This is a genomic window from Pseudoduganella sp. SL102 (genome assembly GCF_027856995.1).
In the GTDB taxonomy this organism is placed as follows: Bacteria; Pseudomonadota; Gammaproteobacteria; order Burkholderiales; family Burkholderiaceae_D; genus Rugamonas; species Rugamonas albidiflava.
In genome coordinates, this window is sequence record NZ_CP115554.1 from 913151 (window position 1) to 970821 (window position 57671).

At 68.1% G+C, this 57671-nt stretch carries 28 protein-coding genes (2 of these 28 running past the window's edge); 22 read left to right on the forward strand and 6 right to left on the reverse strand.

The genetic code is table 11. From position 1 onward, the window contains the following. From OU994_RS03990 to ychF, 10 genes are all read left to right on the forward strand, one after another. Positions 1–4918 carry the final stretch of a non-ribosomal peptide synthetase/type I polyketide synthase gene (locus OU994_RS03990; RefSeq protein WP_281609706.1) on the forward strand. Its footprint begins 5930 nt before the window's first position, so the window shows 4918 of its 10848 coding nt (coding positions 5931–10848); its start codon lies beyond the left edge, outside the window; it ends in the stop codon at positions 4916–4918. A gap of 10 nt (positions 4919–4928) precedes the next feature. Continuing rightward, the gene (locus tag OU994_RS03995; protein WP_281609707.1) at positions 4929–8948 is read left to right on the forward strand and encodes an amino acid adenylation domain-containing protein; all 4020 of its coding nucleotides are present in this window, start codon (positions 4929–4931) and stop codon (positions 8946–8948) included. Between the two features lie 19 nt (positions 8949–8967). After that, complete coding sequence (locus tag OU994_RS04000; protein WP_281609708.1) at positions 8968–14520, forward strand: type I polyketide synthase; 5553 nt, start codon at positions 8968–8970, stop codon at positions 14518–14520. Positions 14521–14580: 60 nt separating this feature from the next. Continuing rightward, a complete protein-coding gene (locus OU994_RS04005) occupies positions 14581–22134 on the forward strand; it encodes a non-ribosomal peptide synthetase (RefSeq protein WP_281609709.1) in 7554 nt (2517 codons plus the stop codon). A gap of 37 nt (positions 22135–22171) precedes the next feature. Then, positions 22172–22363 carry an MbtH family NRPS accessory protein gene (locus OU994_RS04010; protein ID WP_131148052.1) on the forward strand — a complete coding sequence of 64 codons (192 nt, stop codon included), beginning with the start codon at positions 22172–22174 and terminating at the stop codon, positions 22361–22363. 2 nt (positions 22364–22365) lie between these two features. Further along, a complete protein-coding gene (locus OU994_RS04015) occupies positions 22366–23589 on the forward strand; it encodes a DUF711 family protein (protein WP_281609710.1) in 1224 nt (407 codons plus the stop codon). Between the two features lie 10 nt (positions 23590–23599). After that, positions 23600–24244, forward strand: coding sequence for a thioesterase II family protein (locus tag OU994_RS04020; RefSeq protein WP_281609711.1), 645 nt, complete (start codon positions 23600–23602; stop codon positions 24242–24244). 81 nt (positions 24245–24325) lie between these two features. Further along, the gene (locus OU994_RS04025) at positions 24326–25153 is read left to right on the forward strand and encodes a 4'-phosphopantetheinyl transferase superfamily protein (protein WP_281609712.1); all 828 of its coding nucleotides are present in this window, start codon (positions 24326–24328) and stop codon (positions 25151–25153) included. A gap of 177 nt (positions 25154–25330) precedes the next feature. Further along, entirely contained in the window at positions 25331–26941 is a 1611-nt protein-coding gene (locus tag OU994_RS04030) for a sensor domain-containing diguanylate cyclase (RefSeq protein ID WP_281609713.1), read from the forward strand. Positions 26942–27040: 99 nt separating this feature from the next. Then, positions 27041–28132, forward strand: coding sequence for a redox-regulated ATPase YchF (ychF, locus tag OU994_RS04035; RefSeq protein ID WP_281609714.1), 1092 nt, complete (start codon positions 27041–27043; stop codon positions 28130–28132). 130 nt (positions 28133–28262) lie between these two features. On the opposite strand, the gene OU994_RS04040 is transcribed toward ychF, so the two are convergent. Further along, positions 28263–29207, reverse strand: a complete 945-nt coding sequence (locus OU994_RS04040) for an alpha/beta fold hydrolase (protein WP_373922606.1) — start codon at positions 29205–29207, stop codon at positions 28263–28265. A gap of 309 nt (positions 29208–29516) precedes the next feature. On the opposite strand from OU994_RS04040, the gene OU994_RS04045 reads away from it, so the two are divergent. From OU994_RS04045 to OU994_RS04055, 3 genes are all read left to right on the forward strand, one after another. Further along, positions 29517–31088 (forward strand): hypothetical protein, encoded by a 1572-nt coding sequence (locus OU994_RS04045; RefSeq protein ID WP_281609716.1) that lies wholly within the window; start codon positions 29517–29519, stop codon positions 31086–31088. Between the two features lie 188 nt (positions 31089–31276). Beyond that, complete coding sequence (locus OU994_RS04050) at positions 31277–31471, forward strand: YqaE/Pmp3 family membrane protein (RefSeq protein ID WP_281609717.1); 195 nt, start codon at positions 31277–31279, stop codon at positions 31469–31471. Positions 31472–31915: 444 nt separating this feature from the next. Then, positions 31916–38383 carry a calcium-binding protein gene (locus OU994_RS04055; RefSeq protein WP_281609718.1) on the forward strand — a complete coding sequence of 2156 codons (6468 nt, stop codon included), beginning with the start codon at positions 31916–31918 and terminating at the stop codon, positions 38381–38383. Positions 38384–38505: 122 nt separating this feature from the next. On the opposite strand, the gene OU994_RS04060 is transcribed toward OU994_RS04055, so the two are convergent. After that, a complete protein-coding gene (locus tag OU994_RS04060; protein ID WP_281609719.1) occupies positions 38506–40227 on the reverse strand; it encodes a methyl-accepting chemotaxis protein in 1722 nt (573 codons plus the stop codon). Positions 40228–40478: 251 nt separating this feature from the next. Here OU994_RS04060 and OU994_RS04065 point away from each other — a divergent pair, with 251 nt between their 5' ends. The 5 genes from OU994_RS04065 to OU994_RS04085 all read left to right on the forward strand — a co-directional run bounded on the left by OU994_RS04065 (position 40479) and on the right by OU994_RS04085 (position 49878). Continuing rightward, a complete protein-coding gene (locus OU994_RS04065; protein ID WP_281609720.1) occupies positions 40479–45077 on the forward strand; it encodes a calcium-binding protein in 4599 nt (1532 codons plus the stop codon). A 96-nt stretch (positions 45078–45173) separates the two neighbouring features. Further along, a complete protein-coding gene (locus OU994_RS04070) occupies positions 45174–46394 on the forward strand; it encodes a helix-turn-helix domain-containing protein (RefSeq protein WP_281609721.1) in 1221 nt (406 codons plus the stop codon). A gap of 49 nt (positions 46395–46443) precedes the next feature. Beyond that, positions 46444–47127 carry a hypothetical protein gene (locus OU994_RS04075; protein ID WP_281609722.1) on the forward strand — a complete coding sequence of 228 codons (684 nt, stop codon included), beginning with the start codon at positions 46444–46446 and terminating at the stop codon, positions 47125–47127. Positions 47128–47450: 323 nt separating this feature from the next. Beyond that, positions 47451–48014: a calcium-binding protein gene (locus tag OU994_RS04080; protein ID WP_281609723.1), complete on the forward strand. Its 564-nt coding sequence runs from the start codon at positions 47451–47453 to the stop codon at positions 48012–48014. Next, the gene (locus OU994_RS04085) at positions 47944–49878 is read left to right on the forward strand and encodes a calcium-binding protein (RefSeq protein ID WP_281609724.1); all 1935 of its coding nucleotides are present in this window, start codon (positions 47944–47946) and stop codon (positions 49876–49878) included. The genes OU994_RS04080 and OU994_RS04085 overlap by 71 nt, the downstream gene beginning before the upstream one ends. 48 nt (positions 49879–49926) lie before the next feature. Here the strand turns inward: OU994_RS04085 and OU994_RS04090 are convergent, their stop codons facing one another. Both OU994_RS04090 and OU994_RS04095 read right to left on the reverse strand, forming a co-directional pair. Beyond that, on the reverse strand, positions 49927–51150 hold the full coding sequence (locus OU994_RS04090) for a glycosyltransferase (protein WP_281609725.1): 1224 nt from the start codon (positions 51148–51150) through the stop codon (positions 49927–49929). Continuing rightward, the gene (locus tag OU994_RS04095; RefSeq protein ID WP_281609726.1) at positions 51151–51708 is read right to left on the reverse strand and encodes a nuclear transport factor 2 family protein; all 558 of its coding nucleotides are present in this window, start codon (positions 51706–51708) and stop codon (positions 51151–51153) included. A 182-nt stretch (positions 51709–51890) separates the two neighbouring features. Between OU994_RS04095 and OU994_RS04100 the strand changes: the two genes are divergently transcribed. The 4 genes from OU994_RS04100 to OU994_RS04115 all read left to right on the forward strand — a co-directional run bounded on the left by OU994_RS04100 (position 51891) and on the right by OU994_RS04115 (position 56336). Beyond that, positions 51891–53651 (forward strand): NYN domain-containing protein, encoded by a 1761-nt coding sequence (locus tag OU994_RS04100; protein WP_281609727.1) that lies wholly within the window; start codon positions 51891–51893, stop codon positions 53649–53651. A gap of 139 nt (positions 53652–53790) precedes the next feature. Beyond that, positions 53791–54642: an MOSC domain-containing protein gene (locus OU994_RS04105; protein ID WP_281609728.1), complete on the forward strand. Its 852-nt coding sequence runs from the start codon at positions 53791–53793 to the stop codon at positions 54640–54642. Positions 54643–54652: 10 nt separating this feature from the next. Continuing rightward, the gene (locus OU994_RS04110; RefSeq protein WP_281609729.1) at positions 54653–55768 is read left to right on the forward strand and encodes a diguanylate cyclase; all 1116 of its coding nucleotides are present in this window, start codon (positions 54653–54655) and stop codon (positions 55766–55768) included. Between the two features lie 22 nt (positions 55769–55790). Next, complete coding sequence (locus OU994_RS04115; RefSeq protein ID WP_281609730.1) at positions 55791–56336, forward strand: energy transducer TonB; 546 nt, start codon at positions 55791–55793, stop codon at positions 56334–56336. A gap of 88 nt (positions 56337–56424) precedes the next feature. Here the strand turns inward: OU994_RS04115 and OU994_RS04120 are convergent, their stop codons facing one another. Beyond that, positions 56425–57066: a DUF4276 family protein gene (locus tag OU994_RS04120; RefSeq protein WP_281609731.1), complete on the reverse strand. Its 642-nt coding sequence runs from the start codon at positions 57064–57066 to the stop codon at positions 56425–56427. Continuing rightward, positions 57063–57671: the 3' portion of an AAA family ATPase gene (locus tag OU994_RS04125; RefSeq protein WP_281609732.1), read on the reverse strand. It continues 492 nt past the right edge of the window; 609 of the gene's 1101 nt are visible here — the last part of the coding sequence; its start codon lies beyond the right edge, outside the window — the gene reads right to left on this strand; it ends in the stop codon at positions 57063–57065. The genes OU994_RS04120 and OU994_RS04125 overlap by 4 nt, the downstream gene beginning before the upstream one ends.

Genomic DNA, 57671 nt, shown 5'->3' on the forward strand with positions numbered 1-57671 from the left:
GGCCATCATCGCCGAGCCGGTGCAAAGCCGCCGCCCGGGCCTGCAGCCGAAGGAATTCCTGCAGGCGCTGCGCGGCATTGCCGACGACACCGGCTGCGCGCTGATGTTCGATGAAATCATCACCGGCTTCCGGCTGCACGCCGGCGGTGCCCAGGCCTGGTATGGCGTGCAGGCCGACATCGCCTCGTACGGCAAGGTGGCCGGCGGCGGCATGCCGATCGGGATCATCGCCGGGCGCGCCCGCTTCATGGATGCGATCGACGGCGGCGCCTGGCGCTATGGCGACGATTCCGCGCCGCGCCAGCCGCACACCTTCTTTGCCGGCACCTTCTCGGGCCACCCGCTGACGATGGCCGCGTGCATCGCCGTGCTGGAGCGCATCGAGGCGGAAGGCGAGGAACTGTATCGCACGCTGAACGGCCGCACGGAGCGGCTGGCCGCAAGGCTGAACGCGCACTACGCCGCCGCCCGATTCCCGATCCGCATCGACCACGCCGGCTCGCTGCTGCGCTTCGTGTTCTTCAACAATTTCAGCGTCGAGTTCCAGCCCGTCGAAGCGAACCTGTTCTTCTATCACATGACCCTGCGCGGCGTGTACATCTGGGAAGGCCATACCTGCTTCCTGACCACCGCGCACGCCGATGCCGACCTGGAACGCATCGTCGCCGCCGCCATCGACAGCGCCAACGCGATGCGGGCCGGCGGCTTCTTCGCGGCGCCGGACGGTGGCGGCATGGTGCCGGATAAAGCACCAGACCAGACCCCGGACAAAGCGCCGGCGGCACCGCACGAGGCCGCGCTGGCGCTGGACGATTTCGCGCTGGCCGCGTTCGCCGACGCGCTCGTCAGGCTGGGCTGGCGCGAGGATGTGGCGGCCGCCGTGGCGCCGGCCCACGGCAGGCTGCTGAACCGCATGCTGGAACACCTGGGCACGGCCCGCGGCGATGCGCTGCGCCGGCTGGCCGCCACGCTGCCGCAGCGCCGCGCCGTGCTCGATGAGCGCCTGCCGCGCACCATCGCCGCGCTGGCCGTTCGCAGCGCGGAAGCGTTGCCGGAGGTGCTGGCCGGCCGGCGCGAGGCGGTCGACGTGCTGTTCCGCGGCGAAGGCTTCGAATGGCTGACGCGCCTGTATGCGGAAGCACCCGGCGCGGCCGCCGCCAACGAACGGCTGGTCCAGGCAGTGCTGGAATGCCAGCGTGGCGCGGGCCGTCCGCTGCGCATCCTGGAAGCGGGCGCCGGCACCGGCACCGTCGCGCGCCAGCTGCTGCCCCGCCTGGGCAGCGGCAGCGAATACTGGTACACCGACATCTCGCCGGCATTCCTGGCCCGTGCCGAACATGAGCTGGCCGACGGCCGCGTCACGTACCGGCGCTTCGACATCACCCGCGCCGCGGCGGCGCAGGACATCCTCGGCACGTTCGACGTGGTCATTGCCGCCAACGTGGTACATGCCACGCCGGACCTGGGTGCCACGCTGGCCAACCTGTCCGCGCTGCTGGCCGATGGCGGCACGCTGCTGCTGCAGGAATGCACCCACCCGCACGCGTGGCTGGACCTCGTGTTCGGCATCACCGAAGGCTGGTGGCAGCGCGCGGATACCGACGTGCGTCCCAGCCACGCGCTGATGCCGCCGGAACGCTGGCACGAGCGCCTGGCCGCCGCCGGGTTCAGGCAGCCGGAAACACTGGCGCTGGCGGCCGGGCAGGCGGTGCTGAGCGCACAGCCGAACCGCGACATGCTGCTGCCGATGTCGGAAGCGCAGCGCCAGATCCTCGTCCACCTGGAGCTGGGCGAACGGATCGCGCCGGCCTACAACGAAGGTGCACTGTTCGCCATCACTGGCGACCTCGATGCCGGCCTGCTGGAGCAGGCATGGGCCGCCGCGGCGGCACGGCACCCGCTGCTGCGCGCCCGGGTGGCCGAAGGGGACACGCAGTTCGTGGTGTCCGCCGATGCGACCGTGGCGCTTCAGCACGTTGCGCTTCAACAGGTGGATTTCTCCATGCTGGGCGACGGTGCGAAGGAGCGTGCCCGCGACTGGATCGCAGTGCGCCAGCGCACGCCGCTCGATCCGCGCCGCGGCCCGCTGGCCGGCGCCTGGCTGCTGCGGCTGCCGTCCGGCGAAGCGTGGCTGTACCTGCTGGCGCACCACCTGGTCATCGACGGCATGTCGTTCGGCCGCCTGGCCGGCGAACTGTGGGCGCTGTACGGCGCGCTGCGGAACGGCGACGCTTCGGGCGCCACGGCGCAGCTGAAACCGGTGCTGCCGGTGGCGGCGGCATGCCGCAAGCTGGACGACATCGATCCGGCCGCCGCCGCGTACTGGCGCGACCGGTTGGCGCAGGTTCCGCCGGCACCCGAGCTGCCCACCGATCGCCCGCTGCCGGCCGTGCAGCGCTTCGAGGCGGGCCGCGTCACGCTGCAACTGCCGGCAGCGATGCTGGACGCCGTGCGCCAGCTGGGCGCGGCCGCCCAGGCCACGCCGTTCATGACCCTCAACGCGGCCTGGCGCCTGCTGCTGGCCCGGCTGGGCGGCGCCGCCCGTTTCGTGATCGGCGTGCCGGTGTCCGTGCATCCGGCCGCGGCGGCCGAGTCATATGTCGGCTTCGGCGTCAACGTGGTGCCCCTGATGGCCGAGGTGGTGGCGGACCAGCCGTTCACCGGCTTCCTGCGTGCCGTGCGCGCCGAAGTGGCCGACGCGCTGTCGCATCGCGCTTTCCCGTTTGCCGACATGGTGCGCACCGCCGGCCTGGAGCGCGATCCGGCCCGGCCCGCCCTCGTGCAGGTGCTATTCAATTGCGAAGCGCACGATGCCTGGCAGGGCGCAGGGGTGGCGACACGGACCCTGGTGCCGCCCGCCACGCACACGAAATACGAACTGACGCTGGATGCGCTGCTGGGCACCGATGGCATCGAACTGGTGCTCACTTATTCGGCGGCCCTGTTCGACGAAGCCACCGCGCTGCGGATGCTGCGCCGCTATGCGGACCTGCTGCAGCGGATCGCCGCCGCGCCGCAACAGCCGCTGGCCGCGTTCGATGCGCTGCTGCCGGAAGAGCGCGAAGCCGTCACGCGGCAGGCACCGGTGGCCATCAACGAAAGCTGCCTGCACCGGCTGGTCGAGGCGCAGGTCGCGCGCGATCCGCAAGCGGTGGCGCTGCGCCACGGCGCCGCGACGATGACGTTCGGCGCGCTCGATGCCCGTGCCAACCGGCTGGCCAACGCGCTGCTGGCGCGCGGCGTGCGGCCGGAAGACCGCGTGGCCGTCTGCCTGCCGCGCACCATGGACCTGCCGGTGGCACTGCTGGCCGTGCTGAAAGCCGGCGCCGCCTATGTGCCGGTCGATCCGGCCTACCCGGCGGCGTACATCGAGACCGTGCTGCGCCTGTCCGGCGCCGCGCTGGTGATCACCGCCGCCGGCACCGGCGAGGTGGCGCTGGGCACGTGCCCGCGCATCGATCTCCACGATGCCGTGCTGGACGCGCAATCGCCAAAGGCACCGCCGGTCGAGGTCTCGCCGCACCAGCTGGCCTACGTGATCTTCACGTCCGGCTCCACCGGCGAACCGAAGGGCGTGGCGATCGAGCACCGCACCGTGTGCACCTTCCTGGACTGGGCGGCCGCCGAGTTCACGGCCGGCGAACGGGCCGGCATGCTGGCGTCGACCTCGGTGTGCTTCGACCTCTCCGTGTTCGAGCTGTTCCTGCCGCTGGCGCATGGCGGCAAGGTGATCCTGGTCGACAACGTGCTGGCGCTGACGCAGGACGGCGACTTCGCTGCGCAGTTTTCAGACGTGACCCTGGTCAACACCGTGCCCAGTGCCGCCGCCGAGCTGGCCCGGCAACAGTGCCTGCCGGCGGCGGTGCGGGTATTGAACCTGGCCGGCGAAGCGCTGCCCCAGGTGCTGGTCGACCAGGTGCGCGCGCTGTGGCCGCATCTCACCGTCTGCAACCTGTACGGCCCTACCGAGGACACCACGTATTCCACGTGGCTGCGCCTGGCGCCGGGCGAGGGCGGCGCCGTGACGATCGGCCGCCCGCTGCCGGGCACCCGGCTGTACCTGCTCGATCCCCATGCCGATGGTGCGCCACAGCCGGTGCCGGCCGGCGCGCAGGGCGAGATCTGCCTGGCCGGCAATGGCCTGGCGCGCGGCTACCTGGGCCGCCCCGGCATGACCGCCGGGCGCTTCCTGCCCGATCCGCTGTCCGGCATCCCCGGCAGCCGCATGTACCGCACGGGCGACCTGGGCCGGCTGCTGCCCGACGGCACCGTGGAATACCTGGGCCGGCGCGACGACCAGCTGAAGATCCGCGGCCACCGCGTGGAACTGGGCGCCATCGACGCGGCGCTGCGCGCCGTGCCGGGCGTCGAGGCCGGCGCCGCCGTGGCGCGCGGCGAACCGGCGCGGCTGGCGGCTTTCTACAGTGCCCCTGCCGGCGTGGACGACCTGGACGACGCCATCCGCGCCGCGCTGGCCGAGCGCCTGCCGCGCTGGATGGTGCCGTCGTCCTTCCACCGGCTGGCCGCGCTGCCGCTGACGCCGAACGGCAAGACCGACCGCCGCGCGCTGGCCGGCCTGGCTGCCGAGGTGCCGGACACTGCCGCCGCCGGGCATCTGCGCGCACCCCGCAACGCCATCGAGGAAGACCTGGTGCAGCGCTTTGCGCGCCACCTCGGCCTGGCGCCGGAAGCGGTCGGCATCGACGGCGATTTCTTCGCGCTGGGCGGCCACTCGCTGCTGGCCACGCGGCTGCTGTTCGACGTGAACGGGCACTGGCAGGCGGGGCTGCGGCTGTCCGACCTGATGACGCGGCCGACCGTGGCCGAACTGTCGCAAACGCTGCTGGCCGCGCTGGCCGAGGGCGTGGGCGACCTGCATGAACTGGTGGCCGAAGTGTCCGCCCATTCCGCGCTGTAAGGAGAAGCACATGGATATCATCGACAAGATCGCCGGCCTGTCCCGCGCCCAGACCGAAGCGCTGCTGGCACGCATGCGCGAACGGCGCGAAGGGGTGGCCCGCGGGCAGGGCGTGCCACGGCTGGAACCCGATCCGGAGCGCCGCCGCAAACCTTTCCCGCTGACCGAAATCCAGCAGGCCTACTGGGTCGGCCGGCAGGGCGGCTTCGCGATGGGCAACGTGTCCGCGCATGGCTACCTGGAAGTCGAGGCACGCGGTGCCGACCTGCAGGGACTGGAGCGCGCGTTCAACCGCGTCATCGCCCGGCACGACATGCTGCGCGCCGTGATGCAGTCGGACGGCAACCAGCGCATCCTGGCCGACGTGCCGTACTACCGCTTCAGGGTGGAAGACCTGTCGGCGCTGCCGGCGGCGGAGCGGGGCGAGCGCCTGGCCGCGCTGCGCGAGGAGCTGTCGCACCAGGTGCTGCCGGCCGACGTGTGGCCGCTGTTCGAGATCCGCGCCAGCCGGCTGCCGGACGGCCTGCTGCGCCTGCACCTGTCGCTCGACGTGCTGATCCTGGATGCGCACAGCTTCGACCTGATCAGCGCCGACTGGCAGTACTACCACGACCACCCGGAAGGCGAACTGGCGCCGCTGGCGTTCTCGTTCGCCGACTACGAAGCGGGGCTGCGGCAGATGGAGGGCACGCCGGCGTTTCAGGAATCGCTGCACTACTGGCGCAACCGGCTGGACGACCTGCCGCCGCCGCCGGAATTCCCGCTGGCGCGCAGCCCCGAATCGATCGCCGCGCCGAAGTTCACGCACCGCAGCCTGCGCCTGCCGCGCGCCGACTGGGAAGCGCTGAAGAAGCGTGCCGGCGCGCTGCGCATCACGCCGGCCGCGCTGCTGCTGTCGATCTATGCCTGCGTGGTGCGGCGCTGGTCGCAGTCGCCGCGGTTCACCCTGAACCTGACCCTGTTCAACCGGCTGCCGTTCCACCCGGACGTCGACCGGCTGGTCGGCGACTTCACCACGGTCACGCTGCTGGCCTTCGACCTGTCCACCCCGCGCGCCTTCGCCGACATCGCGCTGGGCGTGCAGCGGCAGCTGTGGCAGGACCTCGACCACCGCGCCGTCAGCGGCGTGCGCGTGCTGCGCGAACTCACCGAGCGCCGGCGCGGCGCCGGGTCGGTGATGATGCCGGTGGTCTTCACCGGTGCCCTGAACGGGAATGTGAACGGGAATGGCAACGGCCAGGGCGAAGCGGACGTGGCGCCACTGGACTGGCTGGGCCATACCGCCTATGCCGTCACGCAGACGCCGCAAGTATGGCTCGACTGCCAGGCCGGCGAGTACGGCGGCGACTTGGCCATCGACTGGGACAGCGTGGATGAACTGTTCCAGCACGGCTTCGTCGACGCCATGTTCGATGCCTTCAGCGGCCTGCTGCAGCGGCTGGCCCGCGACGGCGCCGCGTGGCAGCATCCGCGGCTCGAACTGGTACCGGCCGCCCAGCAGGCCCTGGTGGCCCGCAGCAACGCCACCGCGGCGCCCGTGCCGGCCGGGCTGCTGCACGAACCGCTGCTGGCGCAATGCCATGCGCGGCCGGACAGCCTGGCGGTGGCCGACGGCGGCCGCACGCTGACCTTCGGCGCGCTGTACCGCGAAGCCAACGCGCTGGCCCATGCGCTGTGCGCCCGCCAGGTACCCACTGGTGCGCTGGTCGCCGTGATGCTGCCGAAGTCGGCCGCCCAGGTGGTGGCCGTGCTGGGCATCCTGGAAGCGGGCACCGCCTACCTGCCGATCGAACCGGGCCTGCCGCAGGAACGTATCGACGAAGTGCTGCGCCTGTCCGGCGCGGCCGCCGTCGTCACCGATGCGGCCACGCTGCGGCACCGCTCCATCGCCGGTTGCCTGGTCATCGAGCTCGATGGGCTGGCGCCGGGCACGCCGCGGCCGCTGCCGGCCCTGCGCGCGCCGGGCGACCTGGCGTACGTGATCTACACGTCCGGCTCGACGGGCACGCCGAAGGGCGTGGCGATCGACCACCGCGGCGCGTTGAATACCTGCGCCGACGTCAACCAGCGGATGGGTGTCGGCGCGAACGACCGCGTGCTGGGCCTGTCCGCGCTCAATTTCGACCTGTCGGTGTGGGACATCTTCGGCGTGCTGGGCGCCGGCGCCGCGCTGGTGCTGCCGGCACCCGGCCAGGCGCGCGAACCGGCGCACTGGGCGGAGATCATGGCGCGCCATGGCGTCACGCTGTGGAACACGGTGCCGGCGCTGCTCGACCTTTACGTCGGCTACCTGCGCGACGTGGCCGAACGGCCGGATACGCGGCTGCGCGTGGCGATGATGAGCGGCGACTGGATCTCGCTGGCATTGCCGGCACAGCTGCGCACCTGGTGCCCGAACGCGGCCATCTACAGCCTGGGCGGCGCCACCGAGGCATCGATCTGGTCGGTCCTGCATCCCGTGGGCGAGGTCGATCCCGCCTGGCGCAGCATCCCGTACGGCAAGCCGATGGCGAACCAGCGCTTCCACGTGCGCGACACGAACCTGGACGATTGCCCGGTCGGCGTGCCCGGCGAACTGTGCATCGGCGGCATCGGCGTGGCGGTCGGCTACTGGAACGATGGCGAACGCACCGCGCAGGCCTTCGTGACCTGTCCGCACAGCGGCGAGCGGCTGTACCGCACCGGCGACCTGGGGCGCTGGCTGCCCGACGGCACGCTGGAAATCCTCGGGCGCCTCGACTTCCAGGTGAAGGTCAACGGCTACCGCGTGGAGCTGGGCGAGATCGAAAGCGCGATGAATGCCTGGCCGGGCGTGCAGACGGCGGTCGCCAGCGTGGGCGCCGGCAAGGCCGGCCAGCTGGTCGGCTATTACCTCCGCGATGACGCGGGCAGCACGGCCAAGCTGCAGGGCGTGCTGTCGCAGCCCGGCCTGCGCCTGCTGGACGGTGCCGGCACGGCGCTCAACGACACGGCGCCGCGGCGTATCGCACGCCGTTCGACGCGGGTCTTCGCTGCCGACGTGGTGCCGCCGGAAGCCCTGGCCCGCCTGCTCGAACCGCTGCGCCAGGGCGGCGAGGATGGCATGCCGCGCTACCGCTATGCATCGGCCGGCGGCCTGTATCCGGTGCAGCTGTACCTGCACATCCGCCGCGTGGCCGGGATCGAACCCGGCATGTACTACTACCACCCGGTGCGCAACGTGCTGCAGCGGCTGCCGGCCGGCGTGGAGCTGGACCTGGAGCTGTACCCGCGCCGCAACCAGCCGATCGTCGCCGCCGCCGCGTTCCAGCTGTTCCTGGTCGGTTCGCGGCAGGCGATCGAACCGCAGTACGGCGCGGCGACACCCACGCTGTGCCTGCTGGAGGCGGGCGCCATCAGCCACCTGCTGGAAGATGCCGCGGCCGCGGCCGGCCTGGGCCTGGTGCAGCTGGGCGGCTTCGATGCCGAACGGGCCGGCGATCCGTTCGCCCTCGGTGCCGATGCGATGTACCTGCACATGCTGGCCGGCGGCCTGCCGGGGCAGCAGGCGGCGGATGCGGATGCGCCGCTGTCGAAGGCCGCGTTCGAGGATGGCCTGCGCGCCCACCTGGCCCGCCGCCTGCCCGAGTACATGGTGCCGCGCCAGTTCGTGCGGCTCGACTCGCTGCCGCTGTCCGCCAACGGCAAGGTGGACCGCAAGGCGCTGCCGGAGCCGGTGGCCAGGCAAGCGCAGGGCCCCGCGCGCGGGAGCGACACCAGCCCGCTGGCCGCGGACATCTGCGCGCTGTGGGCCGACGTGCTCGGCGTCGCGCAGGTGGGCCCGGACGACAACTTCTTCGACCTGGGCGGTACCTCGGTGGACATGATCCGCATCCATACCCGGCTCCAGCCACGCCTGCCGCGCGACGTGAGCCTGCTCGACATGTTCTTCGGCCACCCGACCATCGCCGGCCTGGTTCGGCACGTGGAGGGCGCCGCGATACCGGCCGCAGGGGAAGGCACGACCAACGACAACAACGCACCGCGCGGCCGCCGCCGCCGGGCTCAATGACACCATTCAGGGGAACACCATGAAAGAGAACCAAGTCTCGTCCGGCAAGATCGCGATCATCGGCATCAGCGGCCGCTTCCCGGGCGCGCCCGACGTGGAAAGCTTCTGGAACATGCTGTGCGAAAGCCGCAGCGCACTGCGCCAGTTCACGCCGGAGGAAATCCGCGCGGGCATCGATGCCCACGATTACCTGACCGTGCCCTACGTCGAGCGGCAGGTGGCCGGCGGCGGCTGGGTCGGCGCCGGCTACCACCTGCCGGACGTGGACAAGTTCGATGCCGGCTTCTTCGGCTATTCGCCCAGCGAGGCGGAGCTGATCGATCCACAGCAGCGGCTGTTCCTGGAAGCGTCGTGGGCGGCGATGGAAGATGCCGGCTACGCGCCGGACGGCTACCGCGGCACGGCCGCCGTGTATGCCGGCACCGGGCTGTCGCGCTACTTCCTGAACAATGTGTATTCCAACCGCGAGATCATGTGCGCCTCGGACCGCGACCTGATCGCCGGCATCGGCAACGAACCGGACTACCTCAGCAACCGCGTCGCCTACAAGCTCAATCTCACCGGCCCTTCCGTCACGGTGCAGACTGCGTGCTCCACGTCGCTGGTAGCGATCCACATGGCGTGCCAGGCGCTGCGCGCCGGCGAATGCGACCTGTCGCTGGCCGGCGGATCGATGGCCACCGTGCCGGCCGGCCACGGCTACCACTACACGGAAGGCAGCCTGAACTCGGACGATGGCTGCATCCGCGCCTTCGACGCGGGCGCCAAGGGCACCGTGTTTTCCGAGGGCGGGGTGGGCGTCATCGTGCTGAAGCGCCTGGAAGATGCCGAGGCGGACGACGACAACATCTACGCGGTGATCCGCGGCTCGGCGGTCACCAACGATGGCTCGCACAAGGCCGGCTACACGGCACCCGGTATCGACGGCCAGGTGGAAGCGGTGACGCGGGCGCTGAAGGCGGCCCGCACCAACCCGGACGACATCGGCTACATCGAGGCGCACGGCACGGGCACGTCGCTGGGCGACCCGATCGAGATCACGGCCCTGACGCGCGCCTTCCGCGCCCACACGGACCGCAGCGGCTATTGCGCGATCGGTTCCGTGAAAACCAACGTGGGCCACCTGGCCCCGGCCGCAGGCGTGGCCGGGGTGATCAAGGCGGCGCTGGCCGCGCGTTCCGGCATGCTGCCCCCGAGCCTGCATTACGATACGCCGAACCCGCGCATCGATTTCCCGGCGACGCCGTTCTTCGTCAACGACCGGCTGAACGAATGGCGCACGGCGCCCGGCAGCAAGCGGGTGGCCGCCGTCAGCTCGTTCGGCATCGGCGGCACCAACGCCCACCTGATCCTGGAAGAACCGCCGGTCACCAAGCCCACCGTGTCGGGCGAGAAGCTGCGCATCTTCCCGCTGTCGGCGAAGACGCCCGGCGCGCTGGGCCGCGCCGCCGGCCAGCTGGCCCGCTTCCTCGAGCGCCATCCGGAAACGGACCTGGACGACGTGGCGTTCACGCTGCAGGAGGGGCGCCGCGCATTCGACCAGCGTGGCACCGTGGTGGCGCGCACCGCCGCGGAACTGATCGGCAACCTGGACAAACTGGCAAAAGAGCCGGGCAAGACGCCGGCACTGCCGGCCACCAAGAAACTGGCCTTGCTGTTCACGGGCCAGGGTTCGCAGTACGCCGGCATGGCGCGCGAGCTGCATGCGCAGTTCACGGTCTTCCGCGATACGTTCGATGCCTGCTGCGCCACGCTGGCGCGCCACCTCGACACCGACCTGGCCCGGCTGCTGCTGGCCGGGGCTCCCACGGAGGCGGACAGCGCGCTGCTGCGTGAAACACGCCATGCGCAACCGGCGCTGTTCACCGTGGAATACGCGCTGGCGATGCAGTTGCAGGCCTGGAAGATCGCGCCGGCCGCGCTGCTGGGCCACAGCCTGGGCGAGTACGTGGCCGCCACCGTGGCCGGCGTGTTCAAGCTGGACGACGCGCTGCGCCTGGTGGCGCTGCGCGGCCGACTGATGCACGCGATGCCGGCCGGCGCCATGCTGTCGATCGGGGGCGGCGAGGCCGAGGCGCGTGGCTGCCTGCGTGAAGGCATCGAGCTGGCGGCCGTCAACAGCCCGCGCGCCAGTGTCGTCTCCGGCCCGCTGGCGGCCATCGATGCGCTGGCGGTCGAGCTGGAAGCGGCCGGCACCGGCTGCCGCAGGCTGCAGACGTCGCACGCGTTCCACTCCGCGACGATGCGGCCCATGGCCGGGCAGTTCCGTGCCGCTGTCGCCGCAGCCACGCCGCAGGCGCCGGCGATCCCGGTGGTGTCGAACGTCACCGGCACGTGGCTGACGGCGGCCGAGGCCACCGATCCCGATTACTGGGTGCGCCACCTGCTGTCGCCCGTGCTGTTCCAGGCCGGCGTGGAAACGCTGCTGGCCGATGGCTGCGGCTTCCTCGTCGAAGCCGGGCCGGCGGGCGTGCTCAGTACCTTCGTGCGCCACATGGCCGGAACCGTGGCGGGCAAGCCCGCGGCGGTGGCGGTGCCGCTGATGCGCCATCCGCAGGATGCGCTGCCCGCCGACCGCTTCCTGCTGGCCGCCCTGGGCAACCTGTGGGCGGCGGGCAATGCGCTCGACTATGCCGGCGTCGATGCGTTCAACCTGGGCCGCCGTATCCCGCTGCCCACCTATCCATTCGCGCGCGAACGCCACTGGATGGAACCGCCACTGGCGCCGAGCGGCAGCCTCGATGCCGGCCTGCGCCGCAGCCCCGACATGGGCGAATGGTTCCATGCCGCGTCGTGGCGCCGGCAGCCGTGGCTGGACGCCGTGCCCGCGCTCGCAGGCCGCAATGTGCTGCTGCTGGCCCATGACGATGCCCAGGGCAACGCGCTGGCGGCGGCCCTGCGCGGCGCCGGCGCCACCGTGGCCTGGGCCGAACCGGGGCCCGCATTCGGCGTGCTGGACGACGCGGCGTATTGGGTGCGCCCGGACCAGGCTGCCGACTGGGAAGCGCTGGCGCGGCATGCCGGCAAACCTGATGCGATCGTCCATGCCTGGCTGCTGCCGGCCAGCGGCGGCGACACGGTCGCCAACAGCGGCGCCACCCTGGAACTGGGCTTCCACGCGCTGCTGGCGCTGACGCAGGCGTTCGGCAATGATGCCGGTGACCGGCTGCCGCTGCTGACCGTGGCCAGCGAAGTGTTCGACGTGCAGCCGGGAGAAGCGGTCGACGCCGTGAAGGCCACGATGCTGGGCGCGCACCTGGCGATCGGCTACGAACACCGGTCCATCGCCAGCCGCGTGCTGGACGTGCAGGGCAGGGGACTGGACAGGGAACAGGACAGGGTAGAGGACGTTGGCCGGCTGATGCTCGACGAGCTGGCCCGCCTGCAGGCGGCGCACCATGCGCCGGCCGGCCCTGCGGACCAGTTCGTGGCGGAGCGCCACGGCGCGCGCTGGCTGGCCCATGTCGAGACGATGGCGGTGCCGGAACCGCAGGTGCCGGCCACGCTGGCGGCCGAGGGCACGTACCTCGTCACTGGCGGTATGGGGGGCCTGGGCCTGGAGTTTGCCGACGTGCTGGTGGAGCGCGGTGCACGCCACCTGGTGCTGGTGGGCCGCAACGCGCTGCCGCCGCAGGCCGAATGGAACGCGTGGCAGGCGGCGCATCCCGACGATGCCGCGGGCCACGAGCGTATCCGCCGCCTGCAGCGCATGGCGGCGCGCGGCGCGCAGGTGGTCACCGAGCGGTGCGACATCACCGATCCGGCCGCGGTGCGCGCCATGGTCGGGCGCGTGCAGGGTGCCATGCCACCCGTGCGCGGCGTCGTCCACGCGGCCGGCATCGCTGGTGCCGGCATGATGGCGTTGAAGACCCGCGCCCAGGCCGATGCCGTGCTGGCGCCGAAGGTGCTGGGCGCGCTGGCGGTGGAAGAAGCGCTGGCCGGCCAGCCGCTCGATTTCTTCGTCGTCGTGTCGTCGCTGTTCGGCACGATCGGCGGCATCGGCCAGGCCGACTACGCGGCCGCCAACGCCTTCCTCGATGCGTTTGCCCGCAGCCGCAGCGCGCGCGGCCGGCGCACGCTGTCGCTGGCCTATGGCGGCTGGCGAGAAGTCGGCATGGCCGTCGCCATGGGCCATACGCCTTCCGCCCCGGCGCTGCCGGCCGGCCGCACGCTGGCCCACCCATACCTGTTCAGCCGCGCCGAGGAGGACGCTACGTTGCGGTTCACCGCGCACCTGCGTGCGCAGGACCATTGGGCGTTGCAGGACCACCGCATCCACGGCACCTCCGTGATGCCGGGCACGGCGCTGATCGAGATGGTGCGCGCCGCGTGGACGGAAGCGGCCGGCGGCGAAGGAGCAAACGATGGAGCCTGCACCCTGAGCGACGTGTTCTTCTACCGCCCGCTGTTCGTACCGGCCGACCGGCTGGTCACGGTCGACGTGCTGTTGCAGCGCACCGGCAACGGTTATGCGGTCGAGGTGAAGGAGGGTGACAGCCCCGTCTTGTCCGCCACCGTGTCGGCTGGCGCCGGGGCAGCCGCGCCGAAGGCCGACCTGGCCGCCATTGCCGAGGAATGCCGCGCCGACATGCTGGAATTTCCCGGCGGCGCCGCGGCGATGGTGGGCGAGGATGGCTTCCTGGAACTGGGCCGCCACTGGCAGGTGGTGCGCCGCATCCGCCTGGGCGGACGGCAACTGCTGGGCGAACTGGCGCTGCCGGACGGCGTGGCGGACGACGCCGCGCTGGGCCTGCACCCGGCCTTGCTGGACATGGCCACCGGCCCGATCACCGGCCACCTGCTGGCGCGGCTGGACCTGGGGCTGGAGGACGAATACCTGCCGTTCACCTACGGCGCCCTCGCCGTGCACGGCCGGCTGGGCACGCACCTGTACAGCCACGTGAAGTTCGGCGGCATCTCCGACGACCGCGACGTGATCCGCTTCGACATCGCGCTGTACGCACCGGATGGCACGGTGCTGGCCGAGGTGACCGACTTCCAGCTGCGCCGGGTTCCGGCCGGCGCATTGAAGGCACTACCCGCTGCCGCCGCGCCGGCCGTGGACGATGGCTCGATCTCGCCGCAGGAAGGCCGCGCGCTGTTTGCCCGCGCCCTGGCGCTGAGGCATGGCGGCCACTGGATCGTCAACCCCCACCCGGTCGATGCGCTGCTGCGCAAGCTGCGCGACGAGCGCATCGCACCGGCCGCCGCCCCCGTGGAAAAGAAGAAGGTGGTACGCGAGGATGTGATCGCCGCGCCGCCCACCAATCCCACCGAGGAAGTGCTGGTGGGGATCATCGAAGGCGCGCTGGGCATCACGCCGGTGGGCATCCACGACAACTTCTTCGACCTGGGCATCGATTCCGTGATCGGCATCCAGGTGGTGTCGCACGCCCGCAAGCATGGCGTGTTGCTGAAGCCGAACCAGCTGTTCGAACACCAGACGGTGGCCGAGCTGGCGGCCGTGGCCGAGGCGATCGGGGAAGCGCCCGCACCGCTGGCGCCCGCGCCCGAGCCGGAGCAGGCGGCCGCCGACGATCTGGATGCCGTGCTTCACGCGCTGGCCGACTGACCACGGAATTGACGAAACCGAGCAGTGGATTGAACGACAGACGAGACACGAGAGCGACCCATGAACAAGCAGGACATACAGGAAGTACACCGGCTCACGCCACTCCAGCAGGGCATGCTGTTCCACACGCTGGAGGCGCCGGGCAGCGGTGTCTACGTCGAGCAGTTCGCCTGCCCGGCGGCCGGGCGGATCGATGGCGCGCGCTGGCGGGAGGCCTGGAACATGGTGCTGGGCGCCTGCCCGGTGCTGCGCGCCGCCATCGCCTGGGAAGGCCTCGAGCACCCGCTGCTGGTGGTGACGAAGTCGGCGACGGTCGACGTGATCGAGATCGATGCCACGGGCGATGACGACACGGCATTCGCCGCGCGCCTGGATGCGTTGCGCCGCGACGAGGCGGTGCGCGGCGTCGACCTGCGCCGGCCACCGCTGCTGCGCCAGGCGCTGCTGCATCGCGAAGACCGCAGCGTGGTGTTCTGGACCTACCACCACGTGCTGCTCGATGGCTGGTCGGCCTTCGTGGTGCTGGGCTCGCTGCTGTCCGCGTACGCCGCGCTGGCCGATGGCAAGGCCTGGCAGCCACGCCCGGCGCCGGGCTGGGGCGACTACCTGGGCTGGCTGCGCAGCCGCGACAAGGCCGCCGCGGAATCCTACTGGCGCGGGCAGATGGCGGGGTTCCATGCGCCCACGCCGCTCGGCCTGGTCAAGCATCCGGCACCGGACAGCGGGGCCGATGCCGGCGCCACGGCGACGGCGGAACTGGGAGAAGCCCTGGGCGGCCGCCTGCGCGACACGGCCCGGATGTTGCGCGTCACCCCCGGCACGCTGCTGCAAGCCGCCTGGGCGCATTTGCTGGCCCTCTACAGCGGCGAGGACGACGTGGTGTTCGGCGCCACCGTCGCGGGCCGGCCACCCGAGCTGGCCGGCGCGGATGCGATGGTGGGGCTGTTCATCAATACCGTACCGGTGCGCGTGCGCATCGATCCGGCCGAAACGGTGCGCGGCTTCGCCGCCCGGCTGGGCGCCGCGCTTGTGGCGCAACGCGAACATGAACATGCGTCGCTGACCGATATCGCCGGCTGGAGCGATGTGCCGCGCGGCCGGGCGCTGTTCGACTCGATGCTGGCCATCGAATCGTTCCCCACCACGGACGGCTTCAGCCTGCCCGATGTCAGCGTGTGGCAGCACACGAACTTCCCGCTGGCCCTGGTCATCGACCCGGTGGGCCGCATGCGCGTCAAGGCGCTGTATGACGCGCGCCAGTTCGACGCCGGCGCGATCGCCGGCCTGCTGGCCCATTACCGCGAGCTGCTGTCGCGGATGGTGGGCGATGTGGACCTGCCGGTCGGCATGCTGTCGATCGCACCGGGCGCCGACATGGCGCTGCAGGACGCGTGGAACCACCGGCCCGCCGTGCACGCGGCGTCCGACCTCGGCGAGCTGCTTGCCCGCCAGGTGGCCGAACGGCCCGGCGCGCCGGCCATCGTGTCGGACGATGGCCACGCCACCTACGCGGAACTCGACCTGCGGGCACGGCGCCTCGGGGCGCGCCTGCTGGCCGCCGGCGTCCGCGCGGGCGACACGGTGGCCTTCGCGTTCGAGCCGGGCGTGCCGATGATCGCCGCACTGGTGGCGATCACGCGCCTCGGCTGTGCCTACGCACCGCTCGATGCGCGCCTGCCGGCGGCACGGCTGGCGCAGATGGTGACCGACCTGCGTATCCGCCATGTGGTAACGGACAGCACCCATGCGGGACTGTTCGACATCGCCGGCGTGACGGTCCTGCTGGCCGGCGAGAACGAGAAGGATGTGCCGTTGAAGGATTGGCCTGAAACCGACCCGGCACGCATCCTGTACGTGATCCACACGTCCGGCTCCACCGGCAAGCCGAAGGCGGCCGGCGTGTTCCACGACAGCTTCACGTGCTTCCTCGGCTGGTGGAACAAGGAGTTCGCCTTTGCCCCGGGCGAGCGCTGCCTGCTCGTCAACAAGATCACGTTCGACCTGGCGCAGAAATGCGTGTGGGGTGCGTTGACGACGGGCGGCATCCTGCACCTGGCGCCCACGCGCCACTTCGACCCGGTGCATGCGCGCGAGCTGGTGGCGGCGCATGGCATCGGCTGGATCAACTGCACGCCGAGCATGGCCTGCGCGATGGTGGAAGCGGATTCCTGCCGCCATCCTGACCAAAATGATGCGCTGGCATCGCTGCGCCTGCTGTTCGTCGGTGGCGAGCCGGTGGACAAGCGCCGGCTGGCGCCCTGGCTGCGGTCGCCGGGTTGCACGACCGAGCTGGTCAACACCTACGGCCCGACGGAATGCACGGACCTGTGCACCACCCACCGGTTTACGCGCGACGAGTTCGTGGACCTCGCCGCGCCCGTCACAGTCGGCAGCGTGCTGCCTGGCCTGGCCGTGCATGTGCTGGACCGTTTCGGAAATCGGCTGCCGGTCGGCGTGACGGGCGAGGTGGCGATCGCCGGCGGTTCGGTGGGCGCCGGCTACCTGAACAACGCGCAGATGAGCGCACAGAAATTCCTGCCTGATCCGGGGATGCCGGGCGCGCGGCTGTACCTGACGGGCGACCTGGGGTACTTCCGCGCCGACGGCACGCTGGTCGTGCACGGCCGCGTCGACTTCCAGGTGAAGCTGCGCGGCTACCGCATCGAGCTGGATGCGATCGGCCATGAACTGCGCGGCCATCCGGCCGTGCTGGATGCCGTGGCCGCCGTGACGCCGGATGGCCAGCGCCTGGTCGCCTACGTGGTGCCGGAAGGTGGCGCCGCATGGACGCCCGCGCTGCAGGACGAGTGCCGCGCATGGCTGTCGGCCCGGCTGCCTGACTACATGGTGCCGGCGCGCTACCTGCCGCTGGCCGCGCTGCCGCTGAACGCGAACGGCAAGCTCGATCGCGGGGCGCTGCCGGCACCGGAGATGGGTATGGGTTTGCTTGCTACGGGCGTGGAAAGAATCGCCCCACGCGACGACATCGAGGCCAGGCTGGCCGGCATCTGGGCCGCCGTGCTGGGCACCGACGAATTCGGTGTCACCGACGATTTCTTCGACCTGGGCGGCCATTCGCTGTCGATCACGCAGGCGTATGCGCGGCTGCAGAAGACGTTCGGCGTGCGCATTCCCCTGTCCGTGCTGTTCGAACAGCCGACCATCGCCGGGCAAGCCGCCGCGTTGCGCGAGGCCGGCGCGGATGGCGCGGAATGCGCCAACGGCAACCAGGCCGCGGCGCGGCAGCCGGCGATCGCCGCCGTCCAGCGGCCGGAACGCCTGCCGCTGTCGTTTTCCCAATCGCGGCTGTGGTTCCTGCACCAGTACGACCCGGCCAGCATGGCCTACCACGTGCCGAACGCGCTGCCGCTCGCCGGCACCGTCGACCGCGCGGCGCTGCAACGGGCGCTGGACTGGCTGCATGCGCGCCATGAATCGCTGCGCACCCGCTATCCCGAGGCGGACGGCACGCCGTGGCAGGAAGTGACGCCACCGACGTCGGTGGCTCTTGAATATGACGACCTGCGCGGCGCGCCAGACGCGGCCGAGCAGTTGTCCGCCATCGCCACCGCCGAGGCGGCGCAGCCGTTCGACCTGCGTGCCGGCCCGGTGGCCCGGTACCGGCTGGTGCAAGGCGACGACCGGGCCATCCTGCTCGTGTCGCTGCACCATATCGCCACCGACGGCTGGTCGATGGACGTGATGATGCGCGAGCTGTCGGCCGCGTACGCCGCGTTCTCGGCCGGCGGTGCGCCGCAGGCGGCGCCGCTGCCGATCCAGTATGCGGACTATGCGCTGTGGCAGCGCGCCGACCTGGCCGGCGGCAAGCGCGGCCAGCTGGTCGATTACTGGCGCACGGAACTCGACGGCAGCCAGCCGCAGATCACGCTGCCGTATGATGTTCCGCGGCCCGCCGCGCGGTCGTCGGCCTGCGGCCTGCACGTGTCGCAGATTCCCGCGGACGTCTGCGCGGCACTGCATGGTGCGGCCAATGCGGCCGCCGGAAGCGGCAGCACGGCGTTCATGACCTGGCTGGCGCTGTATGAACTGCTGCTGTACCGCTGGAGCGGCCAGCAGGACTTCAACGTGGGCAGTCCGATCGCCAACCGCAACCTGGAAGAAACCGAGGGCGTGATCGGCTTCTTCGTCAACACGCTGGTGCTGCGCGCCCGCATGGAAGGCGGGCAGACCTTCGCCGGCCTGCTGGACGACGTGCGCCGGACCGCGCGCGCCGCCTACGGCCATGCCGAGCTGCCGTTCGAGTTGCTGGTGGACGAGCTGAATCCGCCGCGCAGCGCGAATACGCTGCCGTTCTTCCAGGTCGGCTTCGCACTGCAGCGCGCCTACGAGGACACGTCGCTGATCGACAGTACCGAATGGATTGCCCGCTTCGACCTGCAACTGGTGCTGCATGAAAGCGCCGATGGCGGCCTGCGCGCGCACTGGGAATTTGCACGCGACCTGTTCTTGCCCGAGACGGTGGCGCGGCTGGCCGACTCGTTCGCGCTGCTGGCGCGGCAGGTGGCGCAGGCGCCCGCCGCGCCGCTGCGCGACCTGGCGCTGGTCGATGGCGCCGGGCGCGAACGGATGCTGGCGCTGGCGCGTGGCGCCAAGCCCGCATTGCCGGTTGCCACGGTGCATGAGCTGTTTGTTCAACAGGCGCTGCTGGCACCGGCGAAAGTCGCCCTGGTGCAGGGCGAGCTGCGGCTGGGCTACGATGAACTGAACCGCCGCGCCAACCGGCTGGCCCATCACCTGCTCGGCGAGGGCGTGGCGCCGGGCGGCATCGTCGGCGTGGCGCTGCCGCGCGGCCCGCAACTGGTCGTCGCGCTGCTGGCCGTGCTGAAGGCCGGCTGCGCCTACCTGCCGCTCGATACGGAGTACCCGCGCGAACGCACCGCCTACATGCTGGCGAACGCAGGGGCCGTGGCCGTGCTGACGGACGGCGCCGGCGCCGCGCTGCTGCCGGCATTCGACGGTGTCGTGCTGGATGTCGACGCTCCGCAAGTCGCGGCACGGTGCGACACGAACCCGGACGTGCCGCACGATCCGCGCGCGCTGGCCTACGTGATGTACACGTCCGGCACCACCGGCAAGCCGAAAGGCGTGATGATCGAACACCGCAGCATCGTGCGGCTGGTGCGCGAAGCCGGCTATGCCGACTTTTCCGCGGACGGCACCTATCTCCAATACGCGCCCGTGGGCTTCGATGCCTCCACGTTCGAGATCTGGGGCAGCCTGCTGAACGGCGCGCGGCTGGTGCAGGCGCCCGCCGGCGTGGTGGGCCTGGACCAGCTGGCCGGGCTGGTCGCCGGCGAGGGGATCGACACGGTGTTCGTGACGTCCGCGCTGTTCAACCAGCTGGTGGACCAGCATCCGGAAGCGCTGGCCGGCGTGCGCCAGCTGCTGACGGGCGGCGAGGCGATGTCGTCGCCGCACGCCGCACGGGCTATCGAAGCCCTGCAGGCGGGGAGCAAGGGACAACTGATCCACGTGTACGGCCCCACCGAGTGCACCACTTTCGCCACCGCCAGGAAGGTGAGCATGGCCGATGCGCTGGCCGGCACGGTGCCGATCGGCCGGCCGATCGCCCATACCGACAACTATGTGCTGGACGAAGCGCTGGAGCCGGTACCGGTGGGCGTGCCGGGCGAGCTGTACATCGGCGGCGCCGGCGTGGCGCGCGGCTACCTGAACGCGCCGCAGCAGAGCGCCGAGCGCTTCGTGGCCGATCCGTTCGGGGCCGATAGTGCGGCCGCGGGTTCGCGGCTGTACCGCACCGGCGACAAGGTGCGCTGGAACGCCGGCGGCACCCTGGAATTCCTGGGCCGGATGGACGACCAGGTGAAGATCCGCGGTTACCGGATCGAGCCGGCCGAGATCGAGGCGCAACTGGCGGCTTGCCCGGGTGTCAACGCGGCGCTCGTCCTGGCGCTGGGCGACAGCGCCGACAAGCGGCTGGTGGCCTATGTGACCTGTACCGAGGGCACCGGCGTCGCTTCGCCCACGCCCGCCCTGTTGCGCGATTACCTGGCGCAGCGGCTGCCCGCCTTCATGGTGCCGGGCGCCTACGTGCTGCTGGACCGCTTCCCGGTCACCGCGAACGGCAAGGTCGACCGCCGTGCGCTGCCTTTGCCGGATGCCGATGCGCTCGGCGCCGGCGACTACGTGGCGCCGGAAACGGCGCTCGAAGAGTCGATCGCCACCGTGTGGGGCGAGATGCTGGGCCTGGAACGGGTGAGCGTGACGGCCGATTTCTTCGCGCTGGGCGGCAATTCGCTGACGGCGACCCAGCTGCTGGCGCGGGTGCGCGCGTCGCTCGGCCATACGGTCACGCTGCCGGGATTCTTCAGCGAGCCGACCGTGCGGGCGATGGCGTTCCGCATCGAGCATGCCGACACGGCGCGCGCCATGGATGCGGCGGAAAGCCGTCTCGATGGCGAGGCCGAATCCGCGCTCGTGCTGCCGGAACCGCTGCCGCCGCTGGCATCGAGCCTGGAGCACGTGCTGCTGACGGGTGCCACCGGTTTCGTGGGTGCCTACGTGGCGGCCGACATGCTGGAGCGCTGGCCGCGCGTGACGCTGCATTGCCATGTGCGGGCGGCGCATCCGGCCACCGGCCTGCGCCGCCTGCGCGACAACCTCGACCAGTACGGCCTGTGGAAAGAGGGCTATGCGGCCCGCATCCGCGTGCTGACGGGCGACCTGGCCGATCCTCAACTGGGTTTGGACGACGAGCACTACGCCACGCTGGCGCGCGACGTTGACCTGGTGGTGCACAACGCCTCGCGCCTGAACCACGTGCTGCCTTACCAGGCGCTGCGCCGCGATAACGTGGAGACGACGAGGCGCCTGCTGGAGCTGGCCGCCACGGCCAAGCGCAAGGGCTTCGTCCTGGTCTCGACCGCCGGCGTGCTGCAGGGTGAGAGTGGCGGCACCTTCGACGAGGACGCGCGGGTCGAGGATATCGGCCAGAGCACGCGCGAAGGCTACAACGGCAGCAAGTGGGTGGCCGAACTGATGGTGCGCCGCGCCGCCCGGGCCGGCATTCCGGCCCAGATCATGCGGCTGGGCCGCGTGGCCGTGGACAGCCGCAGCGGGGCAGGGCGGATGGATGACTTCGTGGCGCTGTTCGTGCGCACCTGCCTGAAGGTAGGGGCGTGGCCCGACCGGCCATTCGTCGAGCAGATCGTGCCGGTCGATCACGTGGCGCGCGCCATCACGGCGCTGGCCGGCGACTACACCAGCACCGGCGTGCACCACCTCATCGGCGACGACAAGCGCGACTGGAGCCGGCTGCTGCCCGATTTCGTCGATTGCGCCGGCGCGGGGCTGAAGCGCATGCCCATCCGCGACTGGGTCGACGCGGTCAAGGAACATAGCGCGGCCGAGCCGCTGCCGTTCGCCCCTTACCTGTTCTGGTGGGACACCGACGCGGCCGCGCCGGAGGAAAAACGCCTGAAAGTGAAGCAGGCAAAGACCGTGCGCCGCCTGGCCGGCCATGGGCTGCGCGAACCGCGCATCGACAGCGAGGCATGGCAGCGCTATGTCGGCGCGATCTTCGCTGCCGAAGGCATGTCCGCGAAGCCGAAAAAGCGCGGCATCTTCGGTTAACAAACCCTACAAACGATTACACATCACGGAGAGAATCATGAATTCAGCTGCCTACAATGTAGTTCGCAACGAAGAAGACCAGTACTCGGTCTGGCCCGCCTACCGCCCGGTACCCGCTGGCTGGACCACCGTCGGCGACGCGGCAGACCGCGAGACCTGCCTCGAACGCATCGAGCAATTGTGGACCGACATGCGGCCGCGCAGCCTGCGCACCGCGAAGGAGCAGTAGCCATGCCTACCCTGCGTACCATCACTTTCGGCTGCCCGCTGGACGGCGCCGCCCCCGAAGAGACCGCCGCCACCGTGCGGAGTTTCTTCACCCATGCCTGGCGGCTGCTCGACGAGGCGGGCCTGGCGGCGCGCTGTTTCCGCTACGTGGCGCCGCCGGTCGAGCAGTGGCTGCCCGATGCGGACCCGGTGGCCGCCGGGCGCACCGCCGTGCGGCTGGAACAGGCGCTGGGCGAGAACATCTGGTGCTGCCTGCCGGGTCCCGCCTGCGACACCCGCGACAGCGTGGCGCGGCGCGTGGACCTGATCGATGCGATCGTGGGGGAAACGCGCCACGTGTTCACCAACATGCGCGTGGCCGGCGAGCAGGGGCTGCACAACGAGGCCGTGGCGGCCGCCGCCGAAACGATGGCGCGGCTGGGCAGCACGCCGGCGCGGCAGCAGGACAATTTCCGCTTCGCCGCGCTGGCCTGGATCAAGCCGGCCACGCCATACTTCCCGGCCGCCTGGCACGATGGCGCGCCGGGCTTCTCGGTGGCGCTGGAACTGGCCGGCCCGTTCCTGCAGGCGTGCGGCCGGCACGACAACTTCGCCGACCGGCTCGATGCCTGCCGCGAGGAGCTCACCAGCCGCGTGGCGCGGACGCTGCCCGTGCTGGTACGGCTGGCACGCGAGCAGGGCGTGCGCTTTCTCGGCTACGACCTGTCGCTGGCGCCGTTCCCCGGCGACGAGACAAGCGCGGTGGCCGTCGTCGAAGGCCTGAACGGCAGCCGCATCGGCCAGCTCGACTTCATGTTCGCGCTGTATGCGGTGAACGACATGCTGCAGCATGCGCTGCCCAACCTGCCGATGGTGGGCTTCAACGGCACCATGCTGTCGGTGCTGGAAGACACGCGGCTCGCCGAGGCCACGGCCGCCGGCGACGTGGGCGTGAAGGACCTGTTGCTGCTGTCCACCGTATGCGGCTGCGGGCTGGACATGATCCCCGTTTCCGCCGACAGCGATCCGGCGCGGCTGGCCACGCTGGTGCGGGCCATGTCCACCATCGCCCAGAAGTGGCGCAAGCCGCTGATCGCCCGGCTGCTGCCCGCCACCACGAACCTGCGCGGCGTGACCCGCTTCGAGCACGACTTCATCGTCAACACCGCCGTGCTGCGCCTGGATACGCCCACCTTCATGCCGACCGAACGGTTCGGCGTCTTTGCACCGCTGCGCCGCGCAGCCTGAGGAGAACACCATGCATCCCTGGTTCACCCATTTTTCCCGTCCCGCCCCGCACGCCGGCGCGCGCTTGCTCTGCCTGCCCAGTTCGGGCGGCGGTTCCACGCTGTACCGCCCCTGGCTGGGCGGGCTGGAAGACGTCGAACTGCAGGCGGCGCTGCTGCCCGGCCGCGAGCGGCGCATGCTGGAGGCGCCCGTGCAGACGATGGCGGCGATGGTCGATGGCCTGGTGCCGGCCGTGACCGCGCTGGCCGACCGGCCCTATTTCCTGTTCGGCCACAGCATGGGGGCGCTGATCGCCTTCGAGCTGACGCGCGCGCTGGTCGCACGCGCCGTCCCGCTGCCGCGCCGGCTGTTCGTCTCCGCCTTCCGCGCACCGGACATGCCGAACCCGAAACGCGACCTGCACGCCCTGCCGGACGACGAATTCATCGATGCGCTGCGCGACTATGGCGGCACGCCGGAAGCGGTGCTGCGCCACCGCGAAACGATGGACGCGATGCTGCCGATGCTGCGCGCCGACTTCCGCATGCATGAAACCTATCGCTACCACGCGGCCCGTCCGCTGCCGGTGCCGATCACGGCGCTGGCCGGCCGCGCCGACGATGCCGTGCCGGCCAGCCAGATGGCCGGCTGGGCGAAACAGACCTGTGAGGTTTGACGATGCACCAGTTCGACGGCGCCCATTTCTTCATCCATGACGACCGGGATGCCGTGCTGAAAACGCTGGGTGAGGCGATCCATGAAGAACTTGCGTTTGCCTGACGATGAGCCGCTGCTCGTCTGGGTGCGCACCGCCGACGTGGCGGCCGCGCTGCCGCAGGCGCAAGGCTGGCTTACCCCGGCCGAACGGGAACGCGCCCGGCGCTTCGTGTTCGACGGCGACCGCGCCGACTTCCTGGCCAGCCGCTTCCTGCTGCGCCGCGTGCTGGCCGAGCTGGCGGATACCGAACCGGAACGGCTCCTGTTCGATACCAGCCGCCATGGCAAGCCCGCCTTGCGCGGCCGGCCGGACCTGGCGTTCAACCTGTCGCACTGCCGCGGCGTTGCCGTGCTGCTGATCGGCGCCGGCGCCGCGGCCGGGGTGGACATCGAACTGGTGCAGCCCGGCCGCGCCGACCCGCTGGTGGCGCAGCGGCTGTTCCACCGCGCCGAACAGATCCAGCTGCTGGCCTGCCCGCGCGGCGGCTACGACCGCCTGTTCCTGCGCTTCTGGACCCTGAAGGAAGCGGTGCTGAAGGCCGAAGGCAGCGGCCTGGCGCTGCCGATGGACGCGTTTGCGGCCCTGATCGATGGCGACAGCATCGTGCCGCTGACGGTGCCGCTCGCACTGGCCGGGCGCCCGTTCGCCATCGGCCAGGTGGAGCTGGCGCCAGACCTGGTGTGTGCCTGGACCCGCGTGTGCGCCGACCGGCAGGTGCCGACCACGTGGCAGCTGGGTGCCGGCGGGACGGTCTACCCGGCACCCCAGGTGCGGCTGGGTACCGGCAGCCACAGGCCCCGCCTGGCGGCCGGGCAGCCGCCTGGGCGCAGGAAAGCCGCACTGGCGGCGCTGGCGCAGGGAGGATAGGTCAGGGAGGGTAGGTCAGGGAGGGAAGCACGGGGAGGTGAGACCCCGGTGAGGCTATGCCGCAACTGAACGATAACCTGGTGTCAACTTATCGGCTCGAAAGTTGCTTGACGGTATCAATGGGGGTGGTGGTGGCGTATACTCGGCAGTAACCAGTTTCTCCGCAAAGCAGCATCGATGAGCCTTCCCGCCCTTTCCGCCGTGCCGGTGCACAGCCGGCTTCCCGCCTGGATGGGAAAGGCGCCGCTGGTCCTGGTGCCCGTGTTCGTTCTGCTGGCCGCTACGCTGGCCGCCCTGGGGGCATATACACTGACCTGGGAACGGCAGGTCGCGCGGCTGGAGCGCGCCGCCATTCCGCGCCTGGAGCGTTTCGCGATCCAGCTGTTCGCGCCGCCGCGGCGCTACACCTACCTGCCGCACCTGCTGGCCAACGACCGCACGCTGCGCAATGCGCTCGCGCAGCCGCACAAGCCCGGTTTGGTGCACGATGCCAACCTCCATCTCGCGCGGATGCGTGCCAGCACCGGTGCCACGGAACTGTACGTGCTCGATCCGGCCGGCACGGCGATCGCCGCGTCGAACTGGCGGGACCCGATCAGCTTCGTGGGCGTCAACTATGCGTACCGGCCGTACTACAGCCGCGCGGTGGCGGAAGGGGGCGCGCATTTCTATGCGATGGGGACCACGTCGCACCGGCCCGGCTTTTTCCTGTCCCAGCAGGTGAAGGCGGCGGACGGTGCCTTGCTGGGCGTGGCCGTGGTCAAGGCCGACCTGACGATGCCGGAAGTGCGCGACTATGGCGGCGAGGTGCTGGTGACCGATGCCGGCGGCGTGGCCTTCCTCAGTTCGCGCGAGGACTGGCAATACCGGCCGCTGGCGGCGCTGTCGGCGCGTGCCGGCGCCAGCGTGGCCCGCACGCGCCAGTACGACGGCGTGTTGCGCGCTCCGCTGGACGTGCATACCGGACGCACGCTGGACAGCGGCGCGACCATCGTCGACATCGGCGGGCACGGCAGCTACCTGATGGTGCGCCGGCCGGTGCCGGAAACGGACTGGCATGTGAACCTGCTGCTGCCGCTGGACGAGGTGAAGGGCACGGCGCTGCGGGCGGCGCTGCTGGCGGCCGCAGCGATCGCGCTGGCCGCGCTGTCGCTGCTGTACCTGTGGCAGTTCCGCCTGCGCCAGGCCGAGCGCGAGCGCTCCCGGGCCGCGCTGGAGGAAGCGCACGCCGCGCTGGCCCGGCAGCACGAAACGCTGACGGCGCTGTCCGAGGAATTGCGCGTGCAATCGTCCACCGACAGCCTCACAAGCCTGTTCAACCGCCGCTATTTCATGGACAGCCTGGAGCGCCTGCTGGGCACCGCCCAGCGCCACGGCGAGCCGCTGGCCCTGATGCTGGTGGATGCCGACCATTTCAAGCGCGTCAACGACGAGCATGGCCATCCGGCCGGCGACGAGGTGCTGCGCCGGCTGGGTGCGATGCTGCTGGAAGAAACCCGCGACGGCGACGTGGCGGCCCGCTACGGCGGCGAGGAATTCATCGTGGCCTTGCCCCGCACCGACGCGCCGGCCGCGCTGGCGGTGGCCGGCCGCATGCTGGCCCGGATGCGCGCCATGCGCGTGCCGGTCGATGGCGGCACGCTGGCCGTGACGGTGTCGATCGGGCTGGCGGCGGCCCGGCCGGGCGAGGCGGTGGCGGAAATCATCCGGCGCGCCGATGCGGCACTGTACGAGGCCAAGCGCGGCGGCCGCGACCGGGCGGTGTTCGACGCCGCAACAGCCCCCTGACAGGGCGCCGCGCCCGGCGGGCGGCGCTATAATGCGACTATTTTCCGCACCGCGCAGGGCACTGTCGGCGACGGCATTACATATTTCACAAGGAATTCCATGAGTCTCAAATGCGGCATCGTCGGCCTGCCCAACGTCGGCAAGTCCACCCTCTTCAACGCGCTGACCAAGGCCGGCATCCCCGCTGAAAACTACCCGTTCTGCACGATCGAGCCGAACGTGGGCGTGGTCGAGGTGCCGGATCCCCGCCTGAAGCAGCTGGCCGACATCGTCAAGCCCGAGCGCATCGTCAACGCGATCGTGGAATTCGTCGACATCGCCGGCCTGGTGGCCGGTGCGTCGCAGGGCGAGGGCCTGGGCAACCAGTTCCTGGCCCACATCCGCGAAACGGACGCCATCGTCAACGTGGTGCGCTGCTTCGAAGATGAAAACGTGATCCACGTGGCCGGCAAGGTCAGCCCGCTGGACGATATCGCCGTGATCCAGACCGAGCTGGCGCTGGCGGACATGAGCACGGTGGAAAAAACCATCCACCGCGAAAACAAGAAAGCCCGCTCCGGTGACAAGGAAGCCGCCAAGCTGGTGACCCTGCTGGAAAAAGTGCTGCCGGCGCTGAACGACGCCAAGCCGGTGCGCGCGCTCGGCCTGTCCGACGAGGAAATGGCGCTGATCAAGCCGCTGTGCCTGATCACGGCCAAGCCGGCCATGTACGTGGCCAACGTCTCCGACACGGGCTTCACCAACAATCCGCTGTTGGACCAGCTGACCGAGTACGCGGCATCGCAGAACGCGCCGATCGTGGCGATCTGCGCCGCCATCGAAGCGGAAATCGCCGACCTGGAAGACGCCGACAAGACCGAGTTCCTGGCCGACATGGGCATGGACGAGCCAGGCCTGGACCGCCTGATCCGCGCCGGCTTCAAGCTGCTGGGCCTGCAGACCTACTTCACCGCCGGCGTGAAGGAAGTGCGCGCCTGGACGATCCACGTGGGCGACACCGCCCCGCAAGCCGCCGGCGTGATCCACACCGACTTCGAGCGCGGCTTCATCCGCGCGCAGACCATCGCGTTCGATGACTTCATCGCCTTCAAGGGCGAGGCGGGTGCCAAGGAAGCGGGCAAGATGCGCGCCGAGGGCAAGGAATATGTGGTGAAGGATGGGGATGTGTTGAATTTCTTGTTCAACGTGTAAGGATGAGGTTGGGATGTGAGTGATCCCGATGTGTTGAGAAAGGCCCCGGTTCCGAGATGGAATCGGGGCTTTTTTTATTCATGAGCCTGCCCGAGCGCCGGTCAGCCAGCCATACAGGCGGCCACAGAATCTATTTGATGAACCCAACCAGCGCCGGCACCACCTGCTCCGGCGCCTCATCAATCAACCAGTGCCCCGAGCCCTTGATGATCACGCTCTGCACATCTTCGGCATACATGCGCGCCTGATTGCCCAGGAAATCCCCCGCCGATTTCTCGCCAGCGATGGTCAGCACCGGCATCGTCAGCTTCGTCTTGCTCATCGGCCCGAAATCCACGGCATCCTGCTCGAAACCGCTGAAGTAGGCGAAGCCGGCACGCATGCCGCCCGGCTGCGCATAGGCAGCGGTATACAGCTTGCGGTCCGATTCCTTGATCGACTTCGCCTTGTCGGCGGAAAAATCGTTCCAGAAATGTTCGAAGTAGATGCGCTCCCGGCCTTTCACCAGCGCCAGCGGCGTCTCCCCGTAGAAGTGGAAATGCCACACCGCCTGGGCGGGGAAGGCATTGCGCCAGTCGCCCACGCCGGGAACGAAGGCATCCATCACCACCAGCCGGCTGGTATCGGCAGGGAACTGGGCCGCATAACCATAGGCGACCATCATGCCGATGTCGTGGCCGACCACGGCGGCCGGTTCGCTGCTGACCGATTTCACCAGCGCATGGATATCGGCCGCCATCGTCTTCTTGTCATAGCCGCCCGCGGGCTTTTCCGAGCCGCCGGCACCGCGCAGGTCCGGCACGATCACGGTGTGGGTCTTGACCAGTTCGCGCATGGCCGGTGCCCACATATGGCCCGTTTGCGCATACCCATGGAGCAGCACCACCGGCGTGCCCTTGCCGCCGATCTTGTAGTGGAGCCGCACGCCGTTGACCTGCGCATACTTGTCGGTGAAACCTTCGACTGGCTTGTCGATCGGCGGAGCGGCATGCGCGACATGCACGCATAGCGCGATGGCAACCGCTGCGATGGTGCGAAGGCCGGCCGAAGACTTTGCATTGCAGTTGGTACCCATGATTTTCTCCAGGCGTTGAGAAAGCGTGCCGACCCGGTTGGTCGTACGAATCATCATGCGCCCGGCGCTATTTCCCGCAAAGTCAAACCGCAACTCTTTTGGGAGAGGCGGGCGGCGTGTCGCGACCGACCGCTCATCCGCCACAGACGCCGGATGCACCGCCAGCCCGGCCGCCGATAGCCATAACAGCGCCATCACTGCACCCGTGCCCCACACCACAGCACATCAAGGATATTGCCAGAACAGCACTGCAGTAGAATGCAGCTCACTTTCGCGCAGCGCGAACCCGTGACGCATTACAGGAATCCCATGACCATCAAGCCACCATCCGCCACGTTCAACGAGTTCGGCCAGCAGAACGCCGCGCAGCATCGGGAACTGGGCCATTACGTCGCCAACGATGCCACCTTTCCCACAGCGTACCTCCGGGCGGTGGCTGCCATCGCCAGCTCGGATGGCATCCTCAACGTGGCCGACTTCAATGCCCTGAAAGACGTGGCGGCGCTGATGAACGATTCGGCGCTGGCCAGGGTGGTGTTGCTGGAATGCGTCGAACGTCCGCTGGACTGGAAAACGGCGTTTGAAAATCTGCACGCGGCGTCGGCCGGTATCGATCAGGCCACCGCGGAGGAAGCGTTCGAGGCCGCCCGTTCGCTGTTGTCGATCCAGGGAACGCGCAGCAGGGACATGGCGCGCGATTTTGCCGAAGCACTGCGCTACCAGATCCGCCCGGCGGAACTCGACGTCTTTCCGACAGATGAAAAAAGCCTGTGGAGCAAGGTGAGCCTGGGCTCGGTGCGCATGCTCAAGGGGCGCAAGTATGCGGACCTGGCGGACCTGTGCGTTCGCGCCACCGGCGACGTATCGCTGGCGAACGCCGTCCTCGAGTTCGAGCAGGGAACGCTGGACAAAGGGGAGCTGACCGCGCGGATGACTTCGGCGTGCGCGCGCGTGAGCCAGGAAATAGCGGCGTTCAACTCGCGCATCGCGGACTATGAAACCAGCAGCGAGACCGCGGTGGCCTTCCTCGAGTCCGCCCATGGGCTGCAAAAGCAGGTGGGGCAGCGCCTCGCCATTGCCGATGCGCGCATCGCCTTCGAGCGCGAGACCTTCGACGAAGACCTGGAAGAAGCCATCCACGACGCGGGCAATGCGTTCGAACGGGAAGTCGTCGACCGCCTCAATACGGACCAGTGGAAACGCGCAGCGACGTGGGAAAGCATCGCCAAATCCACCTTCGGCAAAGAGCTGGAACGGCGGGTAAACCGGATCATTTCGCGGCGGGAGCGCTCGCTCCAGCTGATCCATGAGGATCTGCGCCTGTTCCAGGAAGAGATGGCTCTATCGCGCAGCACGATCCTGAAGCGGCTGCACCACACCGAACTGGCCGGCGCGGCCCCGGCGCTGCGCCTGGGAACGCGGCTTCGGAACGGGGCCGAGGATGCCACCAACATGACGCTGAAAGTGGGCGGCGCGGCCGCCATCGGGACCGGCGCGGCAGCCTACTTCCTGGGGGCGGCCGCGGTGATGCCGGTGATCGCGCCAGTGGCGCCCATCGTCGGCGGCGCGCTGCTCGTCGCGGGTGCGTTCAAGTGGATGATGAATTCCGCGGAACGCAAGCTGGAGGAAGTCGGCCACCAGCGCGAGATGTTCGAGAAGGCCTTCCGGCAGCAGCTGGAAGCGGCGCGCGGGGAACTGGCGGCGCAGCTCGATACCACGTCGCAGCAGTTCCACCAGGCCGCCGACCGGATGGTGCAGCCGGTGCTCCTCGAAGCCCAGGCGGTCGACCGGCTGGCCACCCTTCACCTGAAGATGGCGCGCAAGCTGAACGACCATTCGCAGAAGGCCCTGGCGGAGATGCTCGCGGCGCTGCCGAAGTGACGCGGTGATAATTGTTGAGTCTTGCGGGATGCCGGCTGCGGTAGCATGAGTGATGCAACCATCGATGCACGGGCAGGCTCCAACCATGCGCCGCTCGTGCATCGATGCGAACGCCGCATGCGCGCGCTCCAGCGGAAAATGATTTCCGGCGCCGCGCCGAACCGGAACCATACTGAAAAGGAAAACTGATGCGTCTCCTGATTGCCCTCATCCTGCCGTGGCTGACGTTCTTCACCATCGGGCGTCCGATCGCCGGCGTGATCTGCCTGATCCTGCAAATCACCCTGATCGGCTGGCTCCCGGCAACCATCTGTGCCGTGTATGCGCTCAGCCAGTACAAGACCGACCAGAAGATCGAAAACGCCCTTCGCCAGCGCAACTGACCGGCCCATGACACGGGGGATGGGCAGGAAACACTGCCCCGCGAGGTGATGCCGCAGGCACGCCGGTCAGAACGCTTCCAACTCATCCGCCTTTCCGGTCGCCGGCACGACTGGCCTCACTACCAGCTTCACTACTGGCTTCGCGTCGTTACGGCCGGTGCCATCCCCCACGCATAGACGGCGTCACCCGTACCGCAATCTTGCGCCAGCTTGGTTGCCTGGCAGCAGGGCACTGCGCGCCCCGGACGCCATGTCCTTTGCTTGCCTCCAGGCCTCCTACGGTGCGCCGTAGCCGCTCCAGTACGCACTCTAAATTGGCAGGAAATAACGCCTGCTCGACCGTAACAATTCGATAGTTTTCAGATAGTCAACACATGTTACCATCTGTAATTTTTCGGAATCCTGCGTCAATGCGGGAGACCATTACCTGACCGTCTCTCCACCATGAACGCAACGACTAGTGCACCACAGAACGATACCCTGAATGGAACGAGAGGGAATGACTCCCTCAACGGTGCCGAAGGCGACGACCATCTAAGGGCCACGATCGACGGCAGTACGGACGTGTTCGATGGCGGCGCGGGAAACGATCGCCTGGAGCTGGTCGCAGAGTCGTTCATGGATAAACAGGCATATCACGCGACGCTGTCAGGGGGCGACGGCAACGACAGTATCGTTGTGAACGGGTCGTATGGTTCCTATGGCGCGTTTGGGTGGGACGTCACGCTGAATCTGGACGGTGGTGCCGGGGATGATGAATTCACCATCGATGCGTGGCCAGCCAGGCCCGGGGCCTTTGCCACCGGCGGTACGGGAACGGACACTTATGTATTCGGCCACGCCTTGGTGCACCCAAATGTGGTGATCACCGATTTCGTCGCTGGCGACGGTGGCGATGTAATCGACCTGGGCCAGGTCATCGATACTGCGCTGAGCCTGGATCGTTTTGATGGCAGGAACCCGTTCGCGGAAGGCAGTCTGTTCAAGGTCAGCCAGTCGGGCGCGGACACCGTGATCAAGATCATCGACGGTTTAGCGATACACCAGAGTGGCGAGCCTTACTCGCCGTTCGTCACGCTGCGCAATGTCGACATGAAGTTGCTGACGCCGGCGAACTTCACGGGTGGCCTCCGGCCGGATGGCAGCCCAATGCCGGGACTGGCACTGATGGCGCCTGAGGGCGGCGGTACGCTGGACGGCGGTTACCTGGACGATACGCTGACCGGTGGCACCGGAAACGATCTGGTGTACGGCGAGCAGGCCGACGACCTGATCGACGGACGTGGTGGCAACGACGTGCTGCATGGTGGTAGCGGCAACGATACGCTGCTCGGCGGTGCGGGGAATGACGCGCTTTACGGCGGTGTGGACTGCGACAGCCTCGACGGCGGCGCCGGCGACGACATTCTCACCTTTGGCGACGAGGGGAGGTATGGCAATAACAATAAGGGAAGCACGCTTCTGGGCGGCGACGGCAACGATACGTTCCAGGCTGCGCAATTCATGTGGGGCATGGGCACGTCGTTGATGACTGGCGGCAATGGCAGGGACTCATATTTGCTGGGCGGTGGCCAGCGTAGTGAAGGCCACTTGACCGTCACCGATTTCGCCACTGGTCCGGGTGGCGATGTGATCGTGCTGGACGCGTACGTCCAGAACACGAGGTATGACGGCGGCAATCCCTTCGATACCAGCACCCGCTACCTGAGCTGGCAGCAGGAGGGCAGCGATCTCAAGTTGTTGTACGACATCGACGGCCTGGAGAACTCGTTGAGCGAGCGCCCGCGCGTCGTACTGACCTTGCGTGATACGCGCCTCGAAGACGTCACGCAGGACAATCTGGTGTACAAGGACACGTCGATCTCCCCGCTGGGCGGTGCGGTACCCGGGATAGCCATGGATGTCACCGACAAGTACGGTCTCTACACACCGTTCGACGATACCTTGCGTGGCGATGCCCAGTACCAGCAACTGATAGGCGGCGGGGGCAACGATGTAATCCACGGCGGCAGCGAGATCGGCCAGGGCCCCCGCAATGGCGACCTGATCATGGGAGGAAGCGGCAACGATACCCTGTTCGGCGAGGGCGGTAACGACACCGTCTCCGGTGGCAAGGGCGACGACAGCATCGACGGCGGCACCGGCGACGATGTGCTGGAAGCCGACGGCGGCAACGACATTCTGCTCGGCGGCACCGGTGACGATACGTTCCGGGTGATTGTGAACGATTACAGACGCGTATCGGTCGACGGTGGCACCGGCAGCGATGTACTGCAACTGCGCAGGAACATCGAGGACTTCAGTTACGTTCATGTCGCCGGCAACGAGTTCACGATCGACGATCGCGACGACCAAGTCATCCAGGTCGCCGCGGTCGAAGTATTCGACTTCGCCAACGTTCAGGGCCTGGGCTGGCTACAGCTCCGCGCAAGGATGGTATCGCTGGGTGACGACAGCGTGGTGGGGGGTGACGGCGACGACACCCTGGACGGTCTGTCAGGCAATGACACGATTGCTGGTGGCAAGGGTAATGACGAGTATGTCTTGGACGCGGCCGGCGACACGGCCGTGGAAGCAGTTGACGGTGGCTACGACACCGTGAAGACGGGGCTCGGCCAGGCCAGTCTTGACGCGAACGTGGAAAGGCTGGTCTATACCGGTAGCGGCAGCTTTCACGGTGTCGGCAATGCCTCCGCCAACTTGATCAATGGTTCCTATAGCGGCAACAACACGCTTGATGGCGGAGCAGGCGCGGACACGCTGGTTGGCGGCCGCGGGCGCAATGAGTTCGTCGTCGATAAGGAAGAGGATGTGATCGAGCTGACCTCCAACGAATACAGCATGGTGAAGGTGGCATTCACCGCCGCCGGCACCTACGCGTTGGCGGATTATCTGCATGATGGTGTGATAACCGCGGCATCCAGCGTGAACGTCAACCTGGTGGGCAATTGGCAAGCCAACGTTTTGACGGGCAGCGCCGGCAGCAATCTGCTCGATAGCGGCGCAGGCGCAGATACGCTCGACGGCGGTGCGGGCGCCGACACGCTGCATGGTGGCGATGGCGGCGACACTTATATCGTCAGCGACGGCCTGGACAAGATTGTCGAGGAAGACTACGCGGGCAGCGACACCGCGCTAGTGTCGATCGCCAGCTACACGCTGCCAGTTTCGGTGGAGATCGGCTGGTTCACAGGGGCCGGCGCCGTGGCACTGACCGGCAACGCGTGGGATAACTTGTTGGTCGGCGGCGGCAGCGACGATACGCTGTCCGGCGGCAGCACGGGCAATGATACGCTCGACGGCGGGAACGGCAACGACTCGCTGGTGGGGGGCGCGCAAAGCATGAGTTCCCTCCTGATCGGCGGCAGTGGCAACGATACGTTGCTTGGCGGAGCGGGTAACGATTTCCTGGCAGCCGGTGACGGTGTGAACATGGCCGATGGCGGTGCCGGCTGGGACTCGCTCGAACTGGACGGCGGTTTGGAAGACTATGTCTTTTCCCGCCTTGCTGGTGGTAATGCGCTCGCCACCAGGGTTGCCAGCGGCGATACCGTCACGATGCGCAATATCGAATTCGTGCGCTTTAGCGAAGGTGTGGGCAGGTTTCTGGCAGACCTGCTGGCAGGCCAGCCCAGCGACGGCGACGACACGCTCAACGGTACCGACGCCAACGATACGCTCGACGGGTTAGCGGGGCGGGACCGCATGGCTGGCGGCAAGGGGAACGACACGTACATGGTCGACCACCTGGCCGATGTGATCGTCGAAGCCGCAGGGGCAGGCAATGACACGGCCATCGTCGATATAGCCGCGGGAGTGTACGTGCTGGCCGAACATGTGGAGCATGGCACACTGGCCGGTATCGCGGCCGCCAGCCTGGCGGGCAATGCCGGGGGCAATCGCCTGGTCGGCAATGGCGCCGCCAATGCGCTGTCCGGCGCCGCCGGCAACGACACCCTGGATGGCGGCGCCGGTGCCGACCTGATGACAGGCGGCGCAGGCGATGACATGTACTACGTGGATGTCGCCGGCGACCGGGTTGCCGAGCGGCTCAACGAAGGCACGGACACCGTCATCACCGCGCTGGCGGATTACGCACTTGCGGCCAATGTGGAGAACCTGACGTACACGGGCGCTGCCCCCTTTGCCACCACCGGCAATGCGCTCGATAACGTGATCGCGGCCGGCAGTGGCAACGGCACGGTCGACGGCGCCGGCGGCACGGACACCTATGTGGCGACAGGCGCCTTCGCCGACTACACCGTCCAGCGCGCGAATGCTACCGACGTGGTGCTCGCCAGGGGCAGCCAAAAGATCACGCTGAAGAACATCGAACAGGTAAAGTTTGCGGACGGCGTGAGGACCATGGCCGAGATCTTCCTGAACGTGGCGTCGGCGGCCGATGATACGCTGGCCGGCACGGAAGGCGACGACAGCCTCGACGGCCTGGCCGGCGCCGACCGGATGAGCGGCGGCAGGGGCAGCGATCTCTACGTCGTCGACAATGCCGGCGACGTGATCGTCGAAGATTTCGCCGCAGGCCACGATATCGTCCAGCTTGCACTGGCGAAGGGCACGTTTGCGCTGTCCGCGAATGTCGAGGATGCAATCGTCACGTCCACCGGCACGGTCGGCATCACCGGCAACGGCCTGGCCAACTTCCTGACAGGTAACGCCGCTGCCAACACCCTGCGCGGGGATGCCGGCAACGACACACTGGACGGCGGCAAAGGAAGTGACAAGCTGGCCGGTGGCAGCGGCGACGATCTGTACTACGTCGATGCCGCCGGCGACAAGGTCACCGAGCTGGCAGGCGAAGGCATCGACACCGTCAATACCACGCTGGCGAAATACGCGCTCGAGGCCAATGTCGAGAACCTGGTCTACGCGGGCACCGCTGCCTTTGCCGGTACCGGCAATGTGCTGGCGAACGCCATGTCGGGCGGACTGGGCAACGACTCGATCGACGGCGCCGGCGGCATCGACACGTACGTGGCCGCGGGCGCCTTCGCCGACTACACCCGCCAGCGCCCGAACGCGGCCGAAATGGTGCTGGTCAAGGGCAGCCAGAAGATCACGCTGAAGAACATCGAGCAGGTGAAATTCACCGACGGCGTGAAGACGCTGGCCGAGCTGGCCCTGAACGTGGCATCGCTGGGCAACGACACCTTGACCGGCACGGACGGCAACGATGTCCTCGACGGCCTGGCCGGTGCCGACCGGCTGGGCGGCGGCAAGGGGAACGATACCTATGTGGTCGACAACCTGGCCGACGTGATCGTCGAAAACGCGGCGGAGGGCCAGGACCTGGTCAAGGTGGCGCTGGCGCAGGGAACGTATGCGCTGGCGACGAACGTCGAAGACGCCACGGTCACGTCCACCGGCGCGGTCGGCCTCACCGGCAATGGCCTGGCCAACTTCCTGACCGGTAACGCCGCCGCCAATACGCTGGCCGGCGGCGCCGGCAACGATACGCTCGATGGCGGCAAGGGCAGCGATGTGCTCGCCGGCGGCGTTGGCGACGACACGTATTACGTGGACATCGCCGGCGACAAGGTCACCGAGCTGGCCAGCGAAGGCACCGATACCATCGTTACCTCGCTGGCCAGGTACGTCCTGGCGGCCAACCTGGAAAACGTGGTCTACACCGGCACCGCGGCCTTTACGGGTACCGGCAATGCGCTGGACAACGAACTCGCCATCGGCAATACCACTGGCGCCAGCGTGATCGATGGCGGCGCCGGCGCCGACACCTTCGTGGCGGCGGGCGCGTTCGCGGACTACGCGCGCCAGCGCCCGAACGCCACCGAGCTGGTGCTGGTCAAGGGTGCCCAGAAGATCACGCTGAAGAATGTCGAGCAGGTGCGCTTTGCCGATGGCGTGAAGACGCTGGCCGAGCTGTATGTGAACGTCGCCTCGGTGGCCAGCGACACGCTGGCCGGCGCCGATGGCGACGACCAGATGAACGGCCTGGCCGGCGCCGACCAGCTGGCGGGCGGCAAGGGCAATGACCTCTACACGGTCGACAACGCCGGGGACACCGTCATCGAACTGGCGGACGAAGGCATCGATACCGTCAACATCGCCATCGCGGCGAAGATGACGTACGTGCTGGCCGGGCACGTCGAGCATGCGGCGATCACCTCCACCGTGGCGATCAATGTCACCGGCAATGCCGCGGACAACACGCTGACCGGGAACGCCGCGGCCAATGCGCTGGTCGGTGGCGAGGGCGACGACACCCTCATCGGCGGCAGGGGCAACGACACGCTGACCGGCGGCGCGGGAGACGATGTTTACAGCGTCGACGCGGCTGGCGACGTGGTCGTGGAAGCTGCGGACGGCGGTTACGATATCGTCGAGGCGACCGTCACGAAGGTGACGCTGGCGGACAACGTCGAAGAACTGCGCTTTACGGGCAAGGCGGCCTTCACCGGCATCGGCAATGCGCTGGATAACGTCATCGGCGGTGGCGCGGGCAGCGACAAGCTGACCGGCGGGCTGGGTGCCGACACGTTCGTGATCAACACCGGCAACGACACGATTACCGATTTCACCAGCGGTGTCGACACGCTGGCGATCAACCGCCCGATCGGCACCGGCACGTTCGATGCGGTCACGCTGGGCGGGCCGGGTGGCTTCTCATCCGGCACGGAACTGGTGGTTTTATCGACGGCAGTGGCGAGCCTGACGGTGGCCAACGCGGCCAAGGCGATCGGCAGCGCGGCGCAAGCCTACGGGAAAGGCGATACGACGCTGTTCGCGCTGCATGACGCGAAGTCGACCGCGCTGTACCTGTTTACCAGCAGGGACGACAACGCCGTCGTCAGCGCGAACGAACTGGTGCAGATTGCCACGCTGACCGGCGTGCAGGCGTTCACGCCGGACGATATCAGCTTCCTGGTGTCCTGAGTCCTTTGTTCGCCGGCACCGCCGGCGCGGCCGCAACCACGTCGCTGGATATCCCGTTCACCTGAACGGGCACCGCGCCGGCGCCGGCGGTAGCGCCGGCGCAGCGCGGCCGGAACGCTTCCTCAGAACTCTTCCCACTCATCCGCCTTGCCGGTCGCCGGTACCGCCGGCTTCACGGCCGGCTTCACCGCTGCCGTGGCCGGCGCCTTTACCGCACGGGTAGCCGATGCCGGCCGCACGGCACCCTTGCGGGCAGATGCCAGCGCCGGAGCAGCGGTGGCAATCGCCGCCGCCCGCGCGTCGAGCTTGAACAGCCCCACCACTTGCGCCAGTTTGGCGGCCTGGTCCTGCATCGAACCCGCCGCGGCAGCCGATTGCTCGACCAGGGCCGCGTTCTGCTGGGTGGCTTCGTCCATCAGGCCGATCGACTGGTTCACCTGCCCGATGCCGACGGCCTGTTCCTTGGTGGCGTGGGTGATCTCGCCCATGATGTCGGCGACCCGGCGGATCGATTCCACCACCTGTTCCATCGTGGCGCCGGCCTGGTCGACCAGCTTCGCGCCGGCGTCCACCTTCTGCACCGAATCGCCGATCAGGCCCTTGATTTCCTTGGCCGCCGCGGCCGAGCGCTGGGCCAGCGTGCGCACTTCCGATGCCACGACCGCGAAGCCGCGGCCCTGTTCGCCGGCGCGGGCCGCTTCCACGGCGGCGTTCAGCGCCAGGATATTGGTCTGGAAGGCGATGCCGTCGATGACGCCGATGATGTCGACGATCTTGCGCGAGGATTCGTTAATCGAGCCCATCGTGGTGATGACCTGGCCGACCACTGCGCCGCCTTCGGTGGCCACGGTCGATGCCGTGATCGCCAGCTGGTTGGCCTGGCTGGCGTTGTCGGCATTCTGGCGCACGGTACCGGTGATCTGCTCCATCGAGGCGGCGGTTTCCTGCAGCGAGGCGGCCTGCTGTTCGGTGCGGCTCGACAGGTCCAGGTTGCCAGCGGCGATTTCGCCCGAGGCGCCGGCGATGGTTTCGGTCCCGCCGCGCACTTCGGTGACGATCTTCACCAGGCTGTCGTTCATGTGGCGCAGCGCGCGCAGCAGGGCGCCGGTTTCATCGTTCGTGGTGGCGTCGATGCTGCGGGTCAGGTCGCCGCTGGCCACCGTTTCGGCCAGTTCGACCGCTTCCTGGATCGGGCGCACGATGCCGCGGGTGAGCACCCACGAGCACAGCGCGCCGAGCGTCACGGCCGCCGCGGCCAGGATGGCGAGCATGCGCGCGCTGTCCGCGATATCAGCTTCGATGTCCCTGGCGGTGGCGTCGATGCGGCCCTGCTGCATCTTGACCAGCTTGCCCAGCGTACTTTCATAGATGTCGGCCGCCGGCATGTACTCTTCGTTGAGGATGCGCGCCGATTCTTCCGGATTGCCATCGGTGCGCGCCTTGATGGCCTTGTCCTTGGCCTGGGTATAGGCCTTGCGCAATTCGCCGATGCGCTTGAACAGCGCACGCTCTTCCTCGCTTTCCAGCAGCGGTTCGATTTCCTTGATCAGGGCGGTCGAGCGGCCGGATGTCTTGGCGCCGTCGGCCTTGAAGAACTCCGCCAGGCTCGGGTCGTTGCTCTTGACGATGGCGGCCGTGCGGCGCACCGCGGCGAAGGTCTGGGTATGCCATTCGCTCATCAGGCGTTCCTTGACCAGTGGCGCCGCCATCATCGCGCTGGTGTCGCTGCCGATCGTGTTCAGGCGCCAGATGGCGGCCACCGCGATCACGACGGTGAGCCCGAGCACCAGCGTAAACACCACGCCGAGGCGCGCTCCGATTTTCATGTTGGCGAAAGCTTTCATCCCGTTTCCTCTTCACTGCTGAATTCAAAATGCGATTGTAGCGTTCTGAATAGTAATTATTTATGTTTTGCGGAAACTACGTATCCTGGAATGCGACAGTTGGTTACGTGGATGGGTCGGCAGCCGGTTGGTTTTTTGAGCGTAACAATTGGATAGTTTTCAACTGGTTAACACATGTTACCATTTGTAATTTTAACGATTTGCGTCCGGCGTTGACTCGCCGCAACCATTCCAACCGATCGCCCCCACACATGACCTCATTCATTGGCACCCCACAAAACGAAACCCGGAACGGCACCGACGGCAATGATTCCCTGAGTGGCGGAGGAGGCAATGGCTTCCTGATGGCCATGATCGGCCCTGGCACGGATGTGCTGGAAGGCAGCGCGGGGGACGACAAGCTCATCGGGACGACCGGCAACGACACGCTGGACGGCCTGGCCGGCAACGATACGATGACCGGCCTGCGGGGCGATGACGTGTATGTGGTGGATGCGGCCGGCGACGTGGTCGTGGAAGCCGGCAACGGCGGCAGGGACACGGTGCGCACGGCGCTGGCCCAGGCCAGCCTGGCGGCGAACGTGGAGGAATTGACGTACACCGGCAGCGGCGATTTCCATGGGATCGGTAACTCCATTGCCAATCTGATCACAGGTTCGGCGTCGGGCGACAACACGCTCGATGGCGGGGCCGGTGCGGACACGCTGGTCGGCGGCAGCGGGCGCAACGAGTTCACCGTCGATTCGGCCAGGGATGTGATCGAGCTGGACGCCAACGAGTACAGCATGGTGAAGGTGGCGTTCAGCGCAGCCGGCACCTACACCCTGCAAGAGAATGTGAACGATGGCGTGATCACCGCTTCATCGACCGTGAAGGTCAACCTGGCCGGCAACGCGCTGGACAACGTGTTGACGGGGAGTGCCGGCAGCAACCTGCTCGACGGCGGCAGCGGCGACGATACGCTCGATGGCGGTGCCGGCGCCGATACCCTGCAGGGCGGCAACGGCGACGACACGTATATCGTCAGCGACAACCTGGACAAGATCACCGAAGGCGAATCGACGGGTGCCAGCGATACCGCGCTGGTGTCGGTGGCCAGCTATTTCCTGCCCGCCTGGGTGGAAGTGGGCCGCTACACCGGTACCGGCGCCGTGGCGCTGACCGGCAACACCACGAACAACTCCCTGGTCGGCGGTGCCGGCGACGATACGCTGAACGGCGGCAATGGCGGCATGGACACGCTCGAAGGCGGCATCGGCAACGACCTGCTGGTGGCGGGCGCCGGCGATTCGGTCCTGGTGGGCGGCGCCGGCAACGATTCGCTGCGCGGCGGCGCGGGCGACGACGTGCTGGTCGGCGGCGATGGCGCGAACACGGCCGACGGCGGCGCCGGCGCCGACACGGTGCAACTGGAGGGCGAGCTGGCCGATTACACGTTCACCCGGCAGCCGGGGTCTAGCGCGCTGGTGACGCGGATCGGCACCAGCGAGACCGTCACGATGCGCAATATCGAGACGGTGTACTTTACCGGGACGGACGAGGAAGTGCTGGTGGCGGACCTGCTAGCCGGCCAGCCCGGCGAAGGCAATGACACGATCACCGGCAGCGACGCGAACGACACGCTCGACGGCTTGCAGGGCCAGGACCAGATGGCCGGCGGCAAGGGCGACGACACGTACAAGGTCGATCACCTGGGCGACACGATCGTGGAAGCGGCGGCCGAAGGCATCGACACGGCCATCGTGAACATCGCATCGGGCGTGTACGGCCTGGCCGCCGAGGTGGAACATGGCACGCTGGCCGGCAATGCGGCCGCCGGCCTGGCGGGCAATGCCGGCGCCAACCGGCTGACCGGCAATGGCGCGGCCAACACGCTGTCCGGCGCGGAAGGCAACGACACCCTGGACGGCGGGGCGGGTGCCGACCAGATGACGGGCGGCGCGGGCGATGACATCTTCTTCGTCGACGAAGCGCGCGACGTGGTGATCGAGGCGGCTGGCCAGGGCATCGACACGGTCAGCACGTCGCTGGCGAAATACACGCTGGCGGCGAACGTGGAAAACCTCGTCTACACCGGTACCGCGGTGTTTACCGCCGCAGGCAATGAGCTCGACAACATGATCTCGGGCGGAACCAACAGCGAAACGATCTTCGGCGCGGCCGGCAGCGACACCTACGTGGCAATTGGCGCGGCGGCCGACTACGTGCGCCAGCGTCCGAACTCGATCGACCTGACCCTGATCAAGGGCACGCAGCGGATCACGCTGAAGGGCATGGAGCAAGTGAAGTTCACCGACGGCGTGAAGACGATGGCCGAGCTGTTCGTCAACGTGGCGTCGATCGGCAACGACACGCTGACCGGCACCAGCGGCAACGACACCATCGACGGCATGGCGGGCATCGACGAGATGAGCGGCGGCCAGGGCAACGATACCTACGTGGTGGACCAGGCCGGCGACAAGGTCATCGAGGCTGCCGCCGAGGGCCGCGATACCGTCCAGGTGGCGATGGAGAAGGGCACCTATGCGCTGGGCGCCAACGTGGAAGACGCGAAAATCACCTCCACCGGGCTCGTCAACCTCACCGGCAACGCCCTGGCCAACCTCCTGACCGGTAACGACGCCGTCAACACGCTGGTTGGCGGAGCGGGCGACGACACCCTGGTGGGCGGCATGGGCAATGACGTGCTCACCGGCGGCGCCGGCAACGACACGTATCACGTGGATGCCGCGGGCGACAAGATCACCGAACTGGTGAACGAAGGCACCGACACCGTCATCACCACGCTGGGGACGTACACGCTGGCGGCCGATGTCGAGAACCTGACGTACAGCGGCGCCGCCGCCTTTTCCGCCAACGGCAACGCGCTCGACAACGTGATCACGGGCGGCAAGGGCAACGATACGGTCAACGGTGCCGGCGGCACGGATACCTATGTGGTCACCGGTAACTACGCCAGCTATGTCCGTTCGCGGCCGAATGCCGGCGACGTGGTGCTGACCAAGGGCAGCCAGAAGATCACGCTGAGGAACTTCGAGAAGGTGCAGTTCGCCGATGGCGTGAAGACCATGGCCGAGCTGTTCCTGAACATCGTGTCGGCGGGTAACGACACGCTGGTCGGCACCGATGGCAACGACACGCTAGACGGCAAGGGCGGCGCGGACCTGCTCACCGGCGGCAAGGGCGACGACCTGTACGTCGTGGACAGCGGCGGCGACACCATCGTCGAGCTTGCGAACGAGGGCCGCGACACGGTGCATGTGTCCCTGCTGGGCGGCACCTACCTGCTGGGGGCGAATGTCGAGGATGCGAAGGTCGTGTCCGGCAACACGCTTGGCCTCGCCGGTAACGCCCTCGCCAACCTCCTGACCGGCAACGCCGCCGCCAACACGCTGACCGGCAACGCCGGCAACGACACGCTGGACGGCGGCCGGGGCGCCGACAGCCTGCTGGGCGGCGTCGGCGACGACACGTATCACGTGGACGTGGCGGGCGACAAGGTCATCGAACTGGCAGGCGAAGGCCGCGACACGATCGTCACCTCGCTGGCGAAATTCACGCTGGCTACCCATTTCGAGAACCTGGTGTACAACGGCACCGCGCTGTTTTCCGGTACCGGCAACGCGCTGGACAACGAAATGGCAATCGGCGGCAGCAGCGGCACGCTCGATGGCGGGGAGGGCACCGACACCTTCGTGGCGGCAGGCGCCTTTGCCGACTATGCGCGCCAGCGCCCGAACGCCACCGAGCTGGTGCTGGTCAAGGGCAACCAGAAGATCACGCTGAAGAACATCGAGCAGGCGCGCTTCACCGACGGGGTGAAGACCCTGGCCGAGCTGAACCAGAACGTGGCGTCGCCGGCCAACGACACGCTGGCCGGCACGGATGGCAACGATGCGCTGGACGGCCTGGCCGGCGCCGACCGGCTCGTGGGCGGCAAGGGCAACGACGTGTACACGGTCGACAACGCCGGCGACACCGTCATCGAACTGGCCGACGAAGGCGTCGATACCGTCAACATCGCCATCGCGGCGAAGATGACGTACATGCTTGCCGAGCACGTCGAGAACGCGACGATCACGTCCACGACGGCGATCAATGTGACGGGCAATGCGGCGAACAACACGCTGACCGGCAACGCCACGGCCAACATCCTGGCTGGCGGCGGCGGCAACGACACCCTCATCGGCGGCAAGGGTAACGACACGCTGGCTGGCGGCGACGGCGACGACATCTACAGTGTCGACGCCACCGGCGACGTGCTGACGGAAACTGCAAGCGGCGGCCGCGATATCGTGCAGGCCACGGCCTCGAAGTACACGCTGGCGGCCAATGTCGAGGACCTGTTCTATGTTGGCACCAGCCTGTTCACCGGCATCGGCAATGCGCTGGATAACGTCATGGAAGGCGGTGCGTTCAACGACAAGCTGACCGGCGGGCAGGGTGCCGACACGTTCGTCATCGGTGCCGGCAACGACACCGTCACCGATTTCACGAGCGGCGTCGATACGCTGGCAATCAACCGCGGGATCGGTGAAGGCAAGTTCAACTCCGAGACCATGGATGCGCCGGGCGGCTTCGCCTCCAGCACGGAACTGGTGTTCTTCACGAAGACGGTGAGCAGCCTGACTTTGGCCAATGTCGCCAAGGCGATCGGCAGCGCGACCAGCGCCTACGGCACTGGCGACACCGCGCTGTTCGCGGTGCATGATGCGGCCGGCACCGCCCTGTTCCTGTTCACCAGCAAGAACGACGATGCCATCGTCAGCGGGAATGAGCTGGTGCAGATCGCCTCGCTGACGGGCGTGCAGACCTTCGCGGCGGACGATATCAGCCTGCCCACCCTGTAAGCAGCGCGGCCTGGCCGCATAATCGAAGGGCGGTCCGGGCAACCGGGCCGCCCTTTGTTTTTCGGGAATTGCCGGCCGCTGGTGTAGCCTGTCGCCATGGATTCCCTGATCTCCGCCGCGGCGCGCGCGCTGGCCGCCGGCGACCCGCTGGCGGCATTGAACCGGATCGCACTGCGCGGCGACCCGCCAGCACTCGCGCTGCGCGGCATTGCCATGGCCCAGATGGGCGAGCACCCGCGCGCCCGAGAACTGCTGCGCAGCGCGGCGCGCGGGTTTGGCGCCCACGAAGCGGTGGCGCGCGCCCGCTGCCTGGTGGCGGAAGCGGAAGTGGCGCTGGCCATGCGCGACATCGGCGGGTCGCCACGGCCGCTGGCGCTGGCCGCCGCCACCCTGGAAGCGCATGGCGACCATGCCAACGCGTCGCAGGCACGGCTGGTGGAGGCACGCCGCCTGCTGTTGCTGGGGCGCCTGGCCGAGGCGGGAGAGGCGCTGGCGCGGCTCGATACGCGCGGCTTGCCGCCGGTGCTGGCGGCCATCGCCGCATTGAGCGCGGCCGAACTGGCGCTGCGTGCGCTGCGCATCCCCGCCGCGCGCGACGCCCTGCGGGAAGCGCACTTGGCGGCCTCCTATGCCGGCATACCGGTCTTGCTGGCCGAGGTGGAGGAAGCATGCCGGGCACTCGACCGTCCCGCCGCCCGCCGCGTCGCCGCCGGCAGTGCGCAAGTGCTGCGGCTCGGCGAAGTGGCGGACTTGCTGGCGTCGGATACGCTGGTGATCGATGCCTGCCGCCGCGGCATCGGCGCTGGCGGCACGTGGCTGCCGCTGGCGCGCCGGCCGATATTGTTCGCACTGGCGCGGACGCTTGCCGAAGCCTGGCCCGGCGATGCCAGCCGTGAGGCGTTGATCGCGCGCGCCTTCCGCATGCGGCACGCCGACGAGACCCACCGGGCACGCCTGCGGGTCGAGATCGGCCGGCTGCGCGCGCTGGCTTCGCCGCTGGCGGATATCGCCGCCACCGCGCAGGGCTTCGCGTTGCAGCCTCGCGCGGCGCGCGGCGTGGCCCTGCTGGAGCCGCCCATCGATGGCGACGGCGCTGCGCTGGTGGCACTGCTGGCCGATGGCGTGCCCTGGTCCACCTCCGCGCTGGCGCTGGCGCTGGATGCCAGCCAGCGCAGCGTCCAGCGCGCGCTGGCCGGGCTCGAAGCCGGCGGGCAGGTACGCGCGGTGGGCGGTGGCCGGTCACGCCGCTGGCTGGCACCGCCGCTGACGGCATTCACGACGATCTTGTTACTCCCCGCCGGGCTGCCGATTCGCTAGAGTGGTTCCACGGCGCCCGGCGCGGCGCTCTTTCCTCAAGGAGTCATCCATGAACGACATCCCCAGCAAACAGCACGTGGAGGCCGGCAGCCAGGCCGCCGAAATCGTCCGCGAGTACGGCCCGTTCGCCGGCGCGACCACGATCCATGGCGTAACGCACGATGGCACGCAGGTGTGGGCCGCCACCGGCGCCAGCCTGCTGGCCTTCGATCCCGAAAGTGGCGCGGTGACACGCTCGCTCGACCGCACGGGCGACGCCGGCACGGCCTTCGACGGCACATACCTGTACCAGATCGCCGGCACGCGGATCGACAAGATCGATCCCGCCAGCGGCGCGGTCGTGGCGTCGATCCCGGCGCCCGGCAGCGGCAGCGATTCGGGAATGGCCTGGGCGGACGGCAGCCTGTGGGTAGGCCAGTACCGTGACCGCAAGATCCACCAGGTCGATCCCGACAGCGGTGCGATCCGCCGCACCATCGAGAGCAGCCGCTTCGTCACCGGTGTGACGTGGGTCGACGGCGAGCTGTGGCATGGCACCTGGGAAGGCGAGGCCAGCGACATCCGCCGTATCGACCCGCACAGCGGGGCCGTGCTGGAACGGCTCGACATGCCGCCCGGTACCGGCGTGAGCGGCCTCGAATCCGATGGCGGCGACCTGTTCTACTGCGGCGGCGGGGCGAGCGGCAAGGTGCGCGCCGTGCGGCGGCCGATGGCGAAGGGGGCGGGCACCTAGCCTTTATCGCCACGCGGAATGGCTCCGCGAATGCCGGCATTGCCGATGGCGTCCGCGCCGCTGGTGTCGGACACATTCATGTGTCGGACACCGGTTTTCGCCAGCATGCCGGAATTGTTCACACAAAAAACCGGTGTCCGACACCATGAACCCGGTGTCCGGCACCAGATCGCCGCCATCGACTGCATCGCACTTGCCGACGTCACCCAGCCCGCCACACAAAATGGTTCAGTTCGACAGCTTGTTCCAGGCCATCACCCGCCGCAAGCCTCTCTGTACGCTCTCCATTCCCCAAACGCGGCATCACTGGAAGGAGTGCGGACATGGCAATACTGAACGACATCGCAAGTGGCACGGGCGGCCTGGCGCGGATCACCGGCACCGTGCGCGACGACGTACTGGCTGGCACCAACGGCAATGACACGCTGGATGGCCTGGAAGGCGACGACACGATGCGGGGCGGGCTGGGCGACGACGAGTACCACGCCGATGCCGCGGGCGATGCGATCGAGGAGATCGCCGGCGGCGGCATCGACAGGGTACATGCCACATCGGGCCGCTACAAATTGCCGGCCAACGTGGAGGCACTGCGGCATGAAGGTGGCGGATCGTTCACCGGCATCGGCAACGCGCTGGACAACTCCCTCGCCAGCGGCGGTGGCGACGACCGGCTGGAAGGCGGGGGTGGCGACGACCACCTGTCGGCCGGCGCCGGCGACGACACGATGATGGGCGGCGCGGGCAACGACGCCATCGTCGCGGGCTCCGGCAACGACGTGTTCGACGGCGGCACGGGTATCGACACGGTGCATGCGAATGGCGGCGCGGGAAAGCTACACGATCCGCCGGGCCGGCAGCGACGGCCTGGTATTCACCTGGCGAAATGACGGCGGCGGTGGCGGCAGCCAGACGCTCCTGGTGCAGAACGTGGAGTATTTCGGCATGGCCGGCAAGGTCCATTCGCTGGCCGAGCTGCTGGCCGGACTGCCGCCGGACGGCAGCGACAGCATTGCCGGCACCGCGGGCAGCGACTGGATCGATGGCTTCGATGGCATCGACACGCTGGCCGGTGGCGCGGGCAACGATACCTACCTGGTGCGCAACGCCAGCACCGCGGTGGTCGAACTGGCCGGTGGCGGCATCGACACCGCGCTGGTCGCCTATGCGGGCAAGGCCTGGCAACTGGCCGGTTTCGTCGAGAACGGCGTCGCCGTCGAGGGCAAGCTCGCCGTGTCCATCGACGGCAACGCGCTGGCCAACGCACTGACCGGCAACGCCGGCGCCAATGTACTGGCGGGCGGCGCCGGTAACGACACGCTCGATGGCGGCAAGGGCAGCGATGTGCTGGCCGGCGGCAGCGGCGATGACATCTATTACGTGGACGCGGCCGGCGACATGGTCACGGAGCAGGCGGGCGATGGCACGGACACCGTGGTCACGACGCTGGCGAAGATCACGCTGGCGGCGAATGTCGAGAACGCGGCTTGCGCGGGTACCTCGTCGTTCACGGCCACCGGCAATGCCCTCGACAACGTGATCACCGGTGGGGCGGCCGACAACAGGGCCGATGGCGGTGCCGGTACCGATACGTTCGTGGTGAGCGGTGCCTTCGCCGACTACACCAGCGAGCGCCCCAACGCGGCCGATGTGGTGCTGGAAAACGGCGCGCAGACGATCACGCTGAAAAACTTCGAACAGGTGCGGTTCAGCGATGGCGTGAAGACGATGGCCGAGATCTTCTTCAACGTGGCCTCGAACGCCAACGACACGCTGGTCGGCACCAATGGCAACGATACGATGGATGGCCTGGCCGGCGCGGACCAGACCCGGGGCCTGAAGGGCAACGATACCTACCACGTCGACCATGCCGGCGACACCGTCGTCGAACTGGCCGGCGAGGGCTACGACATCGTCAATGTCGCGATCAAGGCCAAGGTCACCTGGACCCTGGGGGCGCATGTCGAAGACGCCACGATCACCTCGACCTCGGCCGTGAGCATTGCCGGCAACGCCGCGAACAACCGGCTGACCGGCAACGGCGCCGCGAACGTGCTGGCGGGCGGCGACGGCAACGATATCCTGGTGGGCGGCAAGGGCAGCGACACGCTCGACGGCGGCGCCGGCGACGATTTCTACATCGTGGACACGGCCAGGGACCAGGTCGTGGAGGGGGCGAACGGCGGCTACGACATCGTCGAGACCACGGCCTCGAAACATGTGCTGTCGGCCAATGTCGAGCAACTGCGCTTCACCGGTACGGGCGCTTCCACCGGCGTCGGCAATGAGCTGGACAACATCATCATCGGCGGCGCCGGCAACGACAAGCTCACCGGTGGCGCCGGCAGGGATACGTTCGTGATCGGCCTCGGCCACGATGCGATCGCCGACTTCGCCAGCGGCGGCGACCGGCTGTCGATCGACTGCGTGGTCGGCAACGGCGATACCGTGGTCGATGGCGCCGCCAGGGTTGCCGGGCCGGGCGGCTTCTCGGCCGAAGCCGAGCTGGTGATCTTCACCCACAACGCCACGAGCCTGACGGCGGCCGGCGCGGCCAAGGCCATCGGCAGCGCGGGCGGGGCGTACGCGGCCGGCGACACGGCCCTGTTCACGCTGCACAGCGGCAGCACCACCGCCGTGTACCTGTTCACCAGCAGTGGCGCCGATGCGCTGGTCAGCGCGGGAGAGCTGGAGCAGATTGCCACGCTGACCGGCGTGAGCACGGCCAGCGCGGGGGACTTCCTGTTCGCCTGACGGTGAAGTTCAAAGCTCGAAGGTCGACGCTTGATGCCTGACGCCGGCTCAACCCAGCACGAAGCGTTTCTGCGCCGGCAGGCAATGCCGGTGCAGGTCGTAGCCATCGACGATGGCTTGCCGCGCCGCGGTGCGCAGGTGGACCAGGCTGCCGCGCTGTTCCAGCGCGCCGGCGATGGTCGCCGCCAGCGCCTCGTGGTCGAAGAAATCCGTCAACAGGCCATTGCGGCCGTGCTGGATCACTTCTTCCAGCGGCGCGGTGCGCGAGCCGACGATCAGGCAGCCGGTGCTCATCGCTTCCATCAGCGACCAGGACAGCACGAACGGGTAGGTGAGATAGGTGTACACGGCCGATACCTGCATCAGCTGCGTCAGCAGCGCGTGCGGCACGCGGCCGACGAAGTGCACGCGGCTCATGTCCAGGCGCGGCATCACCTCGTCGCGGAAGATGCCCTTCCACGTCTTGCCCTGCGGCGCGGCGGCACCGTAGCTGACGCCGTCGCCGCCGACGATGATCACCCGTGCATTGGGCCGCAGCCGCTGCAGCAAGGGCAGCGCGCGCATGAAGATATGGTAGCCGCGGTAGGGTTCCAGCTGGCGCGAGACGAACGTCACCACCTCGTCGCCCGGCCGCAGCGTCACGCCGGCGCCACTCAGCGATACCGTGGCCCGCGCATCGGGGCGGAAGCGGTCGGTATCGATGCCGTCATGGATCACGCTGATGCGGTCGCGGAACCAGGCGGGATGGCGGTCGGCCTGGAACACCGTCGGCGACAGGCCGGCATCGGCCACCGACATGGCATGCAGCAGGTGGGTGTTGCGCAGCCGCAGCCGCTGCAGGCTGGCCAGCTCGGGCGGAGCCGAAAACTCCGGGTCGAAATGCGAATCGCCGCCTTCGGCACCGTAATAGTATTCGGTATAGATCAGCAGGCGGGCGCGCGGGAAGACGTCCTTCACGTACAGGGCTTCGCCCCACCCCGGGTGGGCGAACACGATATCCGGCGTGAAGCCTTGCTTCTTGAGGCTGTGCAGCGCCGCGGCGGCCGATTCGCCGCGCAGCACCTTGCTGTACAGGTCCTTCAGCTGCGGCGCCTGCTGCCGCGCTTCCGCCGGCACGCGCGCCTGGTGCACGAAATACCGCACGCCGGGCAGCCGGTCGGCCTGCTCGGCCATGCCCAGCGCCAGCACTTCGTGGCCTTCGGCGGCCAGCGCGGGCGCCAGGTGGCGGAACTGGCCGGGGAAATTCTGGTGAATGAAGAGGATGCGCGCCACTTACTTTGCCTTCTTGTCCTTGTCGGTGTCTTTACCCATGTCCTTGTCCATGCCCTTGCTGCCTTTTCCTTCAAACTCGGCGATCGCCTTGCTGAAGCCGCCGACCAGCGCGTTCGGCACCGCCAGGGACAGCTGGTAGTGCTCGATCAGGAAGCCGCCGCCGGTATTGCGCAGCACGCCGCTGGCCTGGCACGTGCCCATCTGCGTGTTCAGCTGCTCGTCGAACCACACATAGCGGCGGTCGGACGAAAAATACACATTACGCTTTTGCGCCGTGAACGCCCACGCCTTCCTGGCCTCGAAGTGCGGCCGGGCCCAGGCCTTGAACTGGTCGCGCGTCCAGACTTCGCTCTTGTCGGTGCCGATGTACACACCGTTCGGGGCGATCTTGTCGAAGTAGGCCGGCCGTGCGTGGGCGGCATCGTCGTGCCAGCCGTCGACGAAGGCATTGACCTGCCGCGTGAACTCCGCGGCATCCGGCAGCTGCGCGTGCGCGGGTGCGGCGAACAGCACGACGGTGGCTGCAGCGGCGGCGAAAGTGGTGGCCAGGGACCTCATCGACTCCTCCTGTCGGGCGAAACCGGGAGGATACCTCAGCAGCGCGGCGCCTGCCATTTCGCTTGCCATTTCCGTAACACGCCGCGATACGGCCCCGCCATGGCCGCGCCGTCTTGTAAGCGGCGCGGCCGGGCGCGGTGCTGCCTGTATAATCGGCGGCTTCACTGCTACCCAAGAGAGTCATGGCTTCATCCAACGATAATGTCAGCATGGCGCTGTTCTGCGACTTCGAGAACGTCGCACTCGGCGTGCGCGACGCGAACTACGAGAAATTCGATATCAAGCCCGTGCTGGAACGCCTGCTGCTCAAGGGTAGCATCGTGGTCAAGAAGGCTTACTGCGACTGGGATCGCTACAAGGGCTTCAAGGGCCCGATGCACGAAGCGAACTTCGAGCTGATCGAGATCCCCCACGTGCGCATCTCCGGCAAGAACTCGGCCGATATCCGCATGGTCGTCGACGCGCTGGACCTGTGCTACACGAAGGCCCACGTCAATACCTTCGTCATCATTTCCGGCGATTCCGACTTTTCGCCGCTGGTCTCCAAGCTGCGCGAGAACAACAAGAAGGTCATCGGCGTGGGGGTCAAGGATTCCACCTCCGACCTGCTGGTGGCCAACTGCGACGAATTCATCTTCTACGACGACCTGGTGCGCGAGAGCCGCCGCCAGCGCCGCGACGTGCGCGACCAGCAGCAGCCGAAGCGCTCGCCGGAAGAAGAAAAGAAGAAGCGCGAAGAATCGGAGCGCCGCCGTGTCGAGGCCCTGGACATCGCCTACGAAACCTTCGATGCCCTGATCGCCGAGCGTGGCGACAGCGGCAAGATCTGGGCCTCGGTGCTGAAGGAAGCGATCAAGCGCCGCAAGCCCGATTTCAACGAGGCTTACTACGGCTTCCGCACCTTCGGCAACCTGCTGGAAGAGATGAAGGCGCGCGGCCTGCTCGAATTCGGCCGCGACGAGAAATCCGGCGCGTATGTCTATCGCAGCAGCCTGGCGCCGACGCCGGTGCAGGCGGCCGACGCTGGCGATGCCGAAACGGCGAGCGAAGCGGTGGTGGTGACGCCGGAAGCGGCTGAGGCGCAGGACAAGCGCGAAGGCCGGCGTGGCCGCGGCAACCGTGGCGGCCGCAATCGCCGCGGCGGTGCGCCGGAAGTCGCGGAAGCCCCGGCACATGCCAGCCCGTGGGGCGCGCAGGGCGACGCGCAGCTGGAAGCGCGCGGCGAGCTGGCGGATGATGCTGCCGGTGAGGACTCGCGCGAGTACGCCAGCGAGGACAATCAGGACGACAACCTGGACGCCGGTGAGGCGGTCAATGAGCTGGCCGAAGACCTTGGCGAGGAAATCGACGACGGCGCCGACCTGGATACGGAAGAAGTGGCGGTAGCGCTTGAAACGGCCGCCGCCGATTACGCGAGCGAACTGGCATCGGCCGAGCAGGCGCTGGAAGAAATGGCCCGCGAGGTCCGGGAAACGCGCCGCGCGCGCGCCGCCGCGCAAGTGACGACCGCCGAACAGGCGGCCCGCGCGCTTGCCGCGCTTCATGCGGAATCCGAGGGGGAAAGCGGGGCCGAAACCGGGGCCGAAACTGCGGCGGTGCCGGAAGCGCAGGCCGAGGCCGAAGCACCGGCCGAGGAGCCAGCGGAGGCCGCGCCGGCCAAGCGTACCCGCACCAGTGCGCGCAAGCAGGCTGCCGCGAAGAAGACCACCAGGGGCGGCAAGGCCAAGGCCGGCGCCGAGCCCGCACCTGCGCCTCAGGCAGAGCCGGAGCCGGAGCCGATCCCCGCACCGGAACCTGTCGCGGAAGAAGGCGCCGCGCCGCTGGAGCCGGCCGAACCCGCGCCTGACGAAGCACCGCCGCCTGCCAAGAAGCCGCGCACGCCTTCGCGCAGCAGGCTGCCGCGCAAGCCGAAGAGCAAGCCCGAGGAAGGTTCCGAAGGCTGATCGGGAGTGACGGAGCACCGGCGCCCGCCGGTGTTCCGCCTCGGCGTCCAGCCGGTGCTTCATTGCCTTGTCTACGGCAATTTACTGCCGGTCGCTTTGCTGCCATACTGCGCGTCAGAAGAACTCATGGCGGCTGTCGATGGCGATCCTGTCTGAAATCACCCTGTATCCGATCAAGTCCTGCGGCGGCATCGCGCTGCGCACGGCAACGCTGACGCGCGCGGGCCTGATGTCCGAGCAGATCTACGACCGCGAATGGATGGTCGTGGATGCCGCCGGCATGTGCCTGACCCAGCGCGAGCATCCGAAGCTGGCGCTGGTCGCGCCGCGCCCCAAGCTCGATACGCTGGAATTGCGCGCGCCCGGCATGCTGCGCCTGGAAATCCCGCTCGGCCTGCCCGATCCCGATACCGCCCCCACGCTGTCCGTGCAGGTATGGGACGACACGCTGCAAGCCTACGACTGCGACGCGCTGACGGCCGCCTGGTTCAGCAACTACCTGGGCGTGCCATGCCGGCTGGTGCGCTTCCATCCGGACGCGCTGCGCGTGGCCAACCCGAAATGGACGGGCGGCGTGGAAGCGCCCACGCTGTTCTCCGACGGCTACCCGGTACTCGTCATCGGCGCCGAATCGCTGCGCGACCTGAATGGCCGGCTGGAAGGCGCAGGCCGCGCGCCGTTGCCGATGAACCGCTTCCGCCCGAACCTCGTCATCGACGGCATCGGTCCCTACGAGGAAGACTATGTCGACACGTTCCGTGCCGGCGGCGCGGTGCTGAAACCCGTCAAGCCTTGCCCGCGCTGCCCGATCCCGTCGATCGACCAGGCCACCGGCGAGATCGGCCCCGATCCGCTGGACATCCTGCAAGGCTACCGCGCCAAGCCGGAAGTCGATGGCGGCATCTGCTTCGGCATGAACAACATCCTGCTCGAGGGCGACGGCGAAGCCGTGCGCGTGGGCCAGGAAGTGGACGTGGAACTGGCCTTCTGAGCCGCCGCCGATGAGCGATTCCAACGAAGACCTGGCCGCGGAAAACCGCGCGCTGCGCGCCCGCATGGCCTGGATGCTGGAGCAGGCCGAGCGCAACCACGACATCATGATGCGGCACCAGGCGTTCGACCTGGAAATCGTCGGCGCCACCAGCTTCCCCGAGCTGATCGGCAGCATCTTCAGCACGCTCCCCGTGATCTCGGAACTGGACAGCGTGACGCTGTCGCTGGTCGACGAGGGCGACGATATCCGTACCGTGATGGAACGGCTGGGCGTCGACTTCGCCGCGTTCCCGGACCTGCTGTTCGCCGCAGGCATCGGCCAGCTCGATCTCGGCAGTGAACCGAAGCCGCTGCTCGGTGCCTACGATGCACGGCGCGATGCGCGGCGCTTCCCGCACGCCGCGCCGCCATTGCAGAGCGTGGCCATCGTGCCGCTGCTGCGCAACCGTCGCGTGATCGGCACCCTGAACCTGGGCAGCCGCGATCCCACCCGCTTCACGCCCAGCCTGGGCACCGACTTCGTCGAGCACATGGCATCGATCATCGCGATCTGCCTGGAAAACGTGATCAGCAACGAAATGCTGAAGTACATCGGGCTGACCGATTCGCTGACGGGCGTGTACAACCGCCGCTACCTGGACCGGCGCCTGCTGGAGGAAATCGCGCGGGCGCGGCGCCAGCGCTACGACCTGTCGTTCATGTACATCGACATCGACCATTTCAAGCGCATCAACGATACGCTGGGCCACCAGGGCGGCGACGAGGTGCTGCGCGAAGTGGCCGGCCGCATCAAGCGCGAACTGCGCCTGTCGGACGCATTGGCCCGCTTCGGCGGCGAGGAATTCGTCGTGCTGCTGATCGATGCGGACCTGGACAGCGCCGCCTTCGTGGCCGAGCGCATCCGCGCCGGCATCTCGGCGGCGATGATCGACCTGGATGGCGGCGTGAAGGTGTCCGTCACCGGCTCGATCGGCGTGGCTTGCCTGGAGAGTACCGACGAGACGGGCGCCACGGGTGTCGCCGCCGATGTGGTGGCGCGGGAACTGATCGCCCATGCCGACGAGGCGCTGTACCAGGCCAAGGCGGGCGGACGCAATCGCGTGATCCGCTATGCAGGCCACTGAAACGATGTTGCGAGAGTACTCAATGACGGCATTTTCAACCCTGCCGCGGCTGCCCGGCGCCCTGGCCACCCTAGCCACCTTTACTGCCCTGGCCACGATGAGCGCTGCGCCCGCGCTGGCCGAACCGGTGAGAACGGCCGCCGTCGCCGATTTCAGAACCTGCGCCAGGCCCGTATGGCCCAAGGAGGCCGTGCAGAATAAACAGCAGGGCACCGTCACGCTGTCATTCCTGATCAGCGACAGCGGTGCCGTCACCGATTCGAAGGTGACACGGTCGAGCAGCTTCCCCTTGCTCGATGTCGCGGCGCTCGAAGGCATCATGAAATGCCGGTTCCGTCCGTCCACCGTGGACGGCAAGCCCATCCCGGCCTGGGTCCAGATGCAGTATGTGTGGACGCTGGACCCCGCAGCGTCGAAGCCGGACGGATTCGTGTACCGCAAGGCCGCCGCGGCGGGCGACAATAACGCCCGGGAAGGCCTGGCACGCCTGTACGAACAGGGACTCGGGGTTCCGCAGGACAAGGCGGCCACGATTGCGCTGCGCAAGACGGCTGCGTCGACGCCGTAGCAGCGGGCCTGCCTGAAGAAACTTCAAGGGCTGCCAGCAGCAGGGCAGTCAGGCCCGATTTTCGAGTGCTGGAGCAGTGGTCTGCTTGTCAAAGCGCTTCAACGGCGAGCAGCCAGGCATGGAAATGCGGACATGCCGCGCGGATCGTGTCGAGGCCGATGTCGCATGCGATCAAGGGGCCATGGAACGTTTTCTGATACGCCGGGAAGGCAGAAATAATTCGTTTCGAGGGTGCCGTATGCGGGCTGTCATTGATATCCTCCGGTGTCGCAAAATGCTTCCTGACATCGGTCAATTCGTCGACCACTTTCCTGGCGACCCAATCGGCGAAACGCTCCGGATCACTGAAGAGGAGCGCCTCATATTCGTGAACGACTATGTTCGGCACGAAATTCGCCAAGGCGATATCCAGGCCGAGTTGCGCTTCCAAGTAGCGCGCCTTCTCGAGACCTGACGGGAGATGTCGAGCCGCCTCATGTCCGGGGAAATCGTTGGGGAGAGCATAGAGATCGAACATTGTCGTCACGCGGGATGTTGGATCTTCCTTGCACTTGCGCTGCAGTTGCGGCCGCACTTTCGCGTAGCTGACCATTCCTCCTTTATGCCCACGGCTGGTGCTGACGATGATCGGAATCAGGTACCTGCCCGTGTGGGCAAAGTGAGGAGCCAGCAGTTCTGTCACGAATGCCTCTTCCGTTTGACCTTCCACCATGACATAAATCCGTGTCATCGGCTCGGCCTCCCTCCGAGGATGTTTTTGTTCCAGAGCTCTCCCAGGGTATATTCCTGCAGCCACTCTTCCAACGCCGTGCTGTCGAGCCGCCGGAAGGTTGATGCGCCCTGGCGCTTCTCGACCACGATCAGATCTTCGGCGTCGAACTCATTCAACAGTTCCACGGATTGCGTGGAAATGATCAACTGGTGGGATTCGGACGCCGCTCTCATCAGCCCCCCCAGTACGGTTACCGCAAATGGATGCAGACCAAGTTCCGGCTCGTCGATCAATATTGCCGCGGGCATCAGTTCATCGGGTTGCAGGAGCACGGTAGCAAGACACACGAAGCGCAGCGTGCCATCCGACAGCGCACTTGCTGTGAATGGCACATCCTGTCCCGCTTCGGTCCATTCAAGCTGGATTTTCTCTGCATTGTCGACGGTAGGGCGCAAATGAAAGTCCCCAAAAAACGGCGCAACGAGCTGGATTGATTTCACGATGCGCCGATAGTGGGTCTCATGATTCGTCTTCAAGCGATACAGGAAGGCTGCAAGGTTGCGGGCATCCTCGCGCAGGTATTCGTTATCGTTGATCCCATGTATCTGCTTCACAGTGGCGGT

Bases quoted from the DNA above. Each gene is read 5' to 3' on its own strand.
- OU994_RS03995 (WP_281609707.1), top strand. From the start codon at position 4,929: ATGGATATCATCGACAAGATCGCCGGCCTGTCCCGCGCCCAGACCGAA.
- OU994_RS04000 (WP_281609708.1), top strand. From the start codon at position 8,968: ATGAAAGAGAACCAAGTCTCGTCCGGCAAGATCGCGATCATCGGCATC.
- OU994_RS04005 (WP_281609709.1), top strand. From the start codon at position 14,581: ATGAACAAGCAGGACATACAGGAAGTACACCGGCTCACGCCACTCCAG.
- OU994_RS04010 (WP_131148052.1), top strand. From the start codon at position 22,172: ATGAATTCAGCTGCCTACAATGTAGTTCGCAACGAAGAAGACCAGTAC.
- OU994_RS04015 (WP_281609710.1), top strand. From the start codon at position 22,366: ATGCCTACCCTGCGTACCATCACTTTCGGCTGCCCGCTGGACGGCGCC.
- OU994_RS04020 (WP_281609711.1), top strand. From the start codon at position 23,600: ATGCATCCCTGGTTCACCCATTTTTCCCGTCCCGCCCCGCACGCCGGC.
- OU994_RS04025 (WP_281609712.1), top strand. From the start codon at position 24,326: ATGAAGAACTTGCGTTTGCCTGACGATGAGCCGCTGCTCGTCTGGGTG.
- OU994_RS04030 (WP_281609713.1), top strand. From the start codon at position 25,331: ATGAGCCTTCCCGCCCTTTCCGCCGTGCCGGTGCACAGCCGGCTTCCC.
- ychF (WP_281609714.1), top strand. From the start codon at position 27,041: ATGAGTCTCAAATGCGGCATCGTCGGCCTGCCCAACGTCGGCAAGTCC.
- OU994_RS04040 (WP_373922606.1), bottom strand. From the start codon at position 29,207: ATGGGTACCAACTGCAATGCAAAGTCTTCGGCCGGCCTTCGCACCATC.
- OU994_RS04045 (WP_281609716.1), top strand. From the start codon at position 29,517: ATGACCATCAAGCCACCATCCGCCACGTTCAACGAGTTCGGCCAGCAG.
- OU994_RS04050 (WP_281609717.1), top strand. From the start codon at position 31,277: ATGCGTCTCCTGATTGCCCTCATCCTGCCGTGGCTGACGTTCTTCACC.
- OU994_RS04055 (WP_281609718.1), top strand. From the start codon at position 31,916: ATGAACGCAACGACTAGTGCACCACAGAACGATACCCTGAATGGAACG.
- OU994_RS04060 (WP_281609719.1), bottom strand. From the start codon at position 40,227: ATGAAAGCTTTCGCCAACATGAAAATCGGAGCGCGCCTCGGCGTGGTG.
- OU994_RS04065 (WP_281609720.1), top strand. From the start codon at position 40,479: ATGACCTCATTCATTGGCACCCCACAAAACGAAACCCGGAACGGCACC.
- OU994_RS04070 (WP_281609721.1), top strand. From the start codon at position 45,174: ATGGATTCCCTGATCTCCGCCGCGGCGCGCGCGCTGGCCGCCGGCGAC.
- OU994_RS04075 (WP_281609722.1), top strand. From the start codon at position 46,444: ATGAACGACATCCCCAGCAAACAGCACGTGGAGGCCGGCAGCCAGGCC.
- OU994_RS04080 (WP_281609723.1), top strand. From the start codon at position 47,451: ATGGCAATACTGAACGACATCGCAAGTGGCACGGGCGGCCTGGCGCGG.
- OU994_RS04085 (WP_281609724.1), top strand. From the start codon at position 47,944: ATGGCGGCGCGGGAAAGCTACACGATCCGCCGGGCCGGCAGCGACGGC.
- OU994_RS04095 (WP_281609726.1), bottom strand. From the start codon at position 51,708: ATGAGGTCCCTGGCCACCACTTTCGCCGCCGCTGCAGCCACCGTCGTG.
- OU994_RS04100 (WP_281609727.1), top strand. From the start codon at position 51,891: ATGGCTTCATCCAACGATAATGTCAGCATGGCGCTGTTCTGCGACTTC.
- OU994_RS04105 (WP_281609728.1), top strand. From the start codon at position 53,791: ATGGCGATCCTGTCTGAAATCACCCTGTATCCGATCAAGTCCTGCGGC.
- OU994_RS04110 (WP_281609729.1), top strand. From the start codon at position 54,653: ATGAGCGATTCCAACGAAGACCTGGCCGCGGAAAACCGCGCGCTGCGC.
- OU994_RS04115 (WP_281609730.1), top strand. From the start codon at position 55,791: ATGACGGCATTTTCAACCCTGCCGCGGCTGCCCGGCGCCCTGGCCACC.
- OU994_RS04120 (WP_281609731.1), bottom strand. From the start codon at position 57,066: ATGACACGGATTTATGTCATGGTGGAAGGTCAAACGGAAGAGGCATTC.